We start from the raw sequence: 57,671 nt of genomic DNA on the forward strand, positions 1-57,671 counted from the left end.
ACGAATGCACGAAATTATACTCAGTGCGATTCAATGCTAATGGGCTCTGAATGTTCCGCACATACCTTTCCTTATATAGAAGTCAAGAACCCCACCGCACAAGTAGAACATGAAGCAACTACTTCCAAGATCAGTGAAGAGCAATTGTTTTATTGTCAACAACGAGGAATCGATACTGAGGATGCTGTTTCGATGATCGTCAATGGTTTTTGTAAGCAGGTATTAAAAGAATTACCTATGGAATTTGCGGTGGAAGCGACTAAATTGCTAGGTCTAAGTTTAGAAGGGGCAGTAGGTTAATATGTTAAAAATTAAAGAGCTAAATGTTGAAATAAATGACCAATCCATTTTAAAAGGCATTAATCTTCAGGTAAATGCAGGTGAAGTCCATGCCATTATGGGACCTAATGGCTCAGGCAAAAGCACCCTGTCCAAAGTATTAGCCGGCCATCCTTCTTATCAACTGATTAGTGGGGAAATAAACTATTTAGGACAGGATTTAACCCCGTTGTCTCCCGAAGAAAGAGCGCGTGCCGGTATTTTTCTGTCGTTTCAATATCCGGTGGAAATACCTGGTGTAACGAATGTTAACTTTCTTAAAGCTTCTGTTAATGCAGTACGTAAAGGCCAGGGTAAAAACACACTGGATGCCATTGAATTCCTGACATTCATTCGAGAGAAATGCCAGTTACTGGAAATGGATGAAAGCTTTCTGTATCGCAGCATTAATGAAGGGTTTTCGGGCGGCGAAAAAAAGCGTAATGAAATTTTACAAATGGCAGCTTTGGAACCAAAGCTCGCTATTCTTGATGAGACTGATTCAGGCTTGGATATTGATGCACTACGTATTATTTCACATGGTGTTAATGCAATGCGGTCTCCCGAACGTTCTATTATTTTAGTAACGCATTATCAGCGCTTGCTTGATTATATTGAGCCGGATTTTATCCATGTGCTGGTAAATGGTCGTATTATTATGTCCGGCGATAAATCATTAGCGCTCGAATTAGAGAAAAAAGGGTACAGCTGGCTTGAGGAAACGGTGTAGTGATATGAGCGAGATTTTGGATTTTTACCAACAACGAGCAAATGCTGGTTTATCTACTTTGCCTTGGCTCGCCCAATTGCAAACTAAGGCATTAATGGATTTGAATCGACGTGGATTTCCAACGCGACATGATGAAGACTGGAAATATACTAGTGTCGAGGCATTATTAAATCAGCCGTTTATGCGTTTTAATACTACAGAGAACCTCAATGAGTCTGAGGTATATACGGATGAAATAAGCTCTGATTTACCAATAAATCAGCATATATTGATTCGCAATGGACTCATTTTGGGTGTGGAGCAGCTTGCCAAAACCTTACCTAAAGGCGTATTAGTACTTCCTTTAGCAGTTGCATTGACACAACATCCAGAATTACTTAAGCCTTATCTGGGAACTGTTTTAAAACAAGAGCATGGTTTTCATTATTTAAATACGGCGATGATTCACTGTGGTGTGTTGATTTATATTCCATCAGGTGTTGTTCTTGAAGAGCCAATAGCCTTAACTCATGTACAGACTCAAGCAAATCAGGCAGTTTATTTGCGGCACTTGATTGTTGCCGAGGAAAACAGTCAGGCTGCAATAGTTGAAGACTATCAAGGTTTGGCTGATTGTTGTTATTTGACGAATACGGTAACTGAGATTGTTGTTGGTGCTGGTGCAAAATTAACACATTATACCCTGCAAAGAGAGAGTAAATCTGCTTTTCATATAGGCCATCTGTCGGTGAACCAATCAGAAGGCAGTGAATTTGCTAATCATTCTTTAAGCCTTGGCGGGCAATGGGTGCGCTCTGATATCAGCTTGTATTTGCAAGAAGAAAAAACACATTCTTTGATGAATGGGATTTATGCTCCTGCTGAAGGACAACATGTGGATCATCATACCACAGTGCAGCATCTAGTACCTTCTTGCAGTAGTGAACAAGATTATAAAGGCATTCTCACTGGACGTTCACGTGCAGTATTTAATGGTAAGGTATTTGTTGCTAAAGATGCCCAGCATACTGATGCCAAACAACAAAATAAAAACCTATTACTCTCAGCAAATGCAGAGGTGGATACTAAGCCGCAGTTGGAAATTTTTGCCGATGATGTATTGTGCTCTCATGGTGCGACGGTTGGACAATTGGATGAGGAAGCATTATTTTATTTGGCAACTCGTGGGATTGGTCGACTTGAAGCATCGCATTATTTAATTCATGCTTTTGCTAGTGATAATCTTCGGCTTATCCCCCATCGCCAATTAGCGGAGTATATGGGGCATTTATTAACACAACAGTTGGGGTAAGCTAGATGGACGCCTTGGATATTCATGCAATTCGTAGAGATTTCCCTACACTTAATCAAAAAGTAAATGATTTTGATTTAATTTATTTTGATAATGCGGCAACGTCACAAAAACCTAAAACGGTGATTGAGGCTATTTCTCATTATTATGAACATGATAATTCGAATGTGCATCGTGGTGTGCATACTTTAAGTGTCAGAGCAACAGAAAGCTACGAAGCTGCCCGTTCCAAAGTGAAGCGCTTTATCAATGCTAATTCACCAAATGAGTGCGTTTTTGTACGTGGAACGACTGAAGCGATCAATTTAGTAGCGCAAAGTTTGGTTGCACCGCGTATTTTGCCTGATGAAGAAATATTAATTACACATATGGAACATCATTCCAATATTGTTCCCTGGCAGATGGTTTGTAAGAAAACCAGAGCCAAGCTGCAAGTTGCTCCTATATCGCTTGATGGTGAGATTATATTGGATGAGTTTGCCAAGAAATTAAATAAAAACACTAAATTTGTGGCGATTACGCATGCATCTAATGCTTTAGGCACTATTAATCCAGTTAAAGAAATGATCAAGATGGCGCATGATTATGGAGCAGAAGTATTAATCGATGGCGCGCAAGCAGTCCCTCATTTTCCTGTAGATGTACAAGATTTAGGTTGTGATTTTTACGCTTTTTCCGGACATAAATTATATGGCCCTACAGGAATTGGTGTTCTATGGGGTAAAGAAGAACTTCTGAATGCTATGTCTCCTTATCAAGGAGGAGGGGAGATGATTAATTATGTTACCTTTGATGCAACGGAATATGCCCCCATCCCGCATAAATTTGAAGCAGGTACTCCTAATATTGCCGGTGCGATTGGATTGGGTGCGGCAATCGATTATTTAGGCTCTTTGGATATGGATGCAATCCTCGCTTACGAAAAAGAGTTGTTAGAATATGCAACCGCCGGAGTTCGCTCTGTGAGTGGATTTAATATTATTGGAACTGCACAACAAAAAGTACCAGTTGTTGCTTTTGTCCATGGAACAATTCATGCTCATGATATCGGCACTATTTTAGATAGTGAGGGAATTGCGATACGGAGTGGCCATCATTGTACCATGCCGTTGATGGATTTTTATAATGTTGCTGCTACTTCGCGTATTTCCCTGGCATTTTATAACACCAAAGAGGAAATTGATTTATGCATACACGCATTGCATCGGGTTAAAGAGGTATTTGCATGAGTGCTGAATTGCGAGAGCTTTATCAAGAAATCATTATCGATCACAACCGCAATCCACGTCATCATTATGAGATGAAGGATGCGACAGCACAAGCGAATGGTTTTAATCCTTTATGCGGGGATAAATTAACGGTGTATGCCAAAATAGAAGGGGATGTGATTACTGAGTTGAGTTTTTTGGGATGTGGTTGTGCTATATCCCAAGCATCCGCTTCTTTGATGACTGACTCAATCAAAGGGAAAACTCTAGAGGAAGCTCATGAAATGTTTCATCGCTTTCATCATATGTTGACTCAAAATGAAGAAGGCCAGTTACTTTATATGGATAAGTTGATGGTACTTGCAGGAGTAAAGGCTTATCCGGCACGGGTAAAATGTGCTACCCTGGCGTGGCATACTTTGGAAGCCGCATTGAATAAAGACAACAATGTGGTGAAAACAGAATAGGGACTGATTTCCTGTGCTCCGATGCATACAGCATGTATGCTGGGCTTCGGTGCTCGAAAAATCAGGCTATTTGGGCTCAAACTAGCGCACTTGAAACAGTCCCGAAGAAATAATAGATTATCCAAAATATAAGTAGGTACTTTATGTTTGGTTTTAAGAAAAAACAGGATGAAGAGTTATTGAAAGAAGCTATTATTAATGCGCTTAAGGGTGTTTATGATCCAGAGATTCCTGTTAATATTTATGATTTAGGTTTAATTTACGATGTTTCGATTGATGATGAGGCACATGTCGCAATTCAAATGACCTTAACTACCCCGGGTTGTCCTGTGGCACAAACTTTTCCAGGGACAGTAGAGCAAGCAGTCAATAAAGTAGAAGGTGTTCGCGATTGTTCTGTGGAGTTGGTCTGGGAGCCACCTTGGACTCAAGAAAGAATGACCGAAGCAGCACGACTTGAATTGGGAATTTTTTATTGATGTGGCACCCTTCAGCATCAATCGAATTCCTACGCAAACGCGCAGAATTATTAGCCAAAATACGTTTATTCTTTACGGAACGCGGTTATTTTGAAGTGGAAACGCCTATTATGGCGCGCTATGGGACAACCGATGTTTATCTAAGTAATATCAAAGCCACTTTTCGCGGTGACACTTATTGTTTACAGACTTCTCCTGAATACCATATGAAGCGCTTGCTTGCAGCAGGAAGTGGCTCTATTTTTCAGATAGCACGTGTATTTCGCGATGATGAATTAGGACGTTGGCATAATCCAGAGTTTACCCTGTTAGAATGGTATCAATTAGGTATCGATCATCATGCATTAATGGAAGAAATAGATCTTTTCCTGCAAAGGGTAATGCAGTCTAAACCGATGATCAAAAAAACGTATCAACAGGCTTTTCTTGAAGCGTGCGATATTGACCCATTATCCGCAACCATTGCACAATTCCGTCAAATATTGGCTCATTACGATTTGGATAAAGTATTGCCTCCACAAGAAGAAGATAGAGATCAGTATCTCTTTTTATTGATGAGTCATGTTGTAGAACCTTTTTTGGGTAAGGAAAGTGTTCCGGTTGTGGTATATAATTTTCCGGCGTCACAAGCCTCCCTGGCAAAAATTAGCAATGGGGTTGCAGAACGTTTTGAGGTTTATTATCAAGGGGTTGAGTTGGCGAATGGTTTTCATGAGTTAACTGATGCTGCTGCCCAAGCAAAACGTTTTGCTCAAGACCAAAAAATAAGAAGTGAAAAAGGCTTTCCTTTCATGGAGGCAGATCACTATCTTTTGCAGGCATTAGAACATGGTTTGCCTTCATGCAGTGGTGTCGCTTTAGGTATTGATAGACTCTTGGCCTTAGCTTTAAAACAACCTGAAATTGCCAAAATTATATCTTTTGATTTTGACAGGGCGTAGTTACTTCTAATTTCTCCAAATTTAAATCCGATTATTTTTTGAACTATTTTGATAATAGAAAATGGAGCTCTAATTTTATTTTGAGGCTCCATTTGTTCTTTCCGCCTAAAATATAACCTGTAAAATCTTTAATGAATTAATAGATGGTCTAATATTTAAATATGTATTGATTATTTGTGCGGTAAAGTATGATACGTTCTGAAGATATTTTTAAACCCGATTTTAAAGGTAACTCTGATTTTAAAGGTCCCATAGTGTTGCATATGAGTGATCAAGAGGGTTTTGGAGATGTTTCTTTAGGAATGAAAATAGCTAAATTTCTTGCAAAAAAATACCCCAATGCTCCTATTTATGTTTTGGCTAAAGAGGATTCAGTCAAGAAAATAAGCCAAATTGAACCGAGCTTCTTAGATGGAGAGGTTTATCCTCAAATTAGAGTTGTTAATAAGACCACTACCCATGGTTCAGTAATTGGCAGGATATGTGGCGAAGCGCAACTCGCTGTGGAAACTGCTATTTGCGAGAGTTCACTAACATTACATCATAAAAATAATGATTGCGCCAAAATTTTCATTGGGGAATACGGTCTTTATGAGGTAACACCTGAAAAGGAGCCAATTTACAAGCCTCCCATAATTTGTTTAAGCGGAAATGTGGGTGTAGGGAAAGATTACCCTGGAATTTTGATTGAATCCGATTTAAAGGAATTTTCACGTCTTTCTCCTCCCGCAAAACAAAATGCGCGCGCAAAAATAATTGATGGAATTGAACCTTCTTTGAAAAGACAGATTTTAGGTAATTGGGGCGGTGATACATCTTCATTTCTTGCAAAAAATAGTTTTGCTTTTTCTTATTATAATTGGCCTTTTTCTTACAAAAGAGCTGCTACGGTTTTTGCAGCAAGTAATGAGCCCGGCAAACATGCTAATTTCTTTGTAAGTGCTTCAACCAAGGAAGATAAGGACATAAAAACATTATCAATGCTTCAAGAGGCGGATTTTCAAGAAAAGTTAAAAAAACTTGGGTATACCAAGCTTGTTTTTTATATTGGAGATTCAGAAAGTCCACAGGAAATTATTTTAGATAGGTCAAATCCTGAGGGTAGAGAGTTTAGAGTATTTGAACGAAATCGCTTCACCCTTGATACGACACTTGATTTAATGCGTTTGTCGGATGTTTGTGGCGTTGCAGGCGATCAATCGCTCACTGAAGCATTTTCTCTTGGTGCCGTCCCTGTACCTGAGGAATGGTATTGTCAACGTGATATAATACGTCAAATATCGAGCACTTATTATAAGTACACCACAATGCAAGAAGTTCATGAAAACACTTGGGGAGTAAGGGATTCTGTTGATCTATGGGCTAAAGCTGGGGAGCAAATACGAAAATGCCGCTCCAGTGTGGGATCTGTAATAACTAAATTTCAAGAAGAAGCAAATCTGTACAATGCGCTCGATTATCGACTTAATTTAGAATTTGATAAACCAAAACAAGAAGACCTCGATAAATACAATCAATCGTTTATTGAGGCACTGGAGGTAGGCCAGAAAGGTAGAAAGACTGAAAAAGATAAAGCTTTTTATATTGCTACAGAAATAGCGCGTTATTATGCTAAATGGCAACCCAGTGAACCGCTGACCATGAGTAAAATACTCGATACAATGAAAGCACATGTTGGTAAAAAAATTACGCATATTGACAGTATCCGCAATGTTACAATAAAAGAAAAAGATTGTGAGTTAGTAAGTAGCGAGCGTAGTGGCAGTTTTTTTAAAAGAAACATTACTCATAAACCTTCTCGAAATAAGGAATTGCTCACTAAACTTCATTCTTTGCAACAAAAACATTTTGCCTCAGGAAGCGTCGGGACGGGCACTCAAGAAAAAAGTACTATTCTCAAAGAGAAATTGTCTGACATTCGTCATCCAGCACTTACAGAAGATGATCTTCATTTGGCAGTGAAATATTTGGCTGGATTGGATATAGATAAACTCGGTGGGGAAGTTGGCTTTGGCCATACTCAATATGTCGGCAAGACTTTGAACACTTCGTATCACTTCGTTGAAAAAATAACACCATGTGAAGATAAACCAATTAAAGAAAATAAAAAATTTACTATTACTCTCGAGAGTAACTATTCGACTGATGAAAGATATAACGTTACTCTTTCTAGAGAACAAGTGTACGAGTTTGCAGAGAAGCAAAAAGAACTGGAAGCGCAGTCAACATATAGCTGTTAAAAGCAAATTCTAATAGCTTCATGTTTACTAAACCAAATCGAATGAGGTATGCTTCACTTCACTATGTTGTTCTCTTTGAAACGTGATGTACGCATTTTTTTCTTTTTCAGTGAATTTTTGAAATTCCGTGATTTTCGCTGAAATCCTTTCCTTGAGAATCTGTTGATATTCAGAATAATCCTTTGTATTTGTCACAAAATCTTTAGGGGTATTATAGCAATAATGAATATAAGCAATCTGATTTTGAGCTGCTTCAGTAAGCGTAGATTTCTTTGGATTGCAGCTAAAGAAGCCTTTAAGCGCTAAAATAAAAGGCGGAGTAATGAGTATTTGTAATTCTTCAGCGATTAAATTGAACTCTTCAATGCCTACTACAGGAATACGGTCTAACTCTTCATTAATCAATTCAACATAATCTGCTCTTAATTTACTCGAAAACGTCATGATGTACCAGCTCAGAAAACATTAATCGTCCGCATTATATAAATTTTGATCATAAAATTGCAATAGAGGAATTTTGCCATAAATTAAAGGATCTGGTGAATAAAATGACTCGTAGCTTGCACTAGAACATTAAAGCTTTGTGTAAAATTTCGACACCTTTTTGCAAAGCATTTGCTTAAGTAGAGATCCCGGAACAAAGCATCCTTTGTAACATTATTTGAAATCCATTTCAAAATAAGCAGGCTCTGCTTTTGTATAATGATTATTTTCGGTGGTTAATTTGATAATCAAACGTTGGCACTCTTTTTCTGAAGCACAGAGCGTTAAGCTTAAAGAACAAAGATTAGGCTTGATTTCATCAGCAGGCAATACGGCACATAAGCCACCTTGGGTTTTTATCGCGTCAGGGTTTTTCACTGAAAACAAGGGGATGTAATTGGTACAATCGTTACTTGTTTCGACTGTGGATGAATAAAGCGATGGTTTATGGGTATTGATTTTGATTATGGAGATTAAATCACTTTCCTCCGTATATAAATTTTCTATTGCCAATTGGCAATAGTCTTTTTCAGCGAAAGCAGTACCGATGGTAAGAGTAAAAAGCAGTGATGAGATAATTTTAATCATAAGGATGGGTTATTTTAATGGGCATCCTCTAATTATATGAGAGATTGCGAGGAGCCGATGGTTTTATAGCAATCTCATATTTTGAAACATTATTTTTTGGACAGCAACATCACTTTATTATGTTGCTTTAGAGATATTCAGAGTTAACCGAAACTTCCGTTGTTACTAAGCGCTGTGCCTGGTTGACGTTGAAACCCTAATTCATCCTCATTTTGATCAGAGCTGTACTCAGAAGCATAAGGTTCAGTTGAGATGACTAATTCAGGAGTGAATCCTCCCTTCTTACTAGGAGTAGTTAGTCCATACCCGAGAAATGTTCCATATGAATGATCGACAGTTGGCTCGATAAGAGAACCTGTTTCTTTATTTTTCGTTTCTTCAATTTCCAAGTCCCTTGCTACTATTTCGTTTCTAACATCTTGATAGCTTGGAGTTAGTTCCGCATAAGGCACATATCGTACATTCATTTTCCCAGGTTTATGTTGATCTACTTGAATCCTAAATGGCAGCATAAATAGCTCTTTTTTCCCATTTACATCAAATACCATCAGAGCCTGGCTTTCAGCAAAGTCTAATGCATCATCTTTTCGATGCTCCGCTTTATACCCTGGAAAAATCTTCGTTAAAGTATCTCGTATTGAATTACCATGGCCTACGACTATCATATCGCGCGGCTCATCATTATCTATTTCGTCTACTATCTCTTTTGCTAACCCATTTTCTCTTTGTGCGTCTGTCGTGTGGGTTACATCAGAGGGCTGTGACGTCTCATCAAGTGCCCCGATAGTATCCAATGCTGCTTGTTTTGCACTCTTATTGTCTTCTAACGTGCTTCCAAAAACAGCGTAACGAATAAATGAGAAAAAAAGCAAAGCTCGATGTAAAAACTTCACATCAGAAAATGGATTAAGCAATGGACCATATTCACGCCAATTCATAATATCAAAACCCGAAGGTCCTTCGGCAATTTCTGTTATGTCACGTGAGGATTTGGCTGTTACGTTTTTTCTATGAGTACGGAAGCCTTCAATAAAATTTGCTGCGGTTACAGTAGCTCGGGTCATAGTAGAAAATACAACGTGAGCATCATCTCTTTGATTATGCAAAAGGACTGAGTAATCAAAATGCTTCATATTTGCATCAGCGGCTGGATTAATATTTGCATTCGGTTTGAATCCATACCCTTTATCCGCGTTCGTACATTCTCCATGGCGAAATAATTGAATGACTTTAAAATTATCCGCATCATTTGTGCATGTTTTTTTAAGATAAGTTTGGGTGAAAAGATACAAATCATTGGTTAATTGTTTATTATCTAGTGCAGTAGGAGCTAATAATTGGTTATAGCGCTCTATTCGTTTCTGTATTCTTATTTGGTATTCTTGCAGACTCTTGTCTTGTGGTTCTGCGTTAATTTTTATCTGTGACATCTTATTCTCATTAAATTTGACTGCATAGGTGCAAATCATAAAACATTTACCTTATGTGATTATTAAGTGATCAATGAAATAATTTATATACCAGCAAGTTTTGAATATTATGGGGATGCCCTGCATCTGAAAAAGGTAATTTTCGTGATCAGGTACAGCATATTGATTTGCTTTCAGCAATAATGGAATAGACTTCATTGTCCCCAACCACGATATGATCGAGTAAACGGACGTCAACCAATTCCAGAGCCTCACGGATGCGCTCAGTTACGACGATATCCTGGTGGCTGGCGTCGGATAGGCCTGATGGGTGATTGTGGGCAAGGATGAGTGCTGCTGCATTCAGTTGCAAAACGCGTTCTATGATCGGTCTGGGATGAATCGTTGCTGTATTGATTGTCCCGGAAAAGAGTTCCTCATAAGCAATGATGCGATGTTGATTATCAAGAAATAGAGCAGCAAAGGTTTCATTTTTATAATCACGCAAACGTTTTTTTAAATAAGCATAAGTTTGTTTACTGTTGGTGATTTGGGTTTCTTTTTTTAATTGAATAAAATCACTGCGCCGACACATTTCCTTGATTGCGTGTAACTGGGCATACCGCACATCTCCCAAACCCGATACTTGTTTGAAGCTTTGTATATCGGCATTAAGAACGGCGCGTAAATCACCCAAATGCTTGAGGAGATCGAAAGCTAATTGCACGCAGGATTTTTTACTGGTGCCAGAACTGATAAAAATTGCGAGTAATTCAGCATCTGAAAGGTTTTGCGCGCCATACGTGATCAGTTTTTCACGCAGATCTAACCGCCGTGTTGATTGGACAACCGTCATTTTTCTATTCCTTTATTGCGAAGTTTATGCTTTGATCAAAGCTATTCTTATCAAAAACGTTGAGTCATGCAAGATTTTATCGGGAAAAAAGTATTGCTTGGGGTTTGTGGAGGAGTTGCCGCCTATAAATCAGCATACCTGATTCGAGAATTAACTCGAACCGGTGCGGAGGTCAAAGTTGTGATGACGCAATCTGCCCAGGAATTTGTTAGTCCTTTGTTAATGCAGGCCTTATCAGGAAACGATGTACGTACTGATTTATTTGATGCTCAGGCAGAGCGTGCCATGGGACATATAGAATTAGCACGTTGGGCTGATTACTTGATTATTGCTCCTGCTTCTGCCAATTGCCTTGCCAAACTAGCACAAGGTATTGCTGATGATTTGCTCTCTACTTTATATCTTGTTGCCGAAGTGCCAGTGATAGTTTGTCCTGCCATGAATCGCAGCATGTGGGCCCATCCTGCAACCCAGGCTAATGCTAAGCTTTTGCACGAGCGAGGAGTGATTTTTGTTGGCCCTGAAGAAGGGGCTCAAGCATGTGGTGAGCAAGGTTTGGGACGCGTAAGTGAAGTGGAACAAATCATGAGTGCTTTACGTTTATATAATGTCCACCAGCTATTGGCGGGTAAAAAAGTACTTGTGACTGCAGGACCTACTCGTGAACCTATGGATCCAGTTCGTTATCTTAGCAATTACAGCTCCGGAAAAATGGGCTATGCCATGGCAGAAGCTGCTGCAATGGCTGGAGCGCAGGTTATTTTGATAAGTGGCCCAAGTGTTTTACAGGCTTCAGCGAAAATTAAGCGGATTCTCGTTGAGTCGGCACAAGAAATGCTGGATGCGGTTATGCAGGAAATGCCAACAGATGGTATATTTATAGGAACAGCTGCTGTTGCAGATTATCGGGTTCAGTCTCCTGCGTCTGAGAAAATAAAGAAAAAAAATCAGGATGAAATGACGCTTAAATTGATAAAAAATCCCGATATTCTCAGTCGTGTTGCTGATTCAGCCAAGGCTTCTTGCGTGGTTGGGTTTGCTGCTGAAACCACGGATGTTGTGCATTATGCCACTGAAAAATTACAGCGTAAAAAACTGGATATGATTGTGGCAAACTCAGTAGGAAAAGGACTTGGATTTGACAATGAAGTGAATCAAGTTACTGTAATTACAAAAAGCAAGCAAATCGAATTACCCTTAACCCATAAAACACGGTTAGCAGGACAAATTATTGCAATCATTGCCGCAACTCTGCAAAATGATGCGCATTAATATTTATAGGAAAAATGATGACCCAAGCGATTCAATTAAAAATTCTTGATTCTCGAATAGGTGATACTATTCCGCTGCCTACTTATGCAACCCACGGCTCAGCGGGTTTAGACTTGCGTGTTTGTATTAATGAGCCTATTCAAATTGCACCGCAAGAAACGGTGTTATTGTCGACAGGATTATCAATATATATTGCTGATCCAAAATTAGCGGCTGTGATTTTACCCCGTTCAGGCTTAGGACATAAAAATGGTATTGTTTTAGGGAACTTAGTAGGACTCATTGATTCTGATTATCAAGGAGAGCTCAAAATTTCTTGTTGGAACAGGGGGATTGAGCATTTCACAGTGAATCCAGGAGAGCGTATTGCGCAATTAGTTTTTGTTCCTGTTGTGCAAGCTGCGTTTGAAATAGTTGATGCATTTACTGAAACCTCCAGGGGTGAAGGTGGATTCGGAAGTTCAGGGAGGAATTAAGATGAAATATCAACAAAAACAAGTAAATCGTTCAGTGTTCCGAGCTTATGATATCAGAGGCATAATTGGGCAGGAATTGGATGAAAATTCATTTTATAGTATTGGATTAGCTCTAGCCTGTTATTTGCGTGATTTGCAGCGCCAGCAAATTTTTTTGGCACGTGATGGTCGCCTCACTAGTTTTGCTATGGCTTCCGCCTTAAAACAAGGGTTATTGGACAGCGGAATAGATGTATTTGATTTAGGAGCGGTTCCTACGCCGGTGATGTATTTTGCAATTCATACTCAAGGCATTGATTGTGGATTTATGGTAACAGGAAGCCACAACCCAGCAAATTACAACGGTATTAAAATGGTCTTGTTGGGTAAAACATTAATGCAAGAAGATATTGATATTTTGTATCAACTGGTTCTTGACGGTAAGCGAGTTGTTGGTCAGGGAAAAGACATGACATTTGATATATTGCCTAAATATGAGCAACGTATCAAAAGTGATATAAAAATCAAGCGCTCCTTAAAAGTGGTAGTCGACTGTGGAAATGGGATTGCTGGTCCCATTGTACCGCAAATGCTTCGCGAACTGGGCTGTGATGTTATTGCACTTTATTGTGATGTAGATGGTCACTTTCCTAATCATCATCCCGATCCAACCATTGAAGCTAATTTAGCGGATTTGAAAACCGCTGTAGCAGCCCATAAAGCAGATTTGGGTTTAGCTTTTGATGGTGATGCCGATCGTTTAGGTTTAATCACAAATAAAGGTGAAATGATTTGGCCGGACCGTTTAATGATGCTCTATGTTCGTGAATTATTAACTCGTCTTCCCGGAGCTACCGTAGTTTTTGATGTCAAATGCTCCAGTCATTTAGAGGCTGTGATCAAAGAGGCAGGTGGTGTACCCAAAATGTGTCCTACAGGTCATTCTATTGTGAAGCACGTGATGAAAAAAGAAGATGCGGCTTTGGCTGGTGAAATGAGCGGCCATTTGTTCTTCAAAGATCGTTGGTATGGATTTGATGATGCACTGTATAGTGCCTGCCGTTTACTTGAAATCATTAGCGCATCGGACATGACTGTCAGTGAACAATTTGATGCGATTCCCAATAGTATCAATACACCAGAATTGAAAATTGCTATAGCAGATGATGAGAAGTTCCAGTTTATGAAACGATTTAATGAAATGGCTGAATTTCCTCAAGCACGCGTTATTGCAATTGATGGATTGCGTGTTGAATTTGATAAGGGTTGGGGACTGTTACGAGCTTCAAATACTACTCCTTGCCTCGTTGCTCGTTTTGAAGCAGAAGATAAGGATAATTTAGAACAGATTCAGCAATTATTTAAGAAACAGATGCATTTGTTAGATGACACATTGGAGTTGCCATTCTAATGCAGGATTAAAGATCCGTTCCGTGGGGCTGCGGAATCCAGGAATCTTGCTCTGTGCTCGAATCTCTGGATTCTGTGGACTAGCTGCAGGAAAGTTCAATTTGCACCGACTTATTGAGGGTTAAAAAATTCCACGGAAATTATTTTGTTGAAAAGTCTAATAAAAAAGAACACACTAAGCTCAGTTACTGGCAATTTTTTTACAATGATAAATGGAGTTTACGGTTGGAATATCTAAAGTCTCTCAATACTCCCAAAACGTCTAATCCTGTAAGTATGAATAAAGCAGACACGCCTATAACAATTGGTTATGGGTGTCAGTTGACTATTGCTTCTTCTCAAGCATTAGCGCATCATTCATCACCAGTAGCCTTACCACCTAAGGCTATGGAAGCAATAGAAGCTTCATACCAGTTTTTGAAAGTTCACGTTGATTCGAGAGTTCCTATTTATGGTGTCAATACGAATTTTGGTGATCAGGTGCGTTATATTGATACGACGCTCAAAGATACTGATGTATCAGATTATTATGACTCGATTAATGAACGACAAGAAAACATACTTCGCTCCCTTTCTTGCGGTCTAGGCACAATTGTTCCACCTCATATTGTACGGGTAGCGATGATGCTGCGTGCACATTGTTTGGCTCAAGGATATTCAGGTGTTCATCCTGAATTAATTAATTCACTTTTAGATTTCCTTAATGCAGGTATTACTCCTGTGGTTCGTTGTTATGGTTCTATTGGTGCCAGTGGTGATCTTATTCCTCTTTCCATGATAGCAGCAGCGCTTATTGGAGAACCCGTTGCCGTGACTTATCAAGACCGGGTGATGCTGGCACCAGAAGCGATTCAATTAGCTGGTCTTAAGGCATATAAACCCGTAATGCGTGATGGGCTTGCCTTGATCAATGGCACGTCATTTATGACGGCGATAGCCAGTTTGGCGGTCTATGATTTGCATCATTTATTCAAGCAAATGTTGGCTGCTGTTGCCATGACGTTAGAGTCTTTACTTGTAATCAGTAGTGCTTATCATCCTATGGTACATCAACTGAAAAAACAGAAAGGTGAAATGACAATCAATCAATTTTTTATTGATTTCTGGGAAGGAAGCCAATTATTGATTGATTTAGATGAACTAAGAGCAACAGACTATACCTATAAACCAGTACAAGATTACTATTCCATTCGTTCTGTCCCCCAAGGATTCGGTCCATTCCATGAGAATTTGGAGCGTGCAATCTGTTGGATAGAAAATGAAATGAATTCTGTGAATGATAATCCTGTTATTGATGTCGCTGCGAGTAATATTCATCATAGCGCAAATTTTATGGGTTTTTATATCACCGATGCCTGTGACATCCTGAAAATGGATATTGCCCAAGCTTCAACCTGGATGCATGCATTGCTTGCCAATTTGGTTCATCCCCGTAAGAATCATGATTTACCGGTGAATTTAGTGCCTAATCCAAGTAAACATAATGGTTTTCGATCAATGCAGCTGTTAGCCGCAGCCCTTACAGTGCAAAATCGCAAATTGGCGCAGTCACATCAGGCATTTACCTTACCTACAGAGGGTGATAATCAGGATGTAAATAGTTTAGGAACACATGCTGCTTTTGATTTTCAAGAGTCAGTCGCCAATTTGGAGCGCCTGACAGCTATTTTGTTGCTCGCAGCAACACAAGCACTTGAATTACGTGGTATTGAAAAAGCAAGTAAAAAAGCTCAATCTATTTATCACGCAGTTCGTCAATATTCGCCAAAAATTGAAAATTGTAGACCAATGTCAGAAGAAATTGAGATGGTTATTAATTTATTAAGAAATAATAAAATATAAAAAAAGGTTAGTGCTCAGTTCCCAGGGTGGGCTGAGCTATTACCATGAAGGAGCAAAACGTGCGGCAAGCATCTCATTTATACCTAGCGCTTTTTTCATTCTGCACAGCTTCTCCAGTTTCGGCATCGGATTTTAACCTGCCTTTTGTCAATTCAGCGGGTTTGGGTGTTGCTTATGCTGATTGGGCAGCTGCTGCCAGTGATGCAAGTACGGCTTATACAAATCCCGCAGCTTTGGTGAAGCTGTCTCATCAACAAATAGTGGGTAATGCATTAGGCATCATAGGTACTGCTCGATTCACAGGCTCGGCAGTTACTCCAAACTTTCCCTTTCCGTTTACTGTTGCACAGGCTGGAGAAGCGCATAGCCAAATCAAGGCTTTTTTGCCTTCATTTTATTATTCAGCCCCTCTTACCCAGCGCGTTGCTTTTGGTTTTAATGTGACAACTCCGTTTGGATTAGGCACGAATTATGGTTCCACACGATCATCCATCGCACGTTATGCCTCAACACGTTCGCAAGTTGTCGGCATTGATATAGGTCCAAGTTTGGGTGTGAAAATAACGGACCGTTTTTCTGTGGGGGCGGGCTTTGATGCACTGCATTTGTCATTTACACTGAATAATATGTATGGCCCCCCCGTTTCTTTTCCTTCAGACTCACGACTCGAAAATCGTTTAAGTGGGTGGGGATATGGCGGTCATGGCGGCATTTTATTTGATTTTTCGCCAGAAACACGGATTGGAGTGAGTTATTATTCTAAAATCTCGCTGACGACTAGAGGTCATAGCACCGTACATACACCTGCGATAGGACCCATGGTAACAATTTTTACAACAAATCAACAAGAGACAAAAGCGGCTTTGCCCGCCCGAGCCAATCTCACTTTACAACATGATTTCACCAACCGATGGACAGGAGTTGGCACGGTTTTTTATACCAATTGGAGAACATTTAATCAAATAACGATGGAAAATACGCAAACTCCTACAGGAGAAACGCGTTCAGTAACGATTCCATTTAATTACCGCAATTGTTTTGATTATGCCGTTGGCGCTTCTTTTAAGGCAACTGAAAAAATATTATTCCGTGGTGGCATTCAATTCATGAGTACCCCTTCCAACGATCGTGATCGTGGCATTGCTGATCCTGTAGGGAGTGCGACCATTGTGGCAGTGGGAGCGCATTATCAACAAAATGCAAATTTAAGTTACGATGTGGGAGTTGGCCATTCGTTCTTTAACCCAATGTCAGTGAATCTAATTACCCCTTTGACCTCACTTAAAGGTCATACCAATACACAAACCACAGCGATTGGCGGACAAATTAACTGGAGCTTTGCTTAGTATTAGCATGCAGCAAACTACCCTTTTAGGATGATAAAGGCCCGATAAAGTCTTAATCCTCTGCATACTCTCAGTCTTATTAGGCATATTAACAGGAGCTGTGGGTTCATTGTTGCAGTAGGCACTCCATTGGTTAAATAACGTCTTAATCAGCTGCTTTAAGATAAAGCTCGGCTTTTTGCGGTGGCTGGCATGGGTGCTCTGTTCGCTGCCTCAGTAAGAGCACCGATTACAGCATCGTTCTTGTTGTTGAAATGACAAAAAATTATTTATTGCTCCTATCCTATCTATAGGCAGCGCTTTGTAAAACGTAAAAAAAGCAGCACCTGCATAGTGGTTCTACTACTTGGTTTTTTACTTTCTGAGTATGCAGCATTTTTTTGCTCAACAGAAATTTTATCCCAACTATTTGCGCTAACAAACTCTTCAGACTTATGGGTAATTCTAAATTGGCTACCGTACTGGGTTCAAGCGTCTTTTATACACTTTTTATCATGAATGTCTATGTATCGTTGTTGCTAATCATACAGAATTCACTGTGTCAAATTTTGCATCATTGGCAATAAATTGTTAGCATGTGTATTTTACTTGAAGGAAATATCGACAAATACTCAGCTTATGAAAAATTCAAAACTCAATATTTGTAACGCGACTATTCATCCTGGCGAACAGGTTAATCTGGCTCTACCTTTACCTGATTTCTATTCATGCACTTCATTTTATATGCCTATAAAAGTAATTCATGGCAAAGAATTCGGACCCTGCTTGTTAATTTTTTCGGCCGTTAAAGGAGATGAATTAAATGGACTAGAAATTATAAATCGCTTGCTCGAGTCTGAGCGATTGTCTCGAATGCGAGGTACTCTAATTGCTGTACCTGTTTTAAATATTCTTGGGTTAATCGGCCCATCAAGAGCACATAATGATACAAATCTCGAGCGTTGTTTTCCCGGTGTAGAAAATGGTTCGTATGGTGAACGCATAGCTCACATTTTTACACAAGAGATATTAAGTAAAAGTGATTTTTGTATTGAATTACAAACAGGTTCGATCAACCACGAAATTTTGCCTCAAATTTATTGTGATTTAAATAATGTTGAAAGTAAGTGTTTAGCTCAAAGTTTTAGAGCCCCCGTTATTACCAATGTCAATATGCAAAATAATACATTGAGAAAAACTACGGAACAATTAGGTATTCCCATGCTTGTCTATCAGGCAGGAGAAGCAATGCGATTTGACAAAGGAGCAATTAGTTTAGGGTTATCTGGGATTCATAATATGATGGAGGCTTTGAATATGCTGGATGCGTCTGATCAAAATGATAATAATGTATTCAAGCCCGTTTTTTCTCAAGATCAAGACTGGATTCGTACTCATCGTAGTGGTGTGTTCTTGAGTACCGTAGAGCTTGGACAAAGAATTCAGAAAGGACAGCATATCGGAGTTATTAGTGATCCTTTCAGTGCCGACACGGCTGAAGTTCTAAAGGCAGAGCATGAGGGAATAGTGGTAGGTATAAACCGCCATCCATTGATTTATGAAGGACAAACAATTTTTAAGGTAGCTACTTTTATTGATAATAATCGAGCCGAAATCGCTTTAGAAGCCTGGGGCAAAGAGGCTCAAGAATAAGTATGGAAAATCAACTCAATTTAAAAGGTTTATTAGTCTGGCTTATCTGTGCGCTCTTTTTTATGTATGAATTTTTATTGCGTACAGTTGTGGGTACTTTTCAAGCACAGCTAATGATTGACTTAAACCTAACACCAATGACTTTTTCTTTGTTAAGCACAACAGGATATTTAGTCATCTATGGAGTAATGCAAATTCCTGTTGGAATAATTGCTGCACGCTTTGGATTAAAAACAGCATTATTTATTGCTTTAATTTTTTGTACAGGCTCTACAATGGGTTTTGCTTTTTCCCATCATTTTAGTGTGGCTATGCTGTGCCGCATTTTGATGGGCTTTGGTTCTTCTTTTGGATTTATTTGTTTGTTAATTGCTGTCTATGAATGGATGCCTAGAAAAAATATCGCTTTGTTCATAGGTATTTCTCAATTTATTGGTACTTTAGGCCCAATGCTGGCTGCAGGTCCATTAAACACATTGTCTCAAAACTCTATGTCAGGGTGGCGTGGTATATTTTTCAGTATGGCAATCATCGGTATAATTATTGCTGTATTCACTTTGTTGTTTGTAGAGAACAATCGTAATACTCGAGAAAAATTTATAGTACTTGCCAAGCCTGTTAAAGTATCAAAAAATTTATTGAAAATAATCAGTCAAAAACAGGTCTGGAGCATCGCACTTTTTTCTGGTTGTGTTTACTTTGCTATTGAATATTTTTCAGAAAATATAGGGGTGGAGTTTCTAATAAAAAAAGGATTTTCTCCCCTATTCTCCTCCTACATGATAACTTTGGCATGGCTTGGCTATGCATTGGGTTGCCCTCTTCTTGGTTTTATATCTGATAAATTACAACGCCGCAAACCTCTAATGCTTGCCAGTGCTTTTACTTCTTTAGTATCCCTCTCTGGAATTATATATTTTCCATTTGGAAAAACACTAACAGGGCTTAGTTTTTTAGCTCTTGGTTTAAGTGCCAGTGGGCAAAGCATCGGATTTGCAGCTATTGCAGAGCAGTGTAAAGAAGACTTTCTGGCAATAGGATTAGCTTTTAATAATGCGATGATAGCGATAACTACATCAGTTAGTGCTCCAATAATAGGGGGGATGTTACCTTATCCTGCGCAAATACAAAATTATCAAGAGGTTCTCTTTCTCGTGATAATGTTTTCTATAATTTCTGTTCTTATTTCAGCTTTTGCGATCAAGGAAACGTTTGGAAAGTCAGTGAGAGAAAATACCGTACTCTCTTTAGACTCAACCAAACCCTCCTATCATTTGGGTGTTGTTGAATAACCAAACCAATTATAAAAAGCAACACATTCATAACTATGTGAAGAGTTTGATTCATATTCAGTCTGACAATGCAAAATTAATATCCTATTATTAAATCAAGAAGGGTAAATATTATTCATTACTTGAATTTTGAATGCATATGTTTTTTTGATCAACAATCAAAACAAGGATGAAATATGAAAAAAATACTCTTGGCTGTTTTTGTGACGTTACAAGCATCATGGGCCTATAGTGCGGTTTATTTTGGACCAACTCTCTGTGCTTATCCGCAATACGATTGTTTAAAAATAGTTCGTGGTGATAGTTGGGAAAATCTTTTTCCAGATCCTCAACAACGTGATATAGTCCAGCGGCTGAATCGCAGTTACAATGCTCTTTGGCCCGGCAAAGAAATAGCAGTTCCCGTTAATTTAACCAATTTAAGTCTTTTCGATATTGCTCCATTTTCATCAAGAGTTGATACTGATGGAGAGAAATTAATTGTTGTGGATCAGGATAAGCTGGCATGGGCAGCGTATAGCGACCAGGGACATTTAGTAAAATGGGGACCTATCTCTTCAGGTCGTGATAAATGTGTTGATAGTCCAAAATCATGTAGAACCCTCACTGGAATATTTCGCATCTTCAGTAAAGAAAACGAACAGTGTCAATCCAATACCTACGATAATGCCAGGATGCCTTATTGTATGTATTATCATAAAGGATTTGCTCTTCATGGTTCTAATGACATCCCAGGGTACCGCGCAAGCCATGGTTGTGTGCGTATGTTTACAGAAGATGCCAAATGGCTAAATCAAGAGTTTATTGAGTTATCTAGCGAAAATAATAATTTTCTAGGGACCAAAGTCATAATAAAGCCATTACTCGCTATTAATGAATGAGAAAACATAGGACTCATCAGCTCTATTAGTTAAAACATCTTAAATAGTTGTTTGGCTTACTAATGGAGAAAAATAGTGGCTGGGTGGCCACGATTGTAATTATAAGGCATTTTCCAGAGAGTCTATCCAGGTTTCATAATTTTCAGTACACGAATCTAAACAGATAAATTTTATTTAACCAGTTGAATATTAATAACTTTTTATGAAAATCATTGGACTTGTTCAATAAAGTCATTTTAAGATTATCCTGCATTTTTATTTCCAATTAATTTAAGTCTCAAATTGATTTTACTGTAACAATAAGGCAAAAAAACATGCAAGATAAGTGTGAATTATATGATGAATCACAACAAGATATCCAGGATGTAATAGGGCAACATTCTTCAACCTCAAATTTATTAAATTATGCCAGCACTTCTAAAGGGCATCTAAACTTCTTTAAGCATATGATTGATGTTCGTAAACTGTCGTACCATGAAGTGCGAGGCGAGCATGATCTGGTTCAAGAAATACTAAGGGAAAACATCTACTTAATGGTTCAAAAGGGCACAATAACCGATTGTTCTGGTCGTATCTTTGAGAACACCAGTGCCTTTGAATATGCGCTTTGGGCTTTGGACGAACCTATGTGGGTAATGATGCTTGAGTGCCTCTCTGAAAACGAAGAAAACAAAAAGATATTGGCAATACTTCGCGCTCAATATAATCAAATAAAAGGAAAGGGAGTTACTTACAGTCTTAATGGGGAAACAATGACTGAGAAGCATTTTGATTTTGAGAATACCATCATTAAAGAATTGCAAATCCAAGTTAACTCTAAAAATGCACCTAGTAACTGGACCGCCATTGATAAACAATGGCGAAATGGGGTTGGTGGTGCGCAAAAACTACTCCCTATGCATGTTGTGCATGCATATTGTTCTGAGGATCCTTTTGATTCTGTGTCTCCGTTTACCTCACGGTCAAAACCATCACAGCAATTTTATAATTGGGTAACGCATCAGTATGAAAATTGGTTTACGGTTATTTCTAAATTAGGGAGTCATTTTGCAATATATAAGGTTGGGCGAAAGTGGGCTGTGGGTGACGATTCCGCTGAGGGTCAGGATGTGGCCCATGATTTAAATGCCCTCAAGGCCTTATTTAAAACAAGAACAATGGCATTTTTTAATCTTGAAGCGCGACTTGAAGAATTGATGACCTTAGGGACTGAACCTCAGGTTTTGCAAATATAATGGTTTTGGAACTACTCGAAAGTAATTCTGCCATCTCCGCAGGCGGGGATGCATTTAATATCGGCAATGATGCTTCATCATCGATGGCTACTGCCTGTACAGGATTGACAACAGCTTGACGGCCATGGGCCAGACAGAGATAACAGCGAGTAGCAACTGTCTTGAATTTTATTTCGGTTGCTACTTACCGTGTTCTACCGCATATGGAAAAGTAAGTTAGATCTCCGATTCTGCAGTACTGAAATGCAGAAGTTTCTCGGTAATTTTCTGGATTACTTTTGATCTTATTTCTTTTTCTCTTATAAAAAGATGCCCACTATTAAATTGGTGAAACTCACAATTTCCTAATGAATGAGCGACCCATCCTAAATGATCTTCTGGAGAGACCCACGTATCTTCTTTGCCTAAAAATACGGTAATACTTGATTTTAAGGGCGATTCATCACGATAAGCATAGCTTTTTACAAGGTTCATATCACCGATAAAAATCGGCAATAAGACCTTGATAATGCTTTTGTTCATTCGTTCATCGCTGTAATCGACAACGCCGTTTTCTTTAAAAACTCCGGATAAGGCCGTTAATTGTTCATCGTCTAACTCACTGATTCGTTCGGAGTTTAAATCAAATAAGTTGATATTCATCTGGTGTAGTTTTGCCAGTAGATTATCCAAACTTTTGGAGGGGATGCGCGGGTCAGGATAAGCCGAGGCAAAAAGATGCTCAGGTTGCGTGAAATTATGGCGACGCAAATAGCGACTTAGCTCAAATCCAATTAGTGAACCAAAACTATGGCCAAAAAAAGCAAAAGGTAAGTTGAATTGAGGTTTAAGCTGATTAGCTAAGATTGAAATCAAGGAATTGAGGTCAGTAAGAGGTTGCTCCTCCATTCGGTTTTCCCTGCCAGGAAGCTGTATAGGACACACTTCGATGAAATCAGGAAACTCCTGCTGCCATTCACGATAAATTGAAGCGCCGCCTCCGCCATAAGGAAAACAAAATAAACGGACTTGTGCGTTTTCTTGTATTTTTCGATTGGCAATCCATATGGTAGATTTTTTCGGAAAATCTACTTCAGAGGGAAATTGTTTCGTCGAGACGATGCTCGAATCCTCAGGTACATGTGTATACTCTCCGGTTACGTATCCAGTATCTCTTTGTATTTCTCGCTCCGAAGTGAGTTCCCTAAGAGGATTATTTTCAGAATAAAGTTGTAGTTCAGGAGGTTTCTTTGCGGGCCCTAACCATTGGCTTGCTAATACATACTCTGCAATCTCATTAATGGATGGACCTTGCATTATCAAGGGTAAAGAGTAAGTGATGCCTAAGTTAGTTTCTATGATGCGGATCACTGCCAGGGCCATGAGTGAGTCCATTCCTAGTTCATGTAAAGATTGGTAAGGTTTAATGTCGTCTTGTGGCATTGAAAAAATCATCGCAAATTGCTCCCTTAAGTACTGGGTCAATTTGGTTTGACACACTTCATAAGGTAATGAGAAATCGAGTTGGAACTGAGTTTGAATCTCCATAATTTGGTTAATTTGCAGCGTATCATTAAGCACAGTCATACGTAGATCATGGCATGTAGCGATCAATGCGTAGTTATTATCAAGCAAGTACCAGTCAGCAAGTATGTATTTCCCTTCTGGATGCAGTTCTTTTAATATCGTGTATACATATTTCTGATCTTCTAATGAACCATAAAACTTAAGGGTTCCCATATGTGCTGCAATATAGGGTTTGTTGAATCGCTTAGGTAATAATAAAAAGAGTGTTTGAATACAGGCATCAATAATACCGGGATGCATCTGGGTTATAAACTGTTTCCCTCGCTCTGAGGATTTGGGTTCGCGTAACTCACAAAACAGTTCATCTTTATTTGCCCAATATTGATGTGCCCAACGAATCGTATCACCGGCGGGCATACCCATCTCTGTTATTCGGTTATAAAACGTTTCTGTAGTTCCTGAGATGGAGAGTCGTTGCAGGAGTTCGTCTTTGGGTTCAAGTTGGTTGAAAGAGGGCGAACTATTCGGGATTAAAGTACCGCTGGCATGCTCTATCCAAGATTCTTGGCCATCATTACTATAAAAGCGACATGATAATATGCCTTCTGCATCTGTTTGGATGATAAGTTGTACGGAAATCGTTTTCCCATCTAGAACTAATATGGGCGATAAATAATTGAGGTTTTGCACTATAAAAGAAGTTTTTTGTGATAATTGCTTGGTTGCATACGCTAACATTTCCAGATAATAACCTGCGTGTAGCACATAAAAGGTATCCTGAACCTCAGGCATTATTTTGGTGTCAAAGACGAATTCAAACTGTCGGGCGGGTAAAGGCGAAACAAGAACTTTGCCACGCATCGGATAGATTGTGTTGGTGTTTTCATTAAGCCCTTGCTCTAAGGTTGGCCAATATGTTTTGTGTTGCCATGGATAAAATGGCATATCGAGAGGTGCATAAGAACGTTTTTCTTCATATTTTTTCCAATCAATCTGCGCATGTGCCACATAGTTTTTTGCTAAAGCCGGTAAATCCAACGTAGAAAACTCAGATATCGGGATTGGCGGAAGCGATTTTTTTTGCTCGTGACTGATAAATATAAACTCCATTTGGGCATCTGGATTGATTTGTAACGCAACCAGTTTTTGGTAAAGATCAGTAACTGAATCTGTAATGATCGCCAAGCGTTGTGCAAAATGAGAGCGTCTGATATGGAGGTTATAGCAAATCTGAGCCAAATTAGTTTGCGAGTTGTTCTTTAAATAATTACACCAGCGACCAATTAAAGCAAATAATGCAGATTTTTCCTTTGCAGAAAGAGTAAATAGTTCTTCATTCCTGCGGATTTCATCGGTAAAAATAGGCTGTTCATTTGAAGATAGCTCGCGTAATACAAGATGTGCATTCGCACCACCAAAACCAAAACCACTTACCCCAGCAATACCGACATCGCTGTATCTGGGTAATTGTTCTGGTTGGTTGGGAATCTGCAAGGAGTAGCGTTCAAACGGAATATGGGGATTGGCCTGGTTAAAGTTAAGATGAGGAGGAATCAGACCATTTTTTAAGGCTAAAGCCGTTTTAATCACACTGATAATGCCTGCAGCAGGCTCCAAATGGCCTAAGTTAGTTTTGACTGAGCTGATCCAACATGGGCTATCAGAATTGCGATTTTTGCCAATCACTTCTCCTAAAGCTTGAATTTCAATTGGGTCGCCAAGGAACGTGCCTGTTCCATGGCATTCGATATAGGAAACATGGGCAGGATCTGTTTTGGCCGTTCGATAAGCTGCTCTCAATAATTGTTCTTGCTGCAAACCATTAGGTGCCGTTAAGCCGTTTGTTTTACCATCTTGATTCACTGCACCGCCAGTGAGTACCGCATAGACTTTATTTTTATCCTTTAATGCTTGGGCAAGTGGTTTTAAAATAATGGCGCCTGCTCCTTCGCCTTGCACGTAACCGTCTGCTTTGGCATCAAAAGTATGACATTGTCCAGTAGGAGAAAGCATGGTTGCTTTGGCTAAAACTGAATGAATGGAAGGCAATAGGTTAATATTTACTGCACTCACTAAGGCGGTATCACATAAATTTGCTTGCAGGTTTAAACAAGCTAATTGAATGGCGATAAGTGAAGAGGAACATGCGGTATCTAATACCAGGCTTGGGCCGCGCAAATCGAATAAATACGATAAGCGGTTTGCTGCCATGCTGATGGCACTCCCTGTAGGAATAAACAAGGCATCCATATCTGAATCCAGTTTTTGCAGGTGGCTGAACTGGCTGGCGTACAAACTGGAAAAAACACCCATATTAGAGCCAGCTAAGGTATCAACAGTCAAACCCGCATCTTCAAACGATTCATAGGATACCTCCAATAATATGCGTTGCTGCGGATCCATTCGCATTGCTTCACGTGGACTAATGCCAAAAAAATACGCATCAAACGCGTCAATCTTGGGTAAATAGCCTCCCCAATAAGCCAAATTGTCATCACGTTGAGCCATTTCACGGGTTCCTTTCAACAGCTCCCAGCGGGTTTCAGGAATTGGTGAAATGACATTTTTGCCTTGACATAATAAATCCCAAAATTCTTGTGGATTATCGGCTTCGGGCAAACGGCAACTCACCCCAATAATCGCAATGGGGGCAAATAATTTCTCATTCTGTTCTTGCAAAAGCTTTTTGAGCTTTTGGATCATCAACAATGATTTTTTTAAATTCGTTGTATCATTCATAAGTCAGCTCTAATTCTTTTAATTCCATTTCAAGCAGTTCATTGAGTTGGACATCATTTAACTGATCCAGATCCAGGGTTCTTTCTGTGCTAAAAAGTGGTGCAGGATCCGGTTCGCAGTTGATTTGCACGCGCTGCTCGATGTACTCAGTTAATTGATTTAATGTGGGATAGCGATATAAATCCATCGGTGCGACTACATCAGGGAAATGCTTACCCAGTTGTTCGGTATAATCGATACCCGTAATAGAATCCATACCATACTGTTGGAAGGGTGTTTCTCGGTCAATTTCAGTGACTTCCAATCCTAATACTGAGGCGAAGCAATTAAAGACTAATGCAGCAATTTCCTCCTGATTTAATGAGGAAGCGAATGGTGTTTGGGTGCTTACGGCATACTCGTCAACAAAATGAGTAAAAAAATCAAGTTGCTTGGCTGTGGCATTCACGGATAAAAATTTTTTCCATTGAATGTTACATACTGTGATTTCAGCTGGATTGAGCCGCAGCAGAATATTAAATAAAGCAATTCCTTTTTTAATACTTAGAGAAGCCATCCCTACCGCATCTAAAAATGCATCATGATTATGTCTATGGCTCATTCCTTTTTCTGACCAGGCTACCCAGTTAATACTTGATGCGGGTAATTGCACACTGCGACGATATAAGGAAAGACCGTTCATAAACTCATTCGCCACGGCATAAGCGCTAAGCCCAGCCATACCAAAATGAGGAACTGCGGCGATGGAAGAAAACAGCACGAAAGAAGACAAATGCGCCTGTAAAAAGAGTTCATGCAATACTAATGAACCTTGTATTTTTACGCGCAACACATCACGCCATAATGCTTCACCCATATTCTCAATTGTGACATTATCCGTAGTGATCCCCGCTAAATGAAAAACGCCGTCAATAGGTTGTTGCCAGGCTTTTTCTGCCTTTTTGATGATTTTGCGCATTTGTTCTTTATCAGCAACATCTACTGCAGCGTAGCGAACTTCTACTCCTTTTGCTTCTAGCTGTTTGAGCAAGGTAGCTTTTTCAGGTGTTTCTAGCGTGAGTTCTGTTGTTCCGGTAAGCAAAATAAAGCGGGTCCCTTGAGTTACAATAAATTCCGCGACTTCATAGCCTAAAGCCCCTAAACCACCCGTAATCAATGCAGCAACTGGAGCTTTCCAGGCAGGATGAACATTATCGTTTTGCGATATTTCATGAGGAAGGAAGCGAATGGTATACCTTTCGGAAGCACGGTAGGCAATATGATTTTGTGTGCTTTGGTATTGCCCTAACTCTTTAATCAGGATTCTGGCATTTTGTTCTATGTTTTCATTCGCATCCAAATCAAGCAATAAAGCTTGGTATTTTGCTTGTTCGGCGGCAAAAATACGGGTCATGGACCAGAGATGATGTTGCCAGATATTAAGGGTATCTGTAGGGGTAACCTGCTGCGCTGATTGCGATGCAAGACAAAAGGTTAATTGGTGCGGCCAAGAGTACTGTGCCATTGCTTGCAATAAATAGAGTAATGCCAGGCTTGGATCAGCAGGTTTTTCTTCACTTGCAACAAACGTGGGACATAAATAAATGACCCCTATTAAATTGTCTTTGTGTTGGGCGTGAAGTGTTGCGAAAAGCCGTGCGTAATCTGCTTTTTGTGCGGCATTGATGGTGTATTCATGATTATCAATTGATGCAAATTGATTGTGAGTGAAACAATAAATACCCGCTTGTTCACCAAGCTCCTGCTTTAATACAGGGACGAACTCCGGTTCACAGAATATTAGCCATTTTCCTTTACGACTAACTAATGCAGATGGAGCCGTTTGCGGATTTTTCTGCCATTCAGTAAGGTAGAGCCAATTTTGGATATCGACCAGCTCTGTATTGGTAACAGGAGGTTGAATCGTTGGCTGAGTTATAGGAGGTGTTTCTACCTCTTTTGTAGGTATCCAGCACCGTCGTTTCATAAATGGATAAGTAGGTAAAGAAATAAGATTGGGTAATTGTTTGTATGCTCGTTCCCACTCCACTTTTGCCCCATTAATCCAATGCTGGACTAATTCTTCATAACGCTCATTACTGATTTGTTCCTCCATGTGAGGAGACGCCTGGTGATGACTTTGACTATTATGATTTACCCAGGTATTTAAACCCTTGTTATGCGGATAGTTTGTTAGGGCAGTAAGTAATTCGTCAGTATTGGTTACAATTACCGCAAATCGCGCCGCCATGTGTTCTCGCCCTGTTTGTAAGGTGAAGCATGCATCTCTGAGCCATTCTTTATTTCGTGTATGGTTGTTTTGCTGCACATAACGCTGTATTTGTTGTATTTGTATTGCCAAACGCTCTTCATTTAATGCAGATAATAAGAAAACGTAAGGGCTTTTTATTGTACTTTGGGGTTTTATTGAGGGGACGTATTCTTCGATTATCATATGCACATTGGCGCCGCCTGCACCAAAGGAGCTTATCCCTGCACGACGCGGCAAATTATTCTCGGGTTGCCAATCACTCAGTTCTTGCTGAACATAGAAAGGTGAGTTTTGAAAATCAATAAAAGGGTTTAATTGCGTGCTATGCAATGTGGGCACTAATTTTTGGTGACGCATTTGCAAAAGTACCTTGGCCAATTGCGATATGCCTGCTGCGGATTCCAGGTGTCCAATATTGGATTTGACAGAACCAATCGCACAAAATTGTTTGTCCTCGGTATAGTTTTCAAAAGCATCTTGTAGGCCGCGGATTTCTATGGGATCGCCTAATGCGGTTCCTGTGCCATGCGCTTCGATATAAGATACCGTTCGTGCGTCAATATTGGCATTTTTTAAAGCTTGGAGAATTACAGCTGCCTGGGCATTAGGATTAGGAACAGTATAACCGCTGGTTTTACCTCCATGATTCATACTGCTTCCTTTGATTACCCCATAAATCCTATCATTATCGGCAATTGCATCAGCCAAAGGTTTTAATAATACAGAACCAACTCCTTCTGCCGGCACATAACCTGTACCACCTTCAGCAAAACTCGCACAACGTCCTTGTGCAGACATAAAGTTAAAACTGCCGAGAAAGTGATACTTGCTGGGATGTAATGACAAATTAACGCCACCAGCAATCGCCATCGCACAATCACCACGCAAGAGGCTTTCACATGCTAAATGAATTGCCGCCAAAGAAGAGGAACACGCTGTATCGATAACAAAACTTGGACCATTTATATCAAGGAAATAAGAAATCCGGTTTGCGACTGAAAACGATTGAATATCAAGAGGTACCCGGTTTCCTTTTTGCCATTCTTCGGCGATAAATAATGGGTAAAAATTATAAGTCACCCCAGCAAAGACGCCGACTGAATTTTGGGCTTTACGTTTTAATTTGTCACGGGTATAGCCTGCGTCTTCCAAGGTAGACCATACAGACTGCATGAACAAGCGTTCTTGGGGATCCATAAGTCCTGCATCGCGTGGTGAAATATTAAAAAACATGGGATCAAATTTATCGATATCAGGAATAAACCCTCCATGAGGGAAATAGTGTTCTTTGCCTCCAATCTCTACAGGGTACTCTTTGTAATTCCAGCGATCAGCAGGAATTTCACTGACACAGTTGCGTCCGGAACTTAAGTTTTGCCAAAATTCATCCATGGAGTTGGCCATAGGGAAGGTGCCGCTTAAACCGATAATGGCAATATCACGGGATGAATGACTGATCTTGGGCGTAGGGGTGGGGGGGGTAACCGTTTCTATTTCAAGAGGCGCTGCTAATGGCATGGTCTTACCCGCGAACATCAGTGTGGATAATTTTTCTCTATAATTTTTGAGCAAATAGTTCGCTAAATCATTTAATCGATTACGTTCATAGAGTAATGTTTTCGGTAAGGAGCCAAAATCTTTTTCCAAGCGATTTGTAATTTCCAAGCCAATCAAGGAGTCTACTCCAAAGACCTCATAAGTTTCATCTGCGTGAATGAGTTCGGGAGAGGTATGTAATTGTTCTGCGAATATCTGCTGCAAATACATCAGGGTTTGTTGATAATTTATCGTAGAACCCACGTTGCGCATGGGATCCATGGATGCCGCGGGCAAGTCAGGGTGCGGCGGAATCATACAGGTTTGTGGCGTAGGCATGAAATTGAACTCCAAATCATACCAGTAACGCTGTTTAATAAATGGATAAGCAGGCAAAGACCCCAGCCTTTGTATCTTTTCTCCGAGATAAACCCGTTGCCAGTCAATAACATAATGCTTCGTATATAAATCCGCCAGAATAAATAATTTATGACGATATTGCTCTGAATTTTCTGGCTGAATTAAGGCCATAATTGCTGCTTGATATACTTCATCAAATACTGGTCCCTGAATCGTCCAGGTTTGCCCTTCATTCAGTATGCAATACTCGGGAATTTCATGGTTGACTAATAAGGTCAATGCATTTGCTAACGCATCAAGAGAATCTACCACCAGGGCACAACGGTAAATAAAATGCGCTCGACCCGCATTGAGGGTAAAACTCAGTGCAGGCAAGGAAATGGTTTCCTTATTTTGATTTAGCCATTGCTGCAGTTCCACTATTTTTTGCTGCATGCTGTCCTGTTGTTTGGCAGAAAGCGTGATTAAATAGTAGGGTTTGGCTTGCCGGTTTCCAGCCATTGTCTGATGGGGGCGACCTTCCTCAAGCACAATATGGGCATTGGTTCCACCAAAGCCAAATGAGCTGATTCCTGCACGCAATGGAATATCATCACCAGTCTCATTTTTGATGCGCGGCCAGGTTTGGGTCTCTTTGGCAATATAGAACGGTGTATCGGTTAAATTGATGTAAGGGTTTAATTCATGCAAATGTAAAATACCCGGGAGGGTTTCATGGGTCATGGCCAAAATAAGCTTGATCACCCCTGCAATTCCTGATGCAGGCTCCAAATGACCGATATTCGTTTTTACAGAACCTAAGGCAATCGATTTGTGCTTTGCACCGGATGGAAGTAATGTCGCAAATGCACGTTTTAAACCTTCAATTTCAACAGGGTCACCTAAAGCAGTACCTGTACCGTGAGTTTCAATGTAAGTTACCGTATCAGGGTCGAAATGGGCTTGGTTATAGGCACGAATCAATAGCTCGCTTTGTGCCGCTGCATTAGGTGCAGTCAAAGATTGAGCCTTGCCGCCATGATTTACTGCAGATGCTTTAATGACTCCATAGATATGATCACCGTCTTCTTGTGCTTGCTTTAATGGTTTCAGTAAAAGAGCGGCTACCCCTTCTCCTTTAACATAGCCGTCGGCAGTTTTAGCAAAAGTTTTGCAACGACCATCTGCGGATAAGGCCCCCAGTTGGCTTGTGACAACTAAAGTATCGGGACTTAAGATGAGGCTTACACCGCCTGCAACAGCTAAATCGCATTCGCCATGACGAATTGCTTGTACTGCACGGTGAATTGCGACCAATGAGCTTGAGCATGCGGTATCAATCGCTTCACTTGGGCCTTGAAAATTGAAAAAGTAGGAAACACGATTGGCTATCATGCTATGCGAATTACCCGTAGCGATAAATCCATGGTGTTCTTTTTGTTGTTTGGCAATTAAGGTCTGATATTCGCTAAATTCAACGCCGGCAAAAACGCCAATGTTTTGTGAGGATAATGTAAAAGGATCATAGCCTGCATCTTCAATGGTTTTCCATACAATTTCCAAAAAGAGTCGTTGTTGCGGATCCATGAGATTTGCCTCTCGGGCGGAAATATTAAAAAATCCTGCATCAAATTGATCGAAATTGGTAATAAACGCGCCCCATTTAGAATTACTTTGATGCGCTTGATTCCCATAATAATCACGCCAGTCCCAGCGTTCTATAGGGATCTCGGTAACTAAATCATCCCCCCTCAGCAAATGTTGCCAAAATGTTGTAAGATCATCGGATTGTGGGAAAATTCCTTGCATACCAATAATGGCAATTGCTTCAGATCCATCAGTTGCTATGCGTCTGGATTTGACTGCAGGAGCATGAATTGGCAGTTGTATTGCTTCATGATGTGTTTTGGCTACAGTTTCTGGAAATTGGTTCATTAGGTATTGACTAATCGTGCTTACACTACTATGTGTAAAGAATACGGCAGGGGTAAACTCGATCTGGTAGTGTTCGCTGATTTTTTTAGCCAGTTCAATAAAATGTACCGAATCCATCCCGTACTCACCAAGATTTTTTTCTAGTGCAATTCGGTGTTGGTTCATTTTCAGTATTTGGACCACTTGCCGAGTAAGAAATGAACTGACCTTGTCGATGAGTGCATTGTGCATTAATGGCAAATGGGTTTGTCTTTCCAGAGTTGAACTGCATTGGTCCCCATCAGAGTACCAGTAACGTTCTTTGGCAAAAGGATAAGTAGGCAAAGATATTTTTTTCTTGGATTCACCTGCATGGATTTGCCTCCAATCCAGATCTTGTCCTTCCACATAGAGTTTTGCCAGCGCCAGTAGGGTTTCTTTATATTGAGAAGGCTGAGACAACTGGTGGGTCAAAATCGGTAATAGAGTGGCACCAAACAGTCTGGTTTCCGGCGTGTTTGCTCCATTTATTCGGAGCAATAACTGAGCGGGCTGTTGTTGTGCTTTAAATTGTTGGACAAAACGGACTACCTCTTCCAGCGAACTGACCACCATAGCGCAACGACAATCAAAATGTGTTCTGCCTGCGTTTAATGTGTAACTGACTTGCTCCAGTTCTGCGAATGGATTGTTTTCCAACCAACGCAATAAATCATCCAGACGTTGATTTAATGCAAGTTCAGTCTTGGCAGAAACTGTGAGCAAATAATGTGATTTTTTCCTTGTCGGTACAGACAAAGTTTCTGGGGCTTCAGATAAAATCATATGGGCATTAGCACCTCCTGCACCAAAAGAACTGATTCCGGCAATGCGTGGTGTGTTGGGTAATGGTTGTTGCCATTCGCTTACGGTATGTTGCACACGAAATGGTGTTGTGGACCAATTAATGTTGCTATTTAATGGTGCAGAAAAAAGAGAGGGAACCAATGTATGGTGTTGTAATTGCAAGACCACTTTGGTGACTGCAGCAATTCCTGCAGCAGACTCACAATGACCAATATTGGATTTTACTGAACCAATAGCACAGCATTGCTGCATTTTCCCTTGACCAAATACCTTGTTTAACCCGGCAATTTCAATGGGGTCGCCCAGTGACGTTCCCGTGCCGTGTGCTTCTATATAGCTTACTTGTGTTGGGTCAATATTTGCTTTTTGGTAGGTTTCAGCAAGCAAGTCTGCTTGTGCATTTGGATTAGGTACGGTGTAACCGTTTGTTTTTCCACCATGATTGAGGTGGCTGCCTTTAATCACTGCATAAATCAGATCGCCATCTGCAAGCGCTTTATCTAAGGGTTTGAGCAGTATTGCGCCAACGGCCTCACCCGGTACATAGCCATTGCCGCCCTCACCAAAACTACGGCAATGTCCATCACTCGCCAAAAATTTTCCGTGGCTCAACAAGAGATACTTATTGGGGTGCAGGGAAAGATTTACTCCGCCAGCAAGGGCCATGTCACATTCGCCTTGATGTATGCTTTGGCATGCTAAATGGATTGCAGTAAGCGAAGAAGAACACATTGTATCCAGTGCGATACTCGGACCATGAAAATCAAAAAAATAAGAAACTCGGTTGGCAATTGAAGCAAATATGGAGTTTGTTGGAACAAATTGATTGGTCTGTGTAGGTTCGTTACCAAATAATTGATATTGTCCGTACATTACTCCCACATAGACGCCGACTTTTTGCCCCGCTAATGCATCACGTGCATATCCGGCATCTTCTACGGTTTTCCATGCGGTTTCTAAAAATAATCGCTCTTGAGGATCCATCAACGCGGCTTCGCGTGGCGATATATTAAAAAACAAGGGATCAAATTGATCCACATCTGTTAAAAAACCACCCCATTTACTGTACGTTTTACCAGGATGATTTTGATTCACATCAAAATAGTCCGCCAACACCCATCGCTCTTTGGGAATTTCGCGAATACAGTCTTTCCCTACATACAGATTGTGCCAAAATTCGGTTAAATCTTTAGCTTCAGGATAACGTCCGCTAATCCCAATAATGGCGATAGACTTTTCCGGAAACGTCGATACGGTACTCGAATCCTCATGTGACTGGCAGACTCCGGTTCTGCGCTCCGTTTCTCCTCGCTCTTCGCTCTCTGTGGCGAGTTCCTGAAAACGTCTAATATCCGGTGATTTAGTCGTATTTTTTGTAAAACCAAAACGTCTGGGTGCTGTCATTGCGTTAAGAAATTGGGTCATTCCCGCATTAGGTAAACGCTGAATTAATTCATCAGCCTCCTGTGTGATGAAGTATTCCGCTAATTCAACCAGGTTTTGATATTCAAAAAATAATGTTTTGGGTAATGCGCTAAATTCATTGGCCAAACGCTGATTGAGTTGGATAATCATCAAGGAGTCAATGCCATAATTTTCGAAGGGTAAATTTCGATCAATCTGCTCTGGCGAACATTTCAAGGTATCTGCCAGTATTGTTCTTAAAAAATTCTCGGTTTGTTCCTGTAAGTTGGAGTTGATCATTTGGCTCTGAGTTGCTAGTGCTTGTTTCAGCACAGAGTTATTTTGTAATGCGGCTGTGAGTTTTTGTTGATAGCCTGGAAGAACAATACAATTTGGGTGATGGTTCTGTAATGCCCGCAAGAATGCGGTGAATCCCTGTGGTGTGGATAAGCTTATAATGCCTAAGGTTTTTTCAAGTTCTTTTTGGTATTCAGGAGCAATCTGTAATCCCCCTTCTTCCCACAGTGGCCAGTTAATCGAAACTGTATATCCAGAACAATGGCCAAGTCTTCTTTGCTGTTCCCGTTCGTATGCAAATTCATCTAGAAAACAATTGGCATAAGCATAATCACTTTGTCCAGCATTGCCAAACACGGCTGCTACAGATGAAAACAGCACAAAGAAATCTAACGGCTCTTTAAGTGTTGTGGTATGCAGATTGCTGGCGCCATAAATTTTAGGCTCTAAAACTTTTACTATTTCCGGGATTTTTTTATCTACAATAAACCCATCATGAGTAAGGCCTGCTGCATGAATAATGCCGTTAATTGTGCCGAAGTGCTCTTTAGTATTTTGGATAAGAGCATGGACTTCCTCGTAGGATGATACATCAGCGGTTAAATACACTACCGAGGCATTTTTCTTTTCCAGTTCTTCAATGCGTTTTTGATAGTGCTCAGATAGAGGGGAGCGACCAGTTAATACGATTTTGGCCTGATAATGTTCTGCTAAATACCGTGCGAACAAATAACCTAGTCCTCCCATTCCGCCAGTAATTAAATAAACCCCTGACTTTTTGAGAGTTGGTGCAGTTGTTAGAGCGGGAGGTAAGACTTCGTAACGTCGGATATAACGATGGTTCTGTTTATCGTATCGAACTTCAATTTCATTTTGGGTGAGCTCCTCGGCCAGCAGGCTAAGATCATGTAATTCAATAAAACGACATAAAATGTTGGATTTTTCTTGATGCAGGCTTTTTGCAAATCCAACTAAAGCACGTGAAAAAAGAGAGAGTTTTTTGCCGATACAAATTAATCGGACTGCTTTTTTTGGTTTTAATTTACTGATCTGAGTTACCAATGTATGAACTAGATAATAGGTTTTCTCCAAGTTTTTTTTGATCTCTTCAAGCGAAAACAGGGGTTCATTGAATTCTTCCAGAGCAATAATAAGGTAATCGCTCAGTGCGTCGAGCTGTGCAAAATGGGATTCCTGTATTCGTTGACACGATGTAGCGTGCTCAGCAAATTGTTCTTTTATCAATTGTATTGACTGCTCATTACTTCCTAGAATCATTATGGAGTTTGGATGTTTTCTCGTTGCCGAATACAAAGGTTGAGCAACCCATACAGGGGAATAGTGAGCAACAGTTGCCTCCAGTTTGATGGAGTCATTTACTGCACCCAAGGTAAATCCTGTAATAACCAACAAGAGCGCACCTTCTGCATCGGTGACCTGAATATTAAAAACGGGTAAATGTTGATTATCTATAGAAGAAATCAGTTGGGCATATACATAACAGGTATTTGTTAAAGGCTTATAAATATCCACCTGGGTAATAGAAAAAGGCAGATAAAGCACGTCACGATTTTTCAGTAAAGCCTGCGTTGTTTGTAACATTCCATCGAACAAACAAGGATGTATTATAAATTCATTGCTCCTGGTGGACAAAGAGGAGGGTAGAGTCAGTTCCGCCAAGAGATTCGTCTCATTAAAATAGAGGGTCTTAATGACGCGAAAACTCGGACCATAGCTTATGCCTGCATTTTCAAAATAAGAATAAATGGTATTGGGGTCTTGAGTATGAGGTAATGCTAATTTTAATTCCTCAATGTTCAGCCTGTTATGGGGGATACCGAGGGAGTTATCCCGATAATGAATAGCACCGCTGATATAAGAAACCATTTCCTTTTCATCAGTGATTGCAAAAGAGACTCCATCCCTTTCAGGAAATAAGCAGACATGCAGTAGTTTGGACCAGTCCGAAGCTTTTATTGGTTTTTTCCAGGTGATTTTGCTTAGGGAGCTTATTGGTTGATTACCTGAGGCCAGACTGGCGGCAACCTGCGCCATTTCCAAACATACGGCACCAGGTAATACGGGCTCATCATGTATTCGATGTTCACACAAATAAAATTCATTCCCGGAAAATTGCTTACTAAAAGTAGAAGAGGGAAACGTAGAGATCTGTTCATCAATGAGTTTGCAAAGGAATCTATCTTTGCTCGCTACCCAATGAGATTCTTTAGCAAAGGGATAAGTAGGGAGTGCGATTTTCTGTTGATAATCCCCATAGATTGTATGCCAATCAATCGATTTACCCTTTAGGTACTTTCTGCGTACGTGATACAAATCAACGGCATTACTATGATTTGTATTGGATGACTCATCTATAAGCATGTGACGCTCTAGATCCTCGGCGGATAAACTGAATCGCAATTGTTCCTTTAATTCGGCGACTGTCTTCACGATGACACAAAAGCGTTTGGCAAAATGTTGTCTGCCTGCGTTTAAGGTATAGCTGAGCGAAGCCAGGCTTGCTAAATCCTGTTGCCGATCCAGCCAGCTGAGCAGATCAGCAATTCGTTGCTGCAAAGCAGTCATTGTCATCGCCGATAAGCAAATTAGATAAGCATCATGGTTAGGGAATGGAGTGTTTGTGTGTTCTGGGCTTTCTTCGAGGATAATGTGAGCGTTTGCGCCACCAAAACCGAATGAACTGACTCCCGCTCTTCTGGGAGTGCCTGCTGTTTTTAGCCATTTAGTCGTTTTATCAAGGAGATAAAATGGACTGTCCTCGATTTCAATATAAGGATTTAATTCATTGAAATGCAAATTTGCGGGTAAAACCTCATGGCGCATCGCGAGTAAGGTTTTAATGATACCTGCAATTCCTGCTGCAGACTCCAAATGGCCAATGTTTGTTTTTACTGCCCCCAATCCACAGTACTGTTTTGGCAAGGTTTTCAGATGCTGTTCTAATGCCAAGTGGTGAAATGCCTTTTTTAAACCATTAATTTCGATGGGATCGCCTAGTGGTGTTCCGGTTCCATGGGTTTCGATGTATTGAATGCTGTCGATGCTTACATGAGCGCGTTGACATGCAGAAATGATCGCTTCTGCTTGAGCATTTGGATTGGGGGCAGTCAGCGTATTAACATGCCCGCCATGATTTACCGCAGTTCCTTTGATTACTCCATAGATGTGATCGCCATCACGCAATGCTTGGGTTAATTTTTTCAATAAAATGGCACCTGCACCTTCACCGCGTACGTAACCATTGGCGTTTTTATCAAAAGTTTTGCAACGTCCATCTTCACTTAACATGCCTGCTTGGTTCGCGGCGATAAAGGACGTGGGGGTAATTAACGTATTTACTCCGCCTGCAAGTGCCAAATCACAGTCACCTTGTAAAATCGCATGGACTGCTTGGTGCACTGCAACCAGAGAGCTGGAGCAGGCCGTATCAATTGTTTCACTCGGTCCACGCAAGTTTAAAACGTAGGAAATACGATTGGCTATCATACTGTTCATCGTGCCCGTAGTAAGATACGGATCCATCACCCCATTTTTTTGCAGTAACTCGGCATAATCATGATTAAATACCCCTACAAACAAGCCTATTTTCAATGCAGCAAGAGTGGAAGGGGCATATCCTGCATCTTCAACTGTTTTCCAAACAGTTTGTAAAAATAATCGTTGTTGTGGATCAATTAATTCTGCTTCACGAGGTGAGATATTAAAGAACGTTGCATCAAATTGATCGATATGATCAATAAAGCCACCCCATCGTACGGTTAAATCTTGCCAATTCCAACGTGATAAAGGTACTTCACTGATGCAATCTTTTTCGTGCAATAAATTATCCCAAAAGGTATCCACATCGGGTGCTTGCGGAAAAACGCCGCTTATTCCAATAATGGCAATGTCGTTTGTTTCTTTAATGGGTTGTTTTGCCTCTTCCGTTACAGGGTTCCTGATTTTTTTATCTAATAAATCCACATAAAACTCTGCTAAGGTCGCATATTCATACAAAGTTGCAGGAGATAAAGCGAGCTGGTAGGTGGCGTTAAGTATGGCTGTGAGCTGAATGATGTTAATTGAGTCAAAGGAGTATCTGCTCAGAGGTGCATCCAGGTCGATTTCTTTTACATCTATTTTCAATACATTGGCTACCAGAGTTGAGAATTGATGCGCCTTGTCACGGTGTGCATTCGGGCTTTCTGGAGACTTTTGGGGTAAATCCTGAGTTAACACGACAAGATTTTGTTCATTGAATAATGATTGTGCTTTTTTTCGTTGCAGTTTGCCGCTACCTGTTTTGGGAATTGCCCCTTTAGGGCTTAAAACGACTGCATGAACGTCCACTCCATGATGTTGGGTGATGGCATGACGAATCATACTCTTAATTTTAGGCCATAGTGAAGCGGGTGTTTCTTCAGACAGCTCCTGCACAATAATAATTTTTTCTTTACCCTCATTTTCTGTAGAAAAAGCAACTTGCGGGAGTAAGATCTGCAATTTGGAAAGAGCGTTGGCTACTGTGGTTTCCAAGTCAAGCGGATAATATTTTTTTCCATAAATAACAATGACTTCTTTTAATCTTCCAGTTAGGAAAATTTCATTATCGAGGATAAATCCAAGATCTCCGGTTTTAAAATAGCGCAGATCGTTGCCAGATACAGTTGCATTGAATACTGTTTGGGTTTCATCGGGACGTCGCCAATAACCAAGGGCCAGTGATTTGCCCGATAACCAAATTTCACCAGTTTCCCCAGCAGCAACTGGCTGTTTTGTTTCTGGATCAACAGCAATTGCTTGCAGCCCTGTTAATAATTTACCACTACTTACTAAGTGTCGTTGCAGGGGATTCGCCTCATCTTCAGGTGATAAGGAACGTGGTTCACACTCAAAAGATGTTACCGCGATTGCGCCGGATAATTCAGACATACCGTATGCTGAACAAAATTGTTTTAATTGAAAGCCACAGGATTGGAATTTGGTAACGAAATTTCTAAGCGTTTGATATTGAACAATATCCCCGCCATTGATTGCTACTTTCCAGTGTTTTAAGTTAAGCCGAGTAAGCTCTGCTTCGTTAATGTCGCGCACACAAATGTCATAACCAAAATTAGGGCAGCCACTGTGTGTTACACGATATGTTGAAATAGCAGATAACCAAGTAATAGGCCTGTTGATGAATGCAGCTGGAGGTACAATAAAAGCGGGTGTTCCATGATAGAGTGGCACCAATATGCCGCATACCAACCCGTATACATGGGTATGGGGTGCCCAGGTCAAGGTGACGCTCTTTTTAGTGTACTGCCAGACTTTAATGGTTTCTTGCAAACTATGCTGCAAGTTTCCATGCGTTATAATTGCTGCTTTGGGCGCGGAAGTTGAACCCGAGGTATATTGCAGGTAGGCTATGGTGTCTTCATTAATAGAAATTGATTGAAAATTTTTAGTCGGCTGAGTCTTCAGCGCATCAGTAACGAGTATGAGTACTTTTCTTTTTAGAGTTGATTCAATATTTGATTGGTATGGAGACAGGCTTAAGACTGCGGCAATGTCGGCATCTTCAGCAATGGCATTCAGGAATGCCTCCTGTTTCGTAAACTCATCCATTTTAGGGCAAGGTATTGGTACGGCGATTACGCCAGCATACCAACAACCCATTAAACTCGTTATAAACTCGACCCCTGTTGGATAAAGAAGGATGACGCGGTTGCCAGTTATTTCATGGGCTTGTAAATGGGCAGCAATAATTTTTGCTTGCTGATCCAATTCGGCTAAAGTAAGTTCTGCGGTTTTGAGTTCACCGTCTTCTAAATAGAAAATGGCTTTTTGATGAGGATGTTTCTGCGCCCTACTTTGTACTACATCAACAATATTCTGCATGAGCAACTTCCGTTTGCTAAGTCAATCACTTAATGTGCATCATGCTACCAATAGTCCCAGATAATGTCATCAGATATCGAAATGGAAATAGACCCTGGTTGTATTTATATTTTTACCAATTGGTTAAAGTTTCGTAGGTATTTTTGGAGTGGGTCTTTAAAAACTCAGTAAAATCTTTGGTCTCTAAAGGTTTACTAAAGTAAAAACCTTGCATGATGTAACATCCGTTTTCTTTTAAAAATTTAATTTGCTCTAGCGTTTCTACCCCTTCTGCCAGGCAATCAATATTCATCCGATGTGCCAAGGCAATAGTGTTACTTACAATATTTCTACTATCAATACTGACCTCAATATCTTGAATGAAAGTTTTATCAATTTTTATTTTATTGATTTTAAATAACTTTAAGTTACCAAACTCTGAATAACCAGTACCAAAATCATCTATAGCGAGTGCAATGCCCATCTCTGTAAATTTATTAATAATTGGAATGGCTTCATTGTGAAACGCATTAGACTCTGTCAGTTCCAACTCGAGGTGCTTGGGAGACAGTTTAACCTTATTTAAAACGTTCCGAATGCGATCGACAAGATCGTGTTGTATTAATTGCTTGGCTGATAAATTAACTGATATGGTTAATTTAAAGCCAGAATCTCGCCATTTTTTTAGTTGTTTGCATGCAGTGGTTAATACCCATTCTCCAATAGGCAGAATCATTCCATTTGCTTCTGCCAAAGGAATAAATTCCAGTGGCGAGACTAATCCAAACACGGGACTTTGCCAACGTACTAAAGCTTCTGCACCACAAACTGTTCCGGTTCTTAAGTCTATGAAGGGTTGGTAATTTAAGATTAACTCATTATTTTCAATCGCGCGAAAGAGTTGATTTTCAATGTTTAATTGTCTGGATGCATCTGCAGTAATTACTGTATTAAAAATGCGCACACTATTTCCACCGCGCTCTGTCGCAAGTGTTCGTGCAGCCTCTGCATGCGTAATCAATGTATCTACATCCCTGCCATCAGTCGGAAATACACTGATGCCAATGCTTGCGGTTAAATTCAATTCTTGTTGGGAAACATAGACGGGATTATCTAAGACCATAAATAAATCTTCGGTACAGTCTTCTATTTCTGACATATTACTGATGGGATCAATTAAAATAACAAAAACATCTTTACGTAATAATGAAATGAAATATTTTTTATTTTTTACTGCAAGTTGTGCAAAACGTTGCGCAATACGGTGGATAATCGTAGCGGACGCTTGATGACCAATGCTGTCATTAATTTTCATCATATTGTTTAGTGAAAAACAGGCAATGGCGAACTTTTGATGACTTTTAATAGCTTGTTCAGTTACATCATGAATATGCTCATAAAGAAAACGTTCATTAGGTAAATCAGTTAATAGATCATGGGTTGCCTGATAGGTCACCAATGTCAGTGATTTTTCTAACTCGTCAGTGCGTTCTTTGACTCGTTGCTCCAAAGAGGCATTCATATCTTCCAGTTTCTGACTGAGTAACGCATTTTCATATCCCAAACGAAATACCTTTAAAATGATTCGGTTCCCAACAAAGCACGCAATCATCATAAATATACCAAGTACTAAAAAGGAGCCAGTAATCGATATACTGAGATGACTGGCCTCAGAACGAATTGAATCAATGATTAAATAGAGATGATACAAAAGTGTAGGGGTGAGTAAACAAACAATGCTCACAATTCCCATTGTTAAATCAATTGCAGTTGAGAAGGAAAAACAAATTAATACAGCAGATAAAAAAATAATGGTAGTCATTTGTTGATTAACCCCATCATCCATAAACAAAATGCCAATACTGCTCCATATCAAACAGATTAAAATGACAATATAGAGAAACCCTTTGCGGCATTTAAATATTTCTTCGCGTGTCATTCGTCCATATTCAAAACGCAGTGCCCATAAAACATTGAGCAAGTTTGCTGTCACCAGAGCTACATACCAAGAAATAATTAATACAGGTCGAGTCGTTTTATAGATCGCAAGAACATAAAGAAGAGCGCCAAATATATTGGCGAAAGCCCCAAGTTTTACCATGCTATGAAATGACTTAGCTGTTTCAAATTCAATCTTTTGATCAATCTCGCGTTGTTCGCTGGAGGTAAGCTGCGGTTCTTCGATAAACTTATGTCCATTACCGGGCTTTGACATATAAGCTCCTTGCTCTATCGTAATGCGATAGAGTCATTCCCACTTTATATATTATAGTATAAGTAGCGGTTTCTTTAGTAATAAATATTCATTTTGTTAAAATATAAATCATTACCTCCAGAACATGCTGGTTTTGTATGCGTGCTGGAATTTTTTCTTGCTTTACTATCTTAAACTTATTATGTACTGCTAATTTTTGGATGTAGTCCGGATGATGGCTGAAACGGGCACTAGTTTCAAGCGACCAGAAGGTCGTTGAACTGATTTCAGTGGTAAAAATAAAGTAGCCTCCGAGCTTTAGATGTTGATGGATGGTATGAAATAACGTGTCAAGCTCACCAAAATAGGGGAAAACATCGGCTGCAATGATAAGGTCATAAGAGGCTTTATTTTGCTGAAGAAATTGATTGATTTCTGCTTCTACCAGATTATCATAAATTCCCTTTTCTTTGGCTTGGGCCAGCATTTTTCCTGAAATATCTACTCCGGTTAAACGTTTACTTCGTTCCCGAAGAACAATGCCTGTGAGACCGGTTCCACATCCTAAATCCAAACTGTGTGTATCTGTTGGCAATTCAAGTTGGTGGAGTACACGCGCCATTTGCTGGGGAATGGAATACTGCAGCGTGCTCTTCATATGCTGATCATAATAAAGTGCGTAGTTATTAAACAAATTATGGGCGTATTCGGGAGTGGTTGCGGCCTGTTCATCCCCGGTAAGGGCATTTAGCATATGCGCGCTGATTGTATCTTCGGGATTAATTGCCAGAGCGCGTTCTAAGTATTCTTTTGCTTTGTCTCTTTGCTCTAATTTAAGATAAATTGCTGCCAAATTATTTAAAGAGGACGTATGAGTGCTTTCGAGCTCAAGGATGTGCTCAAAAAGAATAATAGCTTCATTCAAATGACCTAAAGCCATTTGTGCCACGCCGGAATTGTATAAATATTCAATATTGTCAGGTTCTTTTTTGAGTAATACATCATAATGCATGAGCGCGTTCTCAAAACGATCATGATGCATGAATGTAGCTGCCAAGTTATTACGCGCTTCAATGTTTTCATTGTCCAAGGCTAATGCCTTGCTGAAATAATCGATTGCTAATTGGTTTTGTTGCCTTTTCAAAGCAATGACGCCCAAATTGGAAAGGGCTTCTATTTGCCTACTGTCTTGTTCCAAAACATTTTGAAATGCTCTTTCTGCTTCAGCAAGAGCGTTTTTTTCCAGATGCAACACACCGAGATAGAAAAGGGCTTCGGTGTGAAATGGATTTAAGGATACCACGTTATTAAATTGGATTTTGGCGGCTTCCAATTGATTATTTTGCAGCAATAACAAGCCTAAATTAAAATGCGCTGCACTGAAATCAGGTTCAGCATGGACTGCTCGCGTATAATGTAATAGTGCTTGGGCATAATTATTTTGCAATGCATAGACTGTTGCCAGGTTATTATGAGCCTGGGCATAATCTGGCTGCAGCTTAATTGCTTGCTGGTAATATTCAATTGCCTTATCCAGGTGATGCGACTTTTTGTAAGCATTTGCAAGATTATTTAGCAGACCTGCATTATCAGGGCTTAATGAAAGTGCTTGTAATAGATAGAGAATTGCATTATCCATGTCACCTAATTGAGCATAAGTGAGTCCTAAAAAATGCAAAGTGTTCAGATGCTTGGGCTCCTGCAATAAGATTTGTTCATAGAGGCTAATAGCTTGTGGCAATTGACCTTCATACTGGAATTTATATGCTTGCGCAAAGAGTGCATCCGTATCCATCATCAATTCTTAATTATATCGCGCAGTTGCTTTAAAGCTTGTGCACGGTGGCTGATATTATTTTTAATTTTAGCAGGTAATTGCGCTACTGTGCATTGAAAGTCAGGGATATAAAATATGGGATCATAACCAAATCCACCCTCGCCAACAGGCAAGGTATGAATTATTCCTTTGCACCTGCCTGTTGCAATGATTGGCATAGGATCTTTTGCATGTTGTACCAAGGCAATTGCGCAATAAAACCAGGCTTCTCGTTGAGTTGAGGGTACATGAGCCATTTTTTCCAATAATAAATGGATGTTTTCTGCATCGGTCGCATTGTTTCCCGCATAACGAGCAGAATAAATACCCGGCTCGCCATTTAAAGCAGGTACTACTAAACCTGAATCATCGGCTAATGCAGGTTTTTCCGCATATAGACTGGCGTGGCGTGCTTTGATGAGTGCATTTTCAATAAAGCTTAAACCATCTTCTACCGCATCTGTAATTCCTAAATTGGTTTGTGCAATGCACTCAATTGGAGATAATAAATCACGCAATTCACTGATTTTACCAGAATTGCTGGTAGCAAGAATAATTTGTTTCATAATTTAGACCAAAAAAAGTAGATAAAAGGTAACTTGGGCAGCGGTACTGCATTAAGTTGAAGATTTATGTCATTCCCGCGAAAGTGGAAATCCATTTATGAAGCGGTACCTCACCTTGTTTGGTTGATGAATCCCTGCCTTCGCAGGGATGACAGTTTTATATCAACTTAATGGAGTGCAGCGCAGCGAAACCCACGATATTAGTGCTGTTCTATTGCACTTCCAACAGATTTTTAACTATATTACTGAAGAATTCAGTTTAACTCGAAGGATTAAAAAATAGAAATTAAATTTTGCTATGCTCACTCCATCGGCTGCAGCTATATATGGTTAAAAATCCTAATAGAGAACAAAATTTACTTTTTTTGAACACTTGGGTGTTCAAAAAATAAACCAAACAAATGGCGTTATTACAGTACTTGGGCTAAAATATGGTTTTTGGCCGGAGCATTGATGATGCCTTTTACACATCTTTTATTGGCTCTTTTAGTTGTGGTGATTTGGGGGGTAAATTTTCTTTTTGTTTCCTTTGGACTGGAAGAAATTTCGCCTTTATTACTCTGTGCCTTACGTTTTTTACTGGCAAGTATCCCGGCCATTTTTTTTATTAAATTACCTCAATCTTCATTCAGAGCGATTATCCTCTATGGATTTGTAATGTTTGCATTACAATTTGCTTTTCTTTTTATCGGCATGAATATTGGTATGCCCGTTGGAATGGCATCTTTGCTGATGCAAACGCAAGTATTTTTCAGTATGTTTTTTGCGGTGATTTTCTTGGGTGAACAGCCTAATTCGGGGCAGATTCTCGGTGCACTCGTCGCTTTTGCTGGTATTGGTTTGGTTGCTATGCATTTTGATACTGATATTTCTTTAGCTGGGTTTGTCTTCATTCTTGCTGCTGCTGCAACTTGGGGGCTGGGGAATTTGATCACCAAGCGAATTAAAGGAAGTAATGCCAACATGATGGCAATGATTGCATGGGGAAGTTTTGTTGCATGTATCCCCATGTTCCTTCTTTCTTTGTTGTTTGAAGGTCCTTCGAGTTTTGTTTACACCTATGAGCATATAAGTTGGCGTGGAACATTATCGTTGTTTTATATTGTTTTTGCTTCAACTTGGATAGGTTATGGGGTTTGGAACTGGCTCATTGCCCGATATCCAGTAGGAGTAGTTGCACCATTTACTTTATTAGTACCTATTGTTGCTATTCTGAGTTCTGTTTTAGTTTTGGGTGAACCTTTTCAACTATGGAAGCTTGCTGCCGGATTATTAGTAATTGGTGGTTTGTGTATTAATGTATTGGGTGCACGTTTCTTTGCCGTGAAAGTGCAATCAGAAACTGCCTAAGATAAATGGATAAACCCAATAAGGGGGCCTGGGTGTGAGCAACATTCACCCCCTGGGCTTGTTCTTTGCTTGCCGCAGAAAGATAGCTTAGATGGTTAGTCGTTCATTATTATGATTATGATGTTATTTTACTACATTTGCGTAGGGGAAATGAGCTATTATATGCCCTCTGTGATAAGTATTGGCCTTCAATTGTGATTAATTCGAAAACCATCATATTGTGTGCAGATGATTTTGGTTTGGATCCCGGAGTTTCGGCAGGGATTTTAAAATTAGTGCGCATGGGACGTTTGTCCGCTGTCAGTTGTATGGTGAATATGCCCAGTTTTATTCCTTATGCCAAAGAGCTACTCGACTTAAAAAAAAATAAACCAATCAAAATAGGGTTACATTTTAATCTTACAGAAGGTTATTTAGCATCTCTTCCAGAGAAATCGTGTTTTTCTTTACATGAATTGCTGATTAAGACACATATGCGTTCGATAAAATTATCTTTCATTGCAAAGGAATTTTTGGCGCAACTGCACCAATTTACAGAAGTCATGCAGCAACTTCCTGATTTTATTGATGGCCACCAGCATATCCATCAATTTCCTGTAATACGAAATGTCATCTTGGATCTCTATGCACAACGATTGAAAAATCACGGAACTTCCATTCGTTCCACTTGGCCCTCCATTGATTTGCCTCAATCCCGGTTTAAAGCAAAAATATTGAGTCTTACAGGAGGTAAGGCCTTATTGAAGCAACTCATCAAATTGGGCATCCCCCATAATCGTTGCTTCTCAGGTATTTATGATTTTGCCTCGGCAGCAAACTATAGAGAATTATTCAGGAACTGGATCAGTTTAACCAGAGAGAATACTCTAATTATGTGTCATCCAGGAGATAGTTATAATAGTACAGATCCTATCGCACATGCCCGTCTTACTGAGTTTAATTACTTTATAAGTGACGAATTTTTAAAGGATTGCGAGGAGTTTCATGTTCACTTGGAGCCGCATAAGAATTTATTATAAGACATTTCAGGATAAATTTACGCGCTTGTTTTTTTTATGTATTATCCTTCTAAGGTCATCAGACCCTGGGATATTTGTATTTGAATAAAAAGGAAGAAAAGCCTTGAAAGACTTTTTTTGGATTTCTTTGGGTGCAATCTTTGGCGCAAATTTGCGTTATCTCGTGAGCCGTATTTCCGTTAAGTATTTATCGGCAGATATTCCTTTTGGGACATTCATTGTTAATGTTACCGGGAGCTTTATCCTGGGTTTTTTTCTTGCCTGGACTTTGGAGCGGGTGGAAGTTGATCCGCGATGGCGTTTGTTTGTTGCCGTTGGGTTTTGTGGCGCTTACACAACATTTTCAACGTACAGTTACGAAACTTATATGCTCCTGGAGCAAAGTGATTATGGACTTGCTGCACTAAATTTTATTTGTAATAATCTTTTTTCACTATTGGCAGTTATTGCGGGTGTAGTGCTCGCTCGGGCAATTTGATATGAATCATGTAAAAGTTTCTGTCTATATTAATGAATCGGATAAATGGCAGCATCGTCCCTTGCACATCGAGTTGTTAGGTATGCTTGATAAAAATGAAATCGCAGGGGGTACTGTCTTGCGCGCTGTTGCTGGATTTACATTTAAAAGCCCTGTGGTATCTGCCTCATTGGTGGATATAGGCAGTAAGCTTCCTTTAGTTGTGCAATTCATTGATACAGCAGAAAAAATAGATTCTATATTGCCTAAAGTGAAGGAAATGGTTGGAAAGCGCCTTATTATTCGCGAGTCTGTAGAGGTAGTTAGTGGGATTTATCCCAACTCTTATTAGCATCTATTTTTCTAGCATCAGCAAACATTAGAATGTCAATGCAAAAAAGATGTCCCTTCACATTGGATGAAATTCAGCACGATTTTTACCTGAAAGCTCCCGAATGATTCATTTCATGGCAGAATTTTTTGTAAAAATCTATTTATACACTATAATAATATATAAATAGAGGATTTTGCTATGAATCATTTGCATTTGGCATCTTTAACATCTCAAGATTTAAGTGAAGACGTTCTAAAACGCAACACACAGAATGTGATTGCACTTTTAAAGCATTGGCAATTAAAAAATGAAGAAGAATGTGAGCTTTTAGGTGGGATAAGCCCTGCACAACTTGCCAAATTTAAAAGAGGAACAGCACATATATCTGGCAGAGATACAATCGAACGAGTAGGTAATCTTTTAGGGATTCATAAAAATCTGAGAATTCTCTATCCATACAATCGAGAGATAGTCTATCAATGGATAAAAGGGCGGAATAAAAAGCTCCATAATCTTCGTCCATTGGATATTATGTTGGAGCAAGGTTATCTTGGAATTGCTCAAATAAGACGACTCACTGATTTTATGCGAGGTCAGTAAACGTGTCATTATTTGATGCTGTTAGAGAATATTCACAAAATATCTTTAGGAATATAAGAGGCATAAAGGTATCTCAGCATTTATTCGATGATCTCAGTGATGACCCGGTAGATTGGGAAGCGGCTAATACTATAGAAAGTTATACTCATCCGGTACTAAGCAATCAATCGTTAATTCAACGAGCATTTGATTACAGTAAAAATGATTTTATTGATTATCCATTTGAAAAGATAACGAGCTCACGATACAGCGATGGTGCAATTGCTTGCTGGTATGGATCAGAAACGTTGAAAACGACAATTTATGAAACAAGATATCATTTTCTTCAGGAAATCAAAGACTCCTGGGAGATTTTTAAAACCCAGGATACAGTCATTATCGATAGACGGGTTGCGAAGGTTTATTGTCAGGGATTAGGGCTTGATTTGACAGAAAAAAAAGGAGAGTTTCCCTGGCTCGTTGATCCGGATAATTATACTCAATGCCAAGAAATAGGCAGACGCGTAGCGCATGAAGGACATCCATTATTGATTGTTCCATCTGCCCGCGATTCACAGGGAATTAATCTCGTTGTTTTTAATCCTGCTTTACTTTCTAATCCCAGGGAGTATTGCCGGTTACAGTATGTTTTTGATATAAAAAAGAAAAAAATTCAATGTCTTAGAGGGAATGAGGAAATCATATTGCAACAAAGTGGCGTTGAAATTTAATGTATAGATCTCGATGGCACACATAATTTAAGCATGAAGTATCCTTTTTTAGACGGGTTGTCAGACGTCAACAAATGCTCAATCTAACTTGAATCCAAAACACATCGGTCTGTGGCGAATTAGGGCGGACAAAAATTCCATCCATGATTATTTTACTAACGGCATGCCCAAAACCTTGATATGATGAAGCTATAAACCGAAACAAATCCCAAAACAAGGAATAAAGCAAATAAGTAATTTAGGGCTGTGTAACGTAAAAGCAGGAAATAAAGCGTTTCATTCATGATTCCTGCAGAAGCTGCTACCACAAAAAAATGAGGTAAGCTCAAATTTTTTTCATCATGCAGTTGCGAAAAGGTTAAATATTTGTGTCCTAAAAAGCTGACATTAAAGGCGATTAGAAAGGCAAATACATTGGCTACGAGTGCCTGGACATGCATAAATTTAACTAAATTGAACACAGTAAAAAGATGAATAAATGCGGCAGATCCGCCAATACCCACAAAATAAATCAGTCTATGCCTTAATTTAAGTTGTGCTGTCATCAAAACTGGCTTCCTCATCAATAACGTAATGAGGTCTGTGTTTCACCTCATCAAAGACCCGGCCTATATATTCCCCCACGACGCCCAAGGCAAAGAGTTGCAAACCGCCAAAAAAGGTAATGGTGGTGACTATGGTTGCCCAACCTGGTGTTTCTATACCGAAAATCAAGGTGCTTATTATAATCCAAATGCCGTAAAGGATCGCCAGGGTTGCAACACCAATTCCCCCAATTGCAATCATACGTAATGGAAATGCGGTAAAAGATGTAATCCCGGTAATTGCTAAATCCAAAAGGGAGTAAAAATTCCATTGTGAAGTGCCTGTTTTACGAGGTTGGACTTCAAAAGGAACAGCAATTTGTTTAAATCCCACCCAGCTATATAAGCCCTTCATGAACCGATTCCTTTCGGGCAATTTTTGGAGTGCTTTCACAATCTTGCGATCTAAAAGTCTAAAATCGCCAGCATTTGCGGGGATATTAATGCGATTTATCCGTGAAGTCAGTTGATAAAATGCTTTGGCACAAGTTCTTTTTAGCCAGGATTCATCGGAGCGGTTTTGTCGAACTGCATAAACCATATCATACCCTTCTTCCCATTTGGCAATAAATTGCTTCAAGAGTTCCAGGGGATGTTGGAAGTCGGCATCCAGCAGAATCACGGCATCACCTTGGGCATAGTCAAGCCCAGCACTTATGGCATTTTCCTTACCAAAATTTCGACTAAAACGAATGCAGCGAAGGGTAAACTGACTTCTTAATTGCTGAATAATTACCGGTGTATTATCCTGACTGCCATCATCAACAATAAGTATTTCATAGGCATAGCCAAGATTTTTTATTGTATCAATCAATGCGGTAATAAATTCGGCAATTCCTGCTTCTTCATTGTAAACAGGGACAATGTAGGAAACACGCTTTGTATGATTTGCTGGTATGGACATATATGGTTTAATAATTTTGGTATTACAGCTACTGTAAATAAATGTTTATATAGTAACTTGAATCGTGAATTCTCGTAAGTAGATTTAGGCTTTTTCTTTATTATAAGGCTTTTTTTAGCTTGTGGATGCTGTTCTGTGTCACTAATTAGGTTCCTATCGCTCTATAGATAAACGGTCTGAAACAACTGTGTCAGGCAAGAATAGCTTGTATCGCCATGTAAGCTAATCCATAGCAAACACCGTCCGGATCTGTATGGTATCCTAAGTACCGCATCCGTTCCATCAGCCAGCTTTAGCCAGGGGAAGTTTCTAATTTAGAGGGGATAATTTATCCGGCAAATATTGTCTAATCATAGACCAATTAAGTGGGTTTAATTTTTTCTTTTTAGGAAATTATTAAGCTGATATGATGTATCCTATTTCTGCTTCCAGCTCTACGGACAAAGCATGAGGTATATCGATTTTGAAGTATTGTGGAAAAATCAGAAGGGACTGATTTTTCTGGATGAAAAAATTGCTGAATTTTTATTCAAGAAAAAAGAGGGAGTGAATTTTTTATCCCCATTGTCTACTAATAGTTCGGTTTCAGGAAAATTATCCAAATTAAATCTCTTTAACAGTTCCCCCCAATTTATCTTTAGTCACCAATTAGTCCTATCAGGTAAAAATCAGTGGCATATTATTGATAATGCACACAAAGGCAAAGGTGGTTTTGGTTCGGTGAACGAATCAAAATATAAAATAGCCGTGACTTTTGATGTAAAAAATAAGCATTATCAAGCCCAACTCATTCCTGTAAACGATGTGGTCAAAATACAAAAGCCTTCCGAGGATACTCCATATCCCGAATTATTGAAGCGAACGGCAAAAGAAGCGTTAAGACAAAAGAAACATGGGGTAAATGTGGTTGGCGTAATTGGAACAAGAAATATGGTTATTACTATCCTTGAGGATTGTGGTAGCAGCCTTGATAAGCTATTACCTTTTACGCCCAGCTTCAATTATTCGTTTCAGTTCCGCTTGGAAGTTGCAGCACGGATAGCCAGCGAGATGCTTTTGTTACAACAAAAGGGAGTGGTGCATCGTGATCTTAAGCCTGCAAATATTTGCTATAAGACGCTGAGCAATGGACAATTTCTTATAATTTTTATTGATTTTGGTTTGGCTGAAGATATTGGTTCAAAAAATAATCTAAAAACTTCAGGAACCCTGGCTTATATGGCTCCAGAAGTCATTCTTGGGAAAGGCAGCACTTATCAATCGGATATTTATGCATTAGCTGCGATATTTGGTGAAATCTTTGGTGCGCGGCATGTTTTAAAGCATAAGGAATTCGCAACAAACTTAGCGGATTTAGCACGGTCTTCCTATTGTTTTGATGGTTTATTTATGGGTTATGATGTCTCTGCGGTTGATCGTTTTCTTTTAGAGGACATAAAGACTTTGCTTAATTGTTTACAAAGTATAAACCCTGAAAAACGACCAACGATTGATCAAATCAATAAATTTCTTATTACTTTACCCTCCAGGATGGATGCATATAAAAATTTTAATGAGCAATGGGCAGTTATGGCTAAGAAGTTTGCAGTGTTTGAAGCTTATCATCTACAAATGAATTTATTAAAGTCAAAACATGACTTAGTTCCATTTAGAAACAAACTATTGTATGTTCCTAATCCAGTAAGCCATGTATTTAATCGAAGGATGCTCGATAGAAGAGAGGAAATTTATAAAGAAATTTCAAAATTTTCTTTACCTTCATCTCATTACCAATTATCAATAAAATTGATTCAAGAAAATCGTAGAGCAGATTTTGAGGGTGAGGATAATCCTTATCCTAATTTAGACAAAGTAATACGGATGTTAGAGCAAGAAAATTTGAAATTTAAAAATGCACTGTACAGTTTTAACGAATGCGTCAATGCGATTCTAGATGGCAAACAATTAACAAGAAAATTTATTACTACGAACAGTACGGGAATGAGAAAAATTGCCGGCATTTTAAGCGCTACATTATCCCCTTTGGAACAATTGGAAAAATTACAGCAAATTGGCCAATCAAAGACAACAGCGGGATTTTTTTACTTTTTCAGTCACTGCAGGTTTTTTGGTAAGGGTCGACATGAGAGTATGGAGAAACTTTATCAGAAACTCGCTCGGCTTGAGCCTCAAAAAGAACAAACAGAATATTTGGCAAAAACACAAATGGACGAGATCACCCAGTTTATTCAGAACACAACGAAGTTTACGCATTAAAAACCTGACATATCGAAGCGAAACTCAGCGCCGCTTCGTTGCGTCAGGCATGCATTATTTATATCCATAAGGGTTTCGTTTTTCACAGATCGCTTTCGAGGGAGTTATGTTTGGAAGCGAGAAATAATTATCATGATCCAAACTACAAGTGCATTAATAATTGTAATAAAAACAGCAGCCGAGCCGAGATCCTTTGCTTTTTTAGTCATGGGATTCCAGTCGCGGCTCATTCGATTCAAAGTGGTTTCTATTGCTGAATTCAATAATTCAGCAATTAAGACCATGAATAGCGTGCTAATTAATAAAGCGCGCTCAACGTAAGTTTTTCCTATAAAAAAAGCAAGAGGCAGCGCAATGATGCCAGCCAATAATTCAAGACGAAAGGCGAACTCATCTTGGAAGGCCGCTTTTAATCCATAATAAGAATAACGAGTAGCCTCTTTTAATTTTAGAAGTACTTTCACTATGAGTTTCGGCATTCGAGTAGTCCTACTACTTATTTTAAACTTTTAAGATTTGGTTTCATTTCGACTATCTTGTTTTAAGTTAGCGAAATGTAAAATAGACCCTAGTTTGGCTGAGATTGCTGTACTTTTCAAATAGATATTCCATAATAGACTTCTTCGAAACTCGCTGCAGCGAGTTTCAAAGAAGTCTATTAAATTGAACCGGAACGTACTGATACCAGTTCTCTATAAGGTTCAGTGTAATTATCTTAGATTTAGGGGTTGGTATGGAGGAACGTTTTTACGCAAGTTTGGTCGACTTACTGGAAAAAAAAGCAGAGAAAAATCCGGACTTCCCACTCTATACGTTCATAAACAAAAAAATACAGGAAAGTAAGAGTCTGACTTATCGTGAGTTGGCAGACCAAGCAAAGAAAATAGCAAGTGTTCTCTTCGAGGTAACGCGCCCAGGTGATCGGGTATTAATTATTTATCCTCCTGGCCTTGATTTTATTGCTGCTTTTTTTGGTTGTTTGTATGCGGGGGTTATTGCTGTACCTTCATACTCTCCTACTACTAGAGATTGGGCAAAAAAATTCCGACATATTATTAATAACTCAGAGGCACGTGTTGTTTTGACCACAAAAGAGCTTGGGCAACAAATCAAAAAATACAATGAGTATGAACAGTTAAAATGCATCATCACAGAAGACTGGGTCAATGTAATTGAAACATGGAGCCACCTTTCGCTTAAGGAAGATCATATTGCTTTTTTACAATACACTTCCGGTTCAACTGGAAAACCCAAAGGAGTGATGATCAGCCACGGTAATTTGCTGCATAATTTATTTGTAATAGAAAAAGCAAACGGCCTCACCGAAGAAGATATTAGTGTTTCTTGGTTACCTCATTATCATGATATGGGACTTATTGGGGGGATATTACAACCTGCGTTCAGTACAATTCCCCTAAAGTTAATGTCGCCATTGACTTTTTTGCAGCGCCCGGCAATTTGGTTGGAAACGATGACATATTATCGGGCTACAGCAACAGTTGCTCCTAATTTTGCTTATGATTTATGTGCTAGTAAAGTCACTGAAGAAGAAAAAAGCCGATTGGACTTAAGCACCCTGCAATGTGCAATGAGTGGGGCAGAACCGATTCGCAAAGCAACCATCGAGCGTTTTCTTCAACGTTTTGCAAGCTGCGGTTTTTCACCTGAGGCTTTTTATCCTTGTTATGGACTTGCTGAGTCGACACTAATGGTCACAGGAGGTCGTCGCAAGCAAGGGATAAACAGTCAATGGGTCGATAAGAAAACACTAAATCAGAACAAAGTGCTTTATTGTGATGAATCGCATCCTGACGCCCGCAGTTTGATCAGTTGTGGACAGTCTGTTGATAGTTGTTCTCTTGCCATCGTGAATCCTCAGACGTTGCAGGAGTGTCCAGAACGTGTGGTTGGAGAAATATGGGTAAAAGGTAAAAGTGTTGCCCAAGGTTATTGGCAATTGCCCCAGGACTCAAAATATTATTTCGATGCACGCATCGCTAATAAAGAGCATTCTTTTTTACGCACAGGGGATATGGGGTATTTGGATCAAGGGGCCCTTTATGTAACAGGGCGTCTCAAGGATCTGATTATTATTCGTGGATGTAATTATTACCCACACGACTTGGAAGATACCATCCATACATGCCATCCCAATCTGCGTGAGCATTGTTGTGCTATTTTTGCAGTAGAAGAAAATGACTTGGAATTATTAGTTATTGTGCAAGAAATTAAAAAGCAAGTTCAGGCACTAAACTTGGAAGAAATCATCAGAACCATAAGGAGTAATTTGCGGCAAATGCATGGGATTGAGGCAGATGTTGTAGTCCTTGTTGATCGTAAATCAGTTCCCAAAACCAGCAGCGGAAAAACGCAGCGCTTATTATGTAAGAAAAAATATCTAGAAGGCGGTTTAGATATTATCTGTATTGATAAGCTCGTAAACAATGAGACAGAGGAATCTGTAAAAACTATGAATTCCGAGTCTTCAGATATTGCCCAGATGCTTAAACCAATTTTTAATGAAGATATTTCGGTATTAGATAAAGAAAAAAAGTTAAGCGAAGTAGGGTTAAGTTCAGTGCAACTAGGGGAATTACACTATGTGCTTTCTACACGCGGTGACAGAGATATATCGATTGAATTTCTGCTCAGGGATCCAAGCTTGGGCGAAATTATGGGTTTATTTTCAGGAAAAACAGAGCAACAAAAACGGTGTAATCATTCCCTGATTGATCTGGTTGCTGAGTTTAATCAATATAAAAACATGACCCCTCATATTACCTCTTTGTCTAAAGCTATGCCAGAACATGTATTATTGACTGGGGCTACAGGCTTTTTAGGAGCTTATTTGCTGCGTGAGCTTTTAACCAGTACAAGCTGGTATATTACATGTCTTGTTCAGGCCAATTCACCCGCGACAGGGCGAAACAGAGTGATTCAAAACATGGAACGCTATGGTGTGTGGAATCCGGTTTTTCATGATCGCATTAAAATCGTTTTAGGTAATTTGGAAAAAAGTAACTTAGGCCTCGCGAAACAGGATTGGTATTATTTGGCAGATACTGTTGATCTTATTTTTCATGGAGCTGCAGTCCTTAATTTTATTTATCCTTATCAAAAACTGACAGCAAGTAATGTTTTCGGTACAAAACAACTCATCGAATTAGCTGGATACAGGCGGCTGAAAGCGCTGCATTATATTTCAACGGTAGGCTATTTTATGTCTGCTGATTTGGCAGATGATGTAGTAATCACTGAACAAACTGAGCTTACACCTGAAGATGGGATTTATGGAGGTTATAATCAGACAAAATGGTTGGCTGAACAATTGGTATTTCATGCCCGCACCTATAATATTCCAACAGTGATTTACAGACCGAGCTTGATTACAGGGGAAAGTCAAACTGGATATTGGAACCAGGACGATGTGGTATGCCGTGTCCTCAAAGGATGTGTTGAACTGGGTGCCCGGCCTTTATTGGATGTAGATTTTAATTTTGTTCCAGTGGATTATGTCGCGAAGGCGATCGCTCGATTTGCTTTGGAAAGGCCCTATCAGTCTAATACGTATCATTTAATAAATCCGCGGGAAGCCGATGTTGATGAATTATTTGGATATGTTAAAGCCAAAGGTTTTCAGATAGAAGATGTTGCCTATTCTGATTGGGAAAAAATGATTAAAGAGAATAGTCAATTTGATCTGAATCACCCGTTTTCGCCATTGCGGCCTTTTTTTACGGAAAAAGTCTTACATAAAGACAGTTCATTATTTGAGTTATATCTTCACAACAATAAGGCGAAAATTGATTGCA

At 39.6% G+C, this 57,671-nt stretch carries 37 protein-coding genes and 1 pseudogene (2 of these 38 cut by a window edge); 26 read left to right on the plus strand and 12 right to left on the minus strand.

The features are described from left to right. The 8 genes from sufB to Lpar_RS01830 form a co-directional block, all read left to right on the plus strand. Positions 1–300: the 3' portion of a Fe-S cluster assembly protein SufB gene (sufB, locus tag Lpar_RS01795; protein WP_058516288.1), read on the plus strand. The gene continues 1,149 nt to the left of window position 1, outside the view; only the last 300 of its 1,449 coding nucleotides appear in the window; the start codon falls outside the window, past its left edge; its stop codon occupies positions 298–300. 1 nt (position 301) lies between these two features. Then, the gene (gene sufC, locus Lpar_RS01800) at positions 302–1,048 is read left to right on the plus strand and encodes a Fe-S cluster assembly ATPase SufC (protein ID WP_058516289.1); all 747 of its coding nucleotides are present in this window, start codon (positions 302–304) and stop codon (positions 1,046–1,048) included. Between the two features lie 4 nt (positions 1,049–1,052). Continuing rightward, positions 1,053–2,339 carry a Fe-S cluster assembly protein SufD gene (gene sufD / locus Lpar_RS01805; protein WP_058516290.1) on the plus strand — a complete coding sequence of 429 codons (1,287 nt, stop codon included), beginning with the start codon at positions 1,053–1,055 and terminating at the stop codon, positions 2,337–2,339. A gap of 5 nt (positions 2,340–2,344) precedes the next feature. Further along, positions 2,345–3,568, plus strand: coding sequence for a cysteine desulfurase (locus Lpar_RS01810; protein ID WP_058516291.1), 1,224 nt, complete (start codon positions 2,345–2,347; stop codon positions 3,566–3,568). Then, on the plus strand, positions 3,565–4,014 hold the full coding sequence (sufU, locus tag Lpar_RS01815; RefSeq protein ID WP_058516292.1) for a Fe-S cluster assembly sulfur transfer protein SufU: 450 nt from the start codon (positions 3,565–3,567) through the stop codon (positions 4,012–4,014). Before Lpar_RS01810 ends, sufU begins: the two co-directional genes overlap by 4 nt. A 143-nt stretch (positions 4,015–4,157) precedes the next feature. Beyond that, entirely contained in the window at positions 4,158–4,493 is a 336-nt protein-coding gene (locus Lpar_RS01820) for an SUF system Fe-S cluster assembly protein (protein WP_058516293.1), read from the plus strand. Further along, the gene (epmA, locus tag Lpar_RS01825; protein ID WP_058516294.1) at positions 4,493–5,434 is read left to right on the plus strand and encodes an elongation factor P--(R)-beta-lysine ligase; all 942 of its coding nucleotides are present in this window, start codon (positions 4,493–4,495) and stop codon (positions 5,432–5,434) included. Before Lpar_RS01820 ends, epmA begins: the two co-directional genes overlap by 1 nt. 188 nt (positions 5,435–5,622) lie before the next feature. Then, complete coding sequence (locus tag Lpar_RS01830) at positions 5,623–7,674, plus strand: hypothetical protein (protein ID WP_058516295.1); 2,052 nt, start codon at positions 5,623–5,625, stop codon at positions 7,672–7,674. A gap of 27 nt (positions 7,675–7,701) precedes the next feature. Here the strand turns inward: Lpar_RS01830 and Lpar_RS01835 are convergent, their stop codons facing one another. From Lpar_RS01835 to radC, 4 genes are all read right to left on the minus strand, one after another. Continuing rightward, on the minus strand, positions 7,702–8,118 hold the full coding sequence (locus Lpar_RS01835) for a hypothetical protein (RefSeq protein ID WP_058516296.1): 417 nt from the start codon (positions 8,116–8,118) through the stop codon (positions 7,702–7,704). 213 nt (positions 8,119–8,331) lie between these two features. Then, positions 8,332–8,745 carry a hypothetical protein gene (locus Lpar_RS01840; RefSeq protein ID WP_058516297.1) on the minus strand — a complete coding sequence of 138 codons (414 nt, stop codon included), beginning with the start codon at positions 8,743–8,745 and terminating at the stop codon, positions 8,332–8,334. A gap of 143 nt (positions 8,746–8,888) precedes the next feature. Continuing rightward, on the minus strand, positions 8,889–10,175 hold the full coding sequence (locus Lpar_RS01845) for a hypothetical protein (RefSeq protein WP_058516298.1): 1,287 nt from the start codon (positions 10,173–10,175) through the stop codon (positions 8,889–8,891). 148 nt (positions 10,176–10,323) lie between these two features. Beyond that, the gene (radC, locus tag Lpar_RS01850) at positions 10,324–11,010 is read right to left on the minus strand and encodes a RadC family protein (protein WP_058516299.1); all 687 of its coding nucleotides are present in this window, start codon (positions 11,008–11,010) and stop codon (positions 10,324–10,326) included. Between the two features lie 66 nt (positions 11,011–11,076). Here radC and coaBC point away from each other — a divergent pair, with 66 nt between their 5' ends. The 10 genes and pseudogenes from coaBC to Lpar_RS01895 all read left to right on the plus strand — a co-directional run bounded on the left by coaBC (position 11,077) and on the right by Lpar_RS01895 (position 22,375). Next, positions 11,077–12,282: a bifunctional phosphopantothenoylcysteine decarboxylase/phosphopantothenate--cysteine ligase CoaBC gene (gene coaBC, locus Lpar_RS01855; protein WP_058516300.1), complete on the plus strand. Its 1,206-nt coding sequence runs from the start codon at positions 11,077–11,079 to the stop codon at positions 12,280–12,282. 17 nt (positions 12,283–12,299) lie between these two features. After that, positions 12,300–12,758 (plus strand): dUTP diphosphatase, encoded by a 459-nt coding sequence (gene dut / locus Lpar_RS01860; RefSeq protein WP_058516301.1) that lies wholly within the window; start codon positions 12,300–12,302, stop codon positions 12,756–12,758. Position 12,759: 1 nt separating this feature from the next. Next, the gene (locus Lpar_RS01865) at positions 12,760–14,148 is read left to right on the plus strand and encodes a phosphomannomutase/phosphoglucomutase (RefSeq protein ID WP_058516302.1); all 1,389 of its coding nucleotides are present in this window, start codon (positions 12,760–12,762) and stop codon (positions 14,146–14,148) included. 224 nt (positions 14,149–14,372) lie between these two features. Beyond that, entirely contained in the window at positions 14,373–15,989 is a 1,617-nt protein-coding gene (locus Lpar_RS01870) for an HAL/PAL/TAL family ammonia-lyase (RefSeq protein WP_058516437.1), read from the plus strand. Positions 15,990–16,048: 59 nt separating this feature from the next. Further along, positions 16,049–17,335: an OmpP1/FadL family transporter gene (locus Lpar_RS01875; RefSeq protein ID WP_058516303.1), complete on the plus strand. Its 1,287-nt coding sequence runs from the start codon at positions 16,049–16,051 to the stop codon at positions 17,333–17,335. Positions 17,336–17,509: 174 nt separating this feature from the next. Continuing rightward, positions 17,510–17,616, plus strand: a pseudogene (locus Lpar_RS19640) (chloride channel protein); the annotation flags it as partial. A gap of 337 nt (positions 17,617–17,953) precedes the next feature. After that, complete coding sequence (locus Lpar_RS01880; RefSeq protein WP_058516304.1) at positions 17,954–18,967, plus strand: succinylglutamate desuccinylase/aspartoacylase family protein; 1,014 nt, start codon at positions 17,954–17,956, stop codon at positions 18,965–18,967. A gap of 2 nt (positions 18,968–18,969) precedes the next feature. Next, positions 18,970–20,259, plus strand: a complete 1,290-nt coding sequence (locus Lpar_RS01885; protein WP_065236055.1) for an MFS transporter — start codon at positions 18,970–18,972, stop codon at positions 20,257–20,259. A gap of 176 nt (positions 20,260–20,435) precedes the next feature. Beyond that, on the plus strand, positions 20,436–21,140 hold the full coding sequence (locus tag Lpar_RS01890) for a L,D-transpeptidase (RefSeq protein WP_058516306.1): 705 nt from the start codon (positions 20,436–20,438) through the stop codon (positions 21,138–21,140). Positions 21,141–21,454: 314 nt separating this feature from the next. Further along, the gene (locus Lpar_RS01895; RefSeq protein ID WP_058516307.1) at positions 21,455–22,375 is read left to right on the plus strand and encodes a hypothetical protein; all 921 of its coding nucleotides are present in this window, start codon (positions 21,455–21,457) and stop codon (positions 22,373–22,375) included. Positions 22,376–22,591: 216 nt separating this feature from the next. Here the strand turns inward: Lpar_RS01895 and Lpar_RS01900 are convergent, their stop codons facing one another. The 5 genes from Lpar_RS01900 to rdgB form a co-directional block, all read right to left on the minus strand. Then, positions 22,592–26,620, minus strand: a complete 4,029-nt coding sequence (locus Lpar_RS01900; protein WP_058516308.1) for a beta-ketoacyl synthase N-terminal-like domain-containing protein — start codon at positions 26,618–26,620, stop codon at positions 22,592–22,594. After that, positions 26,613–41,090, minus strand: coding sequence for an SDR family NAD(P)-dependent oxidoreductase (locus tag Lpar_RS01905; RefSeq protein WP_058516309.1), 14,478 nt, complete (start codon positions 41,088–41,090; stop codon positions 26,613–26,615). Before Lpar_RS01905 ends, Lpar_RS01900 begins: the two co-directional genes overlap by 8 nt. A gap of 112 nt (positions 41,091–41,202) precedes the next feature. Continuing rightward, the gene (locus Lpar_RS01910) at positions 41,203–43,284 is read right to left on the minus strand and encodes a putative bifunctional diguanylate cyclase/phosphodiesterase (RefSeq protein WP_058516310.1); all 2,082 of its coding nucleotides are present in this window, start codon (positions 43,282–43,284) and stop codon (positions 41,203–41,205) included. Positions 43,285–43,372: 88 nt separating this feature from the next. Continuing rightward, on the minus strand, positions 43,373–45,058 hold the full coding sequence (locus Lpar_RS01915; RefSeq protein WP_058516311.1) for a tetratricopeptide repeat protein: 1,686 nt from the start codon (positions 45,056–45,058) through the stop codon (positions 43,373–43,375). 2 nt (positions 45,059–45,060) lie between these two features. Further along, the gene (gene rdgB / locus Lpar_RS01920) at positions 45,061–45,645 is read right to left on the minus strand and encodes an RdgB/HAM1 family non-canonical purine NTP pyrophosphatase (RefSeq protein ID WP_058516312.1); all 585 of its coding nucleotides are present in this window, start codon (positions 45,643–45,645) and stop codon (positions 45,061–45,063) included. A 456-nt stretch (positions 45,646–46,101) separates the two neighbouring features. Between rdgB and Lpar_RS01925 the strand changes: the two genes are divergently transcribed. The 6 genes from Lpar_RS01925 (at position 46,102) to Lpar_RS01950 (ending at position 50,115) form a co-directional block, all read left to right on the plus strand. Further along, complete coding sequence (locus Lpar_RS01925; protein WP_058516438.1) at positions 46,102–46,995, plus strand: EamA family transporter; 894 nt, start codon at positions 46,102–46,104, stop codon at positions 46,993–46,995. 194 nt (positions 46,996–47,189) lie between these two features. Beyond that, positions 47,190–48,014, plus strand: a complete 825-nt coding sequence (locus tag Lpar_RS01930) for a ChbG/HpnK family deacetylase (RefSeq protein ID WP_058516313.1) — start codon at positions 47,190–47,192, stop codon at positions 48,012–48,014. A 103-nt stretch (positions 48,015–48,117) separates the two neighbouring features. Beyond that, positions 48,118–48,492 (plus strand): fluoride efflux transporter CrcB, encoded by a 375-nt coding sequence (gene crcB / locus Lpar_RS01935; RefSeq protein ID WP_058516314.1) that lies wholly within the window; start codon positions 48,118–48,120, stop codon positions 48,490–48,492. 1 nt (position 48,493) lies between these two features. Next, complete coding sequence (locus tag Lpar_RS01940; RefSeq protein ID WP_058516315.1) at positions 48,494–48,823, plus strand: DUF190 domain-containing protein; 330 nt, start codon at positions 48,494–48,496, stop codon at positions 48,821–48,823. Between the two features lie 180 nt (positions 48,824–49,003). Next, on the plus strand, positions 49,004–49,405 hold the full coding sequence (locus Lpar_RS01945; protein WP_058516316.1) for a hypothetical protein: 402 nt from the start codon (positions 49,004–49,006) through the stop codon (positions 49,403–49,405). Between the two features lie 2 nt (positions 49,406–49,407). Continuing rightward, a complete protein-coding gene (locus tag Lpar_RS01950; protein ID WP_058516317.1) occupies positions 49,408–50,115 on the plus strand; it encodes an RES family NAD+ phosphorylase in 708 nt (235 codons plus the stop codon). A gap of 155 nt (positions 50,116–50,270) precedes the next feature. Here Lpar_RS01950 and Lpar_RS01955 read toward each other — a convergent pair whose 3' ends face one another. Continuing rightward, positions 50,271–50,660 carry a GtrA family protein gene (locus tag Lpar_RS01955; protein ID WP_058516318.1) on the minus strand — a complete coding sequence of 130 codons (390 nt, stop codon included), beginning with the start codon at positions 50,658–50,660 and terminating at the stop codon, positions 50,271–50,273. Continuing rightward, entirely contained in the window at positions 50,644–51,603 is a 960-nt protein-coding gene (locus tag Lpar_RS01960; RefSeq protein ID WP_058516319.1) for a glycosyltransferase family 2 protein, read from the minus strand. The genes Lpar_RS01955 and Lpar_RS01960 overlap by 17 nt, the downstream gene beginning before the upstream one ends. Positions 51,604–52,050: 447 nt before the next feature. Here Lpar_RS01960 and Lpar_RS01965 point away from each other — a divergent pair, with 447 nt between their 5' ends. Next, on the plus strand, positions 52,051–53,859 hold the full coding sequence (locus tag Lpar_RS01965; RefSeq protein ID WP_058516320.1) for a protein kinase domain-containing protein: 1,809 nt from the start codon (positions 52,051–52,053) through the stop codon (positions 53,857–53,859). Positions 53,860–53,963: 104 nt separating this feature from the next. Here Lpar_RS01965 and Lpar_RS01970 read toward each other — a convergent pair whose 3' ends face one another. Further along, entirely contained in the window at positions 53,964–54,338 is a 375-nt protein-coding gene (locus tag Lpar_RS01970) for a diacylglycerol kinase (RefSeq protein WP_058516321.1), read from the minus strand. 254 nt (positions 54,339–54,592) lie between these two features. Between Lpar_RS01970 and Lpar_RS01975 the strand changes: the two genes are divergently transcribed. Then, a protein-coding gene (locus Lpar_RS01975; protein ID WP_058516322.1) for a thioester reductase domain-containing protein crosses the window boundary here: on the plus strand, positions 54,593–57,671 show its 5' portion. Its footprint extends 134 nt past the window's final position; 3,079 of the gene's 3,213 nt are visible here — the first part of the coding sequence; it begins with the start codon at positions 54,593–54,595; the stop codon falls past the right edge of the window.

The organism is Legionella parisiensis (genome assembly GCF_001467945.1).
Classification (GTDB): domain Bacteria; phylum Pseudomonadota; class Gammaproteobacteria; order Legionellales; family Legionellaceae; genus Legionella; species Legionella parisiensis.

Bases quoted from the DNA above. Each gene is read 5' to 3' on its own strand.
- sufC (WP_058516289.1), top strand. From the start codon at position 302: ATGTTAAAAATTAAAGAGCTAAATGTTGAAATAAATGACCAATCCATT.
- sufD (WP_058516290.1), top strand. From the start codon at position 1,053: ATGAGCGAGATTTTGGATTTTTACCAACAACGAGCAAATGCTGGTTTA.
- Lpar_RS01810 (WP_058516291.1), top strand. From the start codon at position 2,345: ATGGACGCCTTGGATATTCATGCAATTCGTAGAGATTTCCCTACACTT.
- sufU (WP_058516292.1), top strand. From the start codon at position 3,565: ATGAGTGCTGAATTGCGAGAGCTTTATCAAGAAATCATTATCGATCAC.
- Lpar_RS01820 (WP_058516293.1), top strand. From the start codon at position 4,158: ATGTTTGGTTTTAAGAAAAAACAGGATGAAGAGTTATTGAAAGAAGCT.
- epmA (WP_058516294.1), top strand. From the start codon at position 4,493: ATGTGGCACCCTTCAGCATCAATCGAATTCCTACGCAAACGCGCAGAA.
- Lpar_RS01830 (WP_058516295.1), top strand. From the start codon at position 5,623: ATGATACGTTCTGAAGATATTTTTAAACCCGATTTTAAAGGTAACTCT.
- Lpar_RS01835 (WP_058516296.1), bottom strand. From the start codon at position 8,118: ATGACGTTTTCGAGTAAATTAAGAGCAGATTATGTTGAATTGATTAAT.
- Lpar_RS01840 (WP_058516297.1), bottom strand. From the start codon at position 8,745: ATGATTAAAATTATCTCATCACTGCTTTTTACTCTTACCATCGGTACT.
- Lpar_RS01845 (WP_058516298.1), bottom strand. From the start codon at position 10,175: ATGTCACAGATAAAAATTAACGCAGAACCACAAGACAAGAGTCTGCAA.
- radC (WP_058516299.1), bottom strand. From the start codon at position 11,010: ATGACGGTTGTCCAATCAACACGGCGGTTAGATCTGCGTGAAAAACTG.
- coaBC (WP_058516300.1), top strand. From the start codon at position 11,077: ATGCAAGATTTTATCGGGAAAAAAGTATTGCTTGGGGTTTGTGGAGGA.
- dut (WP_058516301.1), top strand. From the start codon at position 12,300: ATGACCCAAGCGATTCAATTAAAAATTCTTGATTCTCGAATAGGTGAT.
- Lpar_RS01865 (WP_058516302.1), top strand. From the start codon at position 12,760: ATGAAATATCAACAAAAACAAGTAAATCGTTCAGTGTTCCGAGCTTAT.
- Lpar_RS01880 (WP_058516304.1), top strand. From the start codon at position 17,954: ATGAAAAATTCAAAACTCAATATTTGTAACGCGACTATTCATCCTGGC.
- Lpar_RS01885 (WP_065236055.1), top strand. From the start codon at position 18,970: ATGGAAAATCAACTCAATTTAAAAGGTTTATTAGTCTGGCTTATCTGT.
- Lpar_RS01890 (WP_058516306.1), top strand. From the start codon at position 20,436: ATGAAAAAAATACTCTTGGCTGTTTTTGTGACGTTACAAGCATCATGG.
- Lpar_RS01895 (WP_058516307.1), top strand. From the start codon at position 21,455: ATGCAAGATAAGTGTGAATTATATGATGAATCACAACAAGATATCCAG.
- Lpar_RS01900 (WP_058516308.1), bottom strand. From the start codon at position 26,620: ATGAATGATACAACGAATTTAAAAAAATCATTGTTGATGATCCAAAAG.
- Lpar_RS01905 (WP_058516309.1), bottom strand. From the start codon at position 41,090: ATGCAGAATATTGTTGATGTAGTACAAAGTAGGGCGCAGAAACATCCT.
- Lpar_RS01910 (WP_058516310.1), bottom strand. From the start codon at position 43,284: ATGTCAAAGCCCGGTAATGGACATAAGTTTATCGAAGAACCGCAGCTT.
- Lpar_RS01915 (WP_058516311.1), bottom strand. From the start codon at position 45,058: ATGGATACGGATGCACTCTTTGCGCAAGCATATAAATTCCAGTATGAA.
- rdgB (WP_058516312.1), bottom strand. From the start codon at position 45,645: ATGAAACAAATTATTCTTGCTACCAGCAATTCTGGTAAAATCAGTGAA.
- Lpar_RS01925 (WP_058516438.1), top strand. From the start codon at position 46,102: ATGCCTTTTACACATCTTTTATTGGCTCTTTTAGTTGTGGTGATTTGG.
- Lpar_RS01940 (WP_058516315.1), top strand. From the start codon at position 48,494: ATGAATCATGTAAAAGTTTCTGTCTATATTAATGAATCGGATAAATGG.
- Lpar_RS01945 (WP_058516316.1), top strand. From the start codon at position 49,004: ATGAATCATTTGCATTTGGCATCTTTAACATCTCAAGATTTAAGTGAA.
- Lpar_RS01955 (WP_058516318.1), bottom strand. From the start codon at position 50,660: ATGACAGCACAACTTAAATTAAGGCATAGACTGATTTATTTTGTGGGT.
- Lpar_RS01960 (WP_058516319.1), bottom strand. From the start codon at position 51,603: ATGTCCATACCAGCAAATCATACAAAGCGTGTTTCCTACATTGTCCCT.
- Lpar_RS01965 (WP_058516320.1), top strand. From the start codon at position 52,051: ATGAGGTATATCGATTTTGAAGTATTGTGGAAAAATCAGAAGGGACTG.
- Lpar_RS01970 (WP_058516321.1), bottom strand. From the start codon at position 54,338: ATGCCGAAACTCATAGTGAAAGTACTTCTAAAATTAAAAGAGGCTACT.